This window comes from Lysinibacillus sp. Y5S-8, assembly GCF_036894365.1.
GTDB lineage: Bacteria > Bacillota > Bacilli > Bacillales_A > Planococcaceae > Lysinibacillus > Lysinibacillus fusiformis_D.
This window is the reverse complement of record NZ_CP145889.1, coordinates 4,445,361-4,502,594: the sequence shown is the minus strand read 5'-3', so window position 1 is coordinate 4,502,594 and position 57,234 is coordinate 4,445,361. Positions and strand designations below refer to the sequence as shown.

The following is a 57,234-nucleotide window of genomic DNA, read 5'->3' as shown; positions in this document are numbered from 1 at the left end:
ATATCGCCTACTATTCCTCAGAGGCATCGGCTTATAGCCAAGTACCTGGTGATTTCATATTGCTAGAAGAGCAGGGTCAGACCTTCTTAGAGGAGTTAGAGAAAAATAACATTACGTATGATAAAGTAGATTATCGTTTACAAGGAGTAACAGCCTCTGTAGGTCAATTAATGTCTAAAATGCAGCAGGACAATCCTTTATATGATATGGAAGGAACAATCTATACTATCCCGCTTTCTGATTATCAGCAAAGCGTTCCTGAAGCCTCGCTATCAGGCAACGATGTTATCTTAACCAACTATGGCGGTTATATGGCTGAAATGTTTCCATTAGAAAAAGATCGTGATGTAGTGGTATCTGCAGGAGAGCTTGAAGAAACTTTCCATGTAGTAGATGTTCATGATAAAAGTGTTATAAGTGGTATTGTCACGGCTGGAGGTGGCGGACCTATCTTTGTTGTGACAGATGACATGTTTACAAGTTTAACTACGCAAGCAGCGTTTTATCCTTGGCATCAACAAACAACCATTACAATAACAGCAAAAGAAGAATTAGAAACAGCAGAGAAATTATATATTCAAACAAATGCAGGAGTTATTACGGCTGTAGAAGGTGATGGTAAGACACAGCAATATACACAATCTTCCTTTGAAGAAAAACGTAAAGATAATATTGAAACATTAGGTCTTACGATTTTTACAACAGCATTTTTAGGATTAGCATTTCTAATGACAACTGGTAGTATTCTATACTTTAAACAAATGTCTGAGGCAGAGGAAGAAAGAAGTTCCTATACAATACTCAGAAAAATTGGTTTTGCCGAGAAAGACATCATGAAAGGCATTTATATGAAACAGGCCTTTAATTTTGGTGTCCCATTAGTTATTGGATTATTGCATAGCTACTTTGCTGTTAAGTCAGGATGGTTCTTATTTGGTACAGAGTTAACGGCTCCCTTGTGGATTGCGATGTGCTGTTACGTAGCGTTATATACGATCTTTGGCATACTTTCGGTTGGCTATTATAAAAAAGTTGTTCGTGAATCGTTGTAACAATTAAATATGAAGAAACTCAAAAACAGTGTAATGATTAATCCTTACACTGTTTTTTTATATAAACATATTGAAATTGTGAAAACTATTGACTTTCATATATCAGAATAATAAAGTTTAACATGTTAGTAATTTAGTGTATGAAAGTAGAGTGTAACAATGAATGCAGTAATTGCGGCGGTAGCCGTTATGTTGATATTAAGCTTGCTTCGCATCAATGTCGTTCTTTCCTTAGTACTAGGAGCTTTTGTAGGTGGTCTTACAAGTGGAATGGGCATTGAGGCAACAGTACAATCATTTACAGAAGGGTTAGGCGCAGGGGCCACTATTGCATTGAGTTATGGTCTCCTTGGTGGCTTTGCTATTGCTATTGCCAAAACTGGAATACCAGAATTGATGATTGCAGGGATGTTAAAAATTTTAAATGGCGAAAGTAATAGAAAAGGCTTAGTGAAGGTTTTAATTTTTTTCCTTATTTTCGTGATGTCTATTTTATCTCAAAATGTTATTCCTATTCATATTGCCTTCATTCCATTATTGATTCCTCCCATTTTAAAAATATTAAATATGTTGGAGGTTGATCGACGTATCATTGCGGTCCTAATTGCAGTAGGCTTAATCGGTACTTATAGTTTTGTGCCAGCTGGTTTCGGAGCCATTTTTCAAGATATCGTTGCTACACAAGTGTCAGAGGCTGGAATGGCTGTATCTTCACGTGATGTACCGGCAGCAATGGCGATTCCGGTGCTAGGAATGCTGATTGGGCTGCTTATCGCCTTTGTTGTATACCGCAAGCCAAGACAGTATAAGCACAATGAAGTAGAGACGGAATCTTTAAAAGTGAACGTCAGTAAGTTTGTGATGTTTTCTACAGCTCTTGCATTAGTCGCATCACTTTGTGCTCAAGTATTAACAGATTCAATGATTGTCGGTTCGTTTACAGGGATTATGTTGATGTATTTTACAGGTGCGCTGAAATGGAAAGAGGCAGATGACATTCTCTCTGAAGGGATGAAGATGATGGCCTTTATTGGCTTTGTCATGATTGCGGCCAATGGCTTCGCAGCCGTTATTAATGCTACTGGAGATGTGGATAGCTTAATTACAAGCTCAATTGCTGTGCTGAAAGGTAATAGAAGTCTCGCTGTCTTTATCATGCTAGTCATTGGATTAGTTGTGACGATGGGTATTGGTTCATCTTTTGCTACAGTACCTATTATTGCTACGTTATTTGTTCCTCTTGCACAAGGGTTGGGATTGAGTCCTTTAGCGATTCTTTGTTTAATTGGTACAGCGGGTGCTTTAGGTGATGCAGGCTCTCCAGCTTCAGATTCTACGTTGGGACCAACAGCGGGCTTAAATGTAGATGGACAACATCATCATATTTGGGATACTTGTGTACCGACATTTGTTTTTATTAATATCCCTTTGATCCTGTTTGGTTGGATGGCATGTGTATTCTTTCTATAAAATAAGAAGTAGTTTCTTATCTATGGAAACTACTTTCTTAAAGAATTGTTTGAAAAGTACGGAAATGTTGATATGACAACCTTAACTATTGCAATATGTAATAAAATTTTATATACTAATAAACGGCTTAATAAAGCGAAGAAGTAGTAGTACTAAGAATATCTACAACATTTAAAAGAATTTAGCGAAAAGACTTGCTTATTCTTTTTTTATTGTATATAATGTTGAATGTTGGTCTTTGACTGCGATGAAGCGAGAGGTTGCCGACACACCCGGCCGCTTTGCCATGGCGGTGTGTGGGAAAATTTTCGTGGAGAATGTCTAGAAAATAGGCGAGAAGGAGGGAAAATAATGGCAAAACAAAAGATTCGTATTCGTTTAAAAGCGTATGATCACCGTATTTTAGATCAGTCTGCTGAGAAAATTGTGGAAACTGCAAAACGTTCAGGTGCAAGTGTATCAGGTCCGATTCCACTTCCAACTGAGAAGTCTGTGTACACAATTCTTCGTGCGGTTCACAAGTACAAAGATTCTCGTGAACAATTCGAGATGCGTACGCATAAACGTCTGATCGATATCGTTAACCCAACACCACAAACTGTTGATGCGTTAATGAAACTTGATTTACCATCTGGCGTTGATATCGAAATCAAACTTTAATGGTAAAAATAATATAACTTTTCAAAACTTACAGGAGGTGTGACAAATGGCTAAAGGAATCTTAGGTAGAAAAATTGGTATGACACAAGTTTTCGCTGAAAACGGCGATTTAATCCCGGTAACAGTTATCGAAGCTGCGCCAAACGTAGTTCTTCAAAAGAAAACTGTTGAAACAGACGGCTACGAAGCAATTCAAGTTGGTTTCGAAGACAAGCGCGTTAAGCTTTCTAACAAACCTGAACAAGGTCACGTAGCAAAAGCGAACACTGCTCCTAAGCGCTTCATTCGTGAATTCCGCAACGTGAACGTTGGAGAATACGAAGTTGGTCAAGAAGTCAAAGTAGAAATTTTCGCAGAAGGCGATGTAATTGATGTAACAGGTGTTACTAAAGGTAAAGGTTTCCAAGGTGTTATTAAACGCCACGGACAATCTCGTGGTCCTATGGCCCACGGTTCTCGTTACCACCGTCGTCCTGGTTCAATGGGTCCAGTTGCTCCGAACCGCGTATTTAAACAAAAGAAATTACCTGGTCAAATGGGTGGCAATGTAGTTACAATCCAAAACTTAGAAATCGTGAAAGTTGATGCTGATCGTAACTTACTACTTGTTAAAGGTAATGTTCCTGGTTCTAAAAAAGCTCTAGTTACAGTAAAAACTGCAATTAAAGCTAAGTAATCACTTCAAGAAAGGAGGAAACAGGAATGACAAAAGTATCTGTACTTAGTCAAACAGGTGCTTCAGTTGGTGAAATCGAATTAAACGATGCGATCTTCGGAATCGAGCCAAATGAAGCAGTATTATTCGACGCAGTAGTAGCTCAACGTGCTTCTCTTCGTCAAGGTAATCACAAGGTTAAAAACCGTTCTGAAGTTGCTGGTGGTGGTCGTAAACCATGGCGTCAAAAAGGAACTGGTCGTGCTCGTCAAGGTTCTATCCGTTCTCCACAATGGCGCGGCGGTGGTATCGTATTCGGTCCTACTCCACGTAGCTATTCTTATAAATTACCTAAAAAAGTTCGCCGCTTAGCTCTTAAATCTGCTTTATCAGCTAAAGTAGTAGAACAAAACTTCTTAGTTCTTGATGCTCTAACTCTAGCAGCACCAAAAACAAAAGAATTCACAAAAATTCTTAAAGATCTTTCTTTAGAGAAAAAATCTTTATTCGTAACTGCTGACCTAGATGAAAACGTAGCATTATCTGCTCGTAACATCCCAGGTGTAACAGTTTTAACTGCAAATGGAATCAACGTTCTTGATCTATTAGGTCACGACAAAGTTGTATTCACTAAATCTGCAGTAGAAAAAGTTGAGGAGGTGCTTGGATAATGGAAGCACGTGATATTTTAAAACGTCCGGTCATTACTGAGCGTTCTTCAGAACTTATGGCAGAGAAAAAGTATACTTTCGAAGTAGACACTCGCGCTAACAAAACTCAAGTAAAAGACGCTGTAGAAGAAATCTTTGGCGTAAAAGTTGAGAAAGTAAACGTTCTTAACTACAAAGGTAAATTCAAGCGTGTTGGCCGTTACGGTGGTTACACTAACAAACGTCGTAAAGCGATTGTTAAATTAACTGCTGATAGCAAAGAAATTGAATTATTCGAAGTGTAATCCTTAATGGATTTATGATTTGAACACTCAAGAAGGAGGGAAAACACAATGGCGATTAAAAAGTATAAACCTACCTCTAATGGTCGTCGTAACATGACGTCATTAGACTTTGCGGAAATTACAACTAACAAGCCTGAGAAATCATTGCTTGAACCAACTAAACGCAAAGCTGGTCGTAACAACCAAGGTAAAATCACTGTTCGTCATCATGGTGGTGGTCATAAGAAGCAATACCGTGTTATCGATTTCAAACGTGTTAAAGATGGCATTCCGGCAAAAGTTGCTACTATTGAATATGATCCAAACCGTTCTGCGAATATCGCATTAATCAACTACGCTGATGGAGCAAAAGCTTACATCTTAGCACCAAAAGGTCTAGAGGTTGGTCAAACAATCGTTTCTGGTCCAGATGCTGATATTAAAGTAGGTAATGCATTACCATTAGCAAACATTCCAATGGGTACTACAATCCATAACATCGAGTTAAAACCTGGTAAAGGTGGACAATTAGTACGTTCTGCTGGTACTTCTGCTCAAGTACTTGGTCGTGAAGATAAGTACGTAATCGTTCGTCTTCAATCTGGTGAAGTACGTTTAGTGTTAGCTACTTGCCGCGCTACAATCGGTCAAGTTGGTAACGAACAACACGAACTTGTACACATCGGTAAAGCAGGTCGTAGCCGTTGGTTAGGTAAACGCCCAGAAGTTCGTGGTTCTGTAATGAACCCTAACGATCACCCACACGGTGGTGGTGAAGGACGTTCTCCAATCGGACGTAAATCACCAATGACTCCTTGGGGTAAACCAGCACTTGGTTACAAAACTCGTAAGAAGAAAAACAAATCGGATAAATTTATCATCCGTAGTCGTAAAAAATAAAGTGGTTAAACTACGGTTCTATGTGAGAGCCGTGGTGGAATCACGGAGGGAGGTTCCTACATGGGTCGCAGCTTGAAAAAAGGACCTTTTGTTGATGACCACTTAATGAAAAAAGTGGAAGTACAAGAGGCTTCTGAGAAAAAACAAGTTATCAAAACTTGGTCACGCCGTTCTACAATCTTCCCGAACTTCATCGGTTTAACGATTGCTGTATATGATGGACGTAAACATGTTCCTGTATACGTAACAGAAGATATGGTAGGCCATAAACTTGGTGAGTTCGCACCGACACGTACTTACAAAGGTCACGGTGCAGACGACAAGAAAACAAGACGCTAATTTTGAGAGGAGGTAAATCCTAATGACACAAGCTAAAGCTATCGCTCGCACAGTACGTATTGCTCCTCGTAAAGTACGTCTAGTTGTAGACTTAATCCGAGGTAAGCAAGTTGGTGAAGCAGTTGCAATTTTACGTCATACTCCAAAAGCGGCGTCTCCAGTCGTTGAGAAAGTATTAAAATCTGCAGTTGCTAATGCTGAGCACAACTACGATCTTGACATCAACTCTTTAGTAGTTTCTGAAGTGTTCGTTGATGAAGGTCCAACTTTAAAACGTTTCCGTCCACGTGCGCAAGGACGTGCAAGCGCAATTAACAAACGCACAAGCCACATCACTCTAGTGGTATCTGAGAAGAAGGAGGGTTAATCCGTGGGTCAAAAAGTACATCCAATAGGACTGCGCGTTGGTATTATTCGTGACTGGGAGTCAAAATGGTACGCTGAAAAAGACTATGCAACTCTACTTCACGAAGACATCAAAGTGCGTAAATATATTGAAACGGCTCTTAAAGACGCTTCTGTTTCTAAAGTAGAAATCGAACGTGCTGCAAACCGTGTAAACATTACAATTCACACTGCGAAACCAGGTATGGTAATCGGTAAAGGTGGTACTGAAGTTGAAAACCTTCGTAAATACCTTAGCGAGTTAACTGGTAAACGCGTACACATCAACATCATTGAAATTAAACGTGCAGATCTTGACGCTCGTCTAGTAGCTGAAAACATCGCTCGTCAATTAGAAAACCGTGTATCATTCCGTCGTGCGCAAAAGCAAGCGATCCAACGCACAATCCGTGCTGGTGCAAAAGGAATTAAAACACAAGTATCTGGTCGTTTAGGTGGCGCTGATATCGCGCGTGCTGAACACTATAGTGAAGGAACTGTTCCACTTCATACTCTACGTGCTGACATTGACTATGCACACGCAGAAGCTGACACTACTTACGGTAAATTAGGCGTTAAAGTATGGATCTACCGTGGTGAAGTTCTTCCTACGAAGAAATCTGTGGAAGGAGGCAAATAATATGTTATTGCCTAAACGCGTAAAATACCGTCGTGAACACCGCGGCAACATGCGTGGCGAAGCGAAAGGCGGCAAAGAAGTATCATTCGGCGAGTGGGGCTTACAAGCTCAAACTGCTAGCTGGATTACTAACCGTCAAATCGAATCTGCACGTATCGCGATGACTCGTTACATGAAACGTGGCGGTAAAGTTTGGATTAAAATCTTCCCACACAAACCTTACACTAAAAAACCTCTAGAAGTCCGCATGGGTTCTGGTAAAGGTTCTCCTGAAGGTTGGGTAGCAGTAGTAAAACCAGGAAAAATTATGTTCGAAATTGCTGGTGTATCTGAAGAGATTGCACGTGAAGCACTTCGTTTAGCATCACATAAGCTTCCTGTTAAATGTAAGATCGTAAAACGTCAAGAAACTGGTGGTGAATCTAATGAAAGCTAATGAAATCCGTGACCTTGCCACTTCTGAAATTGAATTAAAAGTGAAATCACTGAAAGAAGAGCTTTTCAACCTTCGCTTCCAATTGGCGACTGGTCAATTAGAAAACACAGCTCGTATTCGTGAAGTGCGTAAAGCAATCGCGCGTATGAAAACTGTTATTCGTGAAAGAGAAATCAGTGCAAATAACTGATAAAGGAGGTTTTCAAGTATGACTGAGCGTAATCAACGCAAAGTTTACACGGGCCGCGTTGTTTCAGATAAAATGGACAAAACTGTTACTGTTTTAGTTGAAACTCACAAAAAGCACAAGCTTTACGGTAAACGTGTAAAATACTCTAAAAAGTTTAAAGCTCATGATGAGCAAAACCAAGCGAAAATCGGTGATATCGTACGTATCATGGAGACTCGCCCGCTATCAGCTACTAAACGTTTCCGTCTAGTTGAAGTTGTAGAAAAAGCGGTTATTATTTAATAACTATTTCGGAACAACCATTTCCGAAGGGAGGTAACCTAAGTGATCCAACAAGAAAGTCGTATGAAAGTTGCTGACAACTCAGGTGCACGTGAAGTTCTTACAATTAAAGTGCTTGGTGGCTCTGGCCGTAAAACTGCTAACATCGGTGATATCGTTGTTTGTACAGTTAAGAAAGCAACACCAGGTGGCGTTGTCAAGAAGGGTGACGTTGTTAAAGCTGTTATCGTTCGTACTAAATCAGGCGTACGTCGTAAAGACGGTACGTACATCAAATTTGATGAAAATGCTTGTGTAATTATTCGTGATGATAAATCACCACGCGGAACTCGTATTTTCGGACCTGTTGCACGTGAATTACGTGACAGCAACTTCATGAAAATCGTTTCTCTAGCTCCAGAAGTTCTTTAATTTCATGATAGTGCCAATCAAGGAGGTGCGACAGCATGCATGTAAAAAAAGGTGACAAGGTTAAGGTTATCACTGGTAAGGACAAAGGCAAAGAAGGAGTAATCCTAGCTGCTTTCCCTAAACAAGACCGCGTTCTTGTTGAAGGCGTTAATATCGTGAAAAAGCACGTTAAACCTAACCAATTGAATCCACAAGGTGGGATTGTAAGCCAAGAGGCTGCAATTCACGTTTCGAACGTAATGCTAATCGATCCTAAATCTGGCGAGCCGACTCGTGTAGGTTATAAAATCGAAAACGGTAAAAAAGTTCGTGTTGCAAAAAAATCAGGTGCAGTAATCGACTAACTAGTAAATAAAAGAAGGGAGGTACACACATGAGCCGCCTAAAAGAAAAATATTTAAATGAAGTTTCTCCTGCTCTTATGAGCAAGTTTGGATATAAATCAGTTATGCAGTTGCCGAAAGTTGACAAAATCGTTATCAACATGGGTGTTGGTGATGCTGTTCAAAACTCTAAAGCATTAGATGCAGCTGTAGAAGAATTAACAATTATCACTGGTCAAAAACCAGTTGTAACTAAAGCGAAAAAATCGATCGCAGGTTTCCGTTTACGTGAAGGTATGCCAATCGGTGCTAAAGTTACATTACGCGGTGAGCGTATGTATGAATTCTTGGACAAATTAATCTCAATCTCACTTCCTCGTGTACGTGACTTCCGTGGTGTTTCTAAAAAAGCATTCGATGGTCGCGGTAACTACACTCTAGGTGTTAAAGAGCAACTAATTTTCCCAGAAATCGATTACGATAAAGTTTCAAAAGTACGCGGTATGGACATCGTGATCGTAACGACAGCGAACTCTGACGAAGAAGCTCGCGAGTTATTGACACAATTCGGTATGCCGTTCCAAAAGTAATTTAAACAAGGAGGGCGAAAACGTGGCTAAAAAATCTATGATCGTTAAACAACAACGTAAGCAAAAGTTTAAAGTGCAAGAATATACACGTTGTGAACGCTGTGGCCGTCCACACTCTGTATATCGCAAATTCAAACTTTGCCGTATTTGTTTCCGAGAACTTGCATATAAGGGACAAATTCCTGGCGTGAAAAAAGCCAGCTGGTAATCCCCTAATTTGGGAAGGAGGTAAATGTAATGACAATGACTGATCCGATTGCAGATATGCTTACTCGCATTCGTAATGCGAACATGGTTCGTCACGAGAAGTTAGAAGTACCAGCTTCCAACGTGAAAAAAGAAATCGCTGAAATTTTAAAGCGTGAAGGTTTCGTACGTGACGTAGAATACGTGGAAGACAACAAGCAAGGTATTATCCGTATCTTCTTAAAATACGGTAAAGATAACGAGCGTGTTATCACTGGCTTAAAACGTATTTCTAAACCTGGTCTACGTGTATATGCTAAAACAAATGAAGTGCCTAAAGTACTGAACGGTCTTGGTATCGCTTTAGTGTCAACTTCACAAGGTTTATTAACAGATAAAGAAGCTCGCGCTAAACAAGTTGGCGGCGAAGTTCTAGCATACGTTTGGTAATTAGCAATAAATGAATGGAGGTGCAACTAAATGTCTCGTGTAGGTAAAAAAATTATCGAGGTACCAGCTAACGTAACTGTTACTGTTGCAGCTGACAACACTGTTACTGTTAAAGGTCCTAAAGGCGAACTTGTTCGTTCTTTCCACCAAGATATGAAAATTGAGCAAGAGGGTAACGTAATCTCTGTATCACGTCCTTCTGAATCAAAAGAACACCGCACAAACCACGGTACTACTCGTGCGCTTCTAGCGAACATGGTTACTGGTGTTTCTGCAGGTTTCGAAAAAGCTTTAGAACTTATCGGTGTTGGTTACCGTGCGCAATTACAAGGCAAAAAACTTGTACTTAACGTAGGTTACTCTCATCCAGTAGAGTTCACACCTGAAGATGGTCTTGAAATTGAAGTTCCTTCTAACACTAAAATCATCATTAAAGGTATTAGCAAAGAGCGCGTTGGTGCTCTTGCATCTAACATCCGTGACGTTCGTCCACCAGAGCCATATAAAGGTAAAGGTATCCGTTACGAAGGCGAATACGTTCGTCGTAAAGAAGGTAAAACAGGTAAATAATGCTGCCTAAGCATTAGAAAGGAGTGACCCTTGTGATTACGAAACAGGATAAAAATCAAGTTCGTAAAAAACGTCATGCGCGAGTTCGTTCTAAAATTTCGGGTACTGCTGAGCGTCCACGCTTAAATGTATTCCGTTCTAACAAGAACATCTACGCTCAACTTATCGATGACGTAGCAGGCGTAACAATTGTTAGCGCATCTTCTCAAGAAAAAGATTTTGAAGGCACTGGTAGCAATGTTGCAACTGCATCAAAAATCGGTGAAACAATCGCGAAACGCGCTGCGGAAAAAAATATTACTGCTGTAGTTTTTGACCGTGGTGGTTACTTATATCATGGACGCGTGAAAGCTTTAGCTGAAGCTGCACGTGAGAATGGTTTAGAATTTTAATAAGAAGGAGGGACACATTTCATGAGTCGAATTGACGCAAACAAACTTGGAGAACTTGAAGAACGCGTAGTTACTATTAACCGTGTTGCTAAAGTTGTTAAAGGTGGACGTCGCTTCCGCTTCACAGCACTAGTTGTTGTTGGCGATAGAAACGGTCATGTAGGTTTCGGTACTGGTAAAGCTCAAGAGGTTCCAGATGCTATCCGTAAAGCTGTTGAAGATGCGAAGAAAAACTTAGTAGAAGTGCCACGTGTTGGTGGAACAACTCCACACTTAGTGCTTGGTCGCTTCGGTGCAGGAGAAATCTTAATTAAACCTGCTGCTCCTGGTACAGGGGTTATCGCTGGTGGTCCAGTACGTGCTGTACTAGAACTTGCTGGTATTACTGATATTCTTTCAAAATCTCTTGGATCTAACACACCAATCAACATGGTACGTGCAACTGTTCAAGGTTTAACTGAATTAAAACGCGTAGAGGACGTAGCTAAATTACGTGGTAAATCAGTGGAAGAAATATTAGGATAAGGGGGGAAAGATAATGGCTAACAAATTAGAAATCACCCTTACTAAATCTGTGATTGGTACTAAACCTGCACAACGCAAAACTGTTGAAGCTTTAGGTTTACGTAAATTACACCAAACTGTAGAGAAAGCTGATAATGCAGCTACTCGCGGTATGCTTGATAAAGTAGCACACTTAGTTACTGTAAAAGAAATTTAATTTTCAATAATTGAACAAGGAGGTGCCACCCACTATGAAACTGCATGAGTTAAAACCAGCAGAAGGTTCTCGTAAGCAACGCAATCGCGTTGGTCGTGGTATCGGTTCTGGTAACGGTAAAACAGCAGGTAAAGGTCATAAAGGTCAAAACGCTCGTTCTGGTGGCGGTGTACGCCCAGGATTTGAGGGCGGTCAAAACCCATTATTCCGTCGTTTACCAAAACGTGGATTTACGAACATTAATCGTAAAGAATACGCGATTGTTAACCTTGATGCTTTAAACCGTTTCGAAGACGGTGCAGAAGTTACTGCTGCATTATTACTTGAAACTGGTATAGTGAGCAACGAGAAAGCTGGAATTAAAGTTCTTGGCAATGGAGCTCTTAATAAAAAGCTTACTGTTAAAGCTCATAAATTCTCAGCTTCAGCGAAAGAAGCAATCGAGAATGCCGGCGGAACTACTGAGGTGATTTAATGTTTCAGACAATCTCTAACTTTATGCGTGTTCGAGATATAAGAAATAAAATCATTTTCACACTTTTAATGTTAATCGTTTTTCGTATTGGAACTTTCATTCCAGTACCAAACGTTGACGCTGATGTATTAAAGGCAACTGATGAGTTTAACCTCGTTGGTTTCCTGAATACTTTTGGCGGTGGTGCTTTAAAGAACTTCTCCATCTTCGCGATGGGAATTATGCCTTACATCACAGCCTCAATCATTGTTCAGTTATTGCAAATGGACGTAGTACCGAAATTTGCTGAGTGGGCAAAGCAAGGTGAAGTCGGAAGACGTAAACTTGCACAATTTACTCGCTACTTTACTATTATTCTTGCTTTTATCCAATCATTCGCAATGTCATTCGGTTTTAATAGAATGTATGGTGGATCTTTGATTAAAGAAGAGGGCGTTCTAACTTATGTTACAATTGCTATAGTATTGACAGCGGGAACAGCATTCCTAGTATGGCTTGCTGAGCAAATTACTGCTCACGGTGTTGGTAATGGTATTTCTGTTGTCATTTTCGCAGGTATCGTAGCAGCATTGCCTACAGGGATCAACCAAATTTTTGCACAGCAAATTGAGGGTGCTGGAGATAAATTATTTATCAACATCATTGTCCTTGCATTGCTTGTATTAATTTTATTAGCAGTTGTAGTTGGGGTTATATACGTGCAACAAGCACTTCGTAAAATTCCAATTCAATATGCGAAACGAGTTACTGGACGTAGTCAGCAAACTGGTGGTCAACAAACGCATCTACCGTTAAAAGTAAATGCTGCAGGGGTTATTCCGGTAATCTTTTCAGTAGCGTTTCTTGTAACACCTCAAACGCTTGCTGTGTTCTTTGGTGAAAATAGTGTTACAAATTGGATTACGAAAAATCTGCAGTATACGCAGCCTATTGGTATGACAATTTATATTATTTTGATCGTCGCGTTCACATATTTCTATGCATTCGTTCAAGTGAATCCAGAAAATGTGGCAGACAACTTGAAAAAACAAGGTGCTTACATTCCAGGTATTCGTCCTGGTGAAAACACTCAAACGTATTTAACAAGCGTGTTATATCGTCTAACTTTTGTTGGTGCGATATTCTTAACTGTTATTGCTGTAATGCCGATTTTATTCATTAATTTTATGAATTTACCTGCCTCAGTGCAGATCGGTGGTACTAGTATTATTATCGTAGTCGGTGTAGCGCTGGAAACGATGAAGCAGCTAGAATCTCAACTTGTTAAACGTCACTACAAAGGCTTTATGAAATAATGTTGGTTTTTAGGGAACGTTCCATCGTTTCCTTAAATCAGCAAACCTTTTGTGGGAGGAATATTTCCTAATGAATATCGTTTTAATGGGTCTGCCAGGTGCTGGTAAAGGTACTCAGGCAGATAAAATTGTTGAGAAGTACGCGATTCCTCATATTTCTACAGGCGATATGTTCCGTGCTGCAATTAAAGAAGGTACTGAACTAGGCTTACAAGCGAAATCGTTTATGGATCAAGGTGCACTAGTACCTGATGAAGTAACGATTGGTATTGTTCGTGAGCGACTGGCTAAACCTGATTGTGAAAAGGGCTTCTTATTAGATGGATTCCCACGTACTGTTCCTCAAGCTGAAGCATTGGATAGCATTCTTGCTGATCTAGGTAAAGCGATTGAGCATACATTAAACATTCAAGTTGAAAAGGATGAGTTAATTGCTCGTCTTTCAGGTCGACGTATTTGTAAAACTTGTGGTACATCATATCATTTAATTTTCAATCCTCCTACGGTGGAAGGAAAATGTGATAAAGATGGCGGCGAGCTTTATACACGTGCAGATGATAATCCTGAAACGGTTGCGAACCGTCTGGAAGTAAATATGAATCAAGCACAACCTCTACTTGATTTCTATCAAGCTAAAGGTGTGTTAACTAACATTGATGGACAGCAAGATATTAACAAAGTGTTTGCTGATCTTGATGCTCTATTACAGGGCAGCCGCAGCTGATACCCGGCTCCGGGCGCAGAGTACTGCTTCCGCGGGAGGCATGCGGGAGCAACAACGAAACATAATTTTTTTGAGAGTTGCAAAAGCATATTGTGCCCGGTATATATTTCTTCTAAAGAGTGCAACATACCTTTTGGAGGAGTATAATGGGTTTCGTGGAAGCATCTGTGTAACGGGTATGAATATCTCATCAAAGACATTCCGGTATTCGTGTAAACATGGGAGGTTCAGTGCCCTTATTGGTTCTGTAAATTCCGTGGATTGTGTGAAGCGAAACCAGACGAGCGTCTTTCAAACATCTCTCATACAATCCAAACATATGTTGAAACGAGGTTGCTTCTAAAGTTGCAGCAGATATCCGTTTGATGTAACGATGAGAACTTTAATTTGCATATAGAGAGGAGACAGAGTAGATGGCGAAAGATGATGTAATTGAAGTCGAAGGGACAGTTGTTGAGACTTTGCCAAACGCGATGTTTAAGGTAGAATTAGAAAATGGACATGTGATTCTAGCACACGTATCTGGTAAGATTCGTATGCACTTTATCCGTATTCTACCTGGAGATAAGGTTACTATCGAGTTATCTCCTTATGATTTAACTCGCGGTCGTATCACATACCGTTTTAAATAATCTTTTGCGCTCCGGACTACTAAGGAGGTTAGGTTAGATGAAAGTGAGACCATCTGTGAAACCGATCTGCGAAAAATGTAAAGTAATTCGCCGACGCGGTAAAGTAATGGTAATCTGTGAAAATCCTAAACATAAACAAAAACAAGGTTAATTCTAAAGGAGGTGCACAACGTACATGGCACGTATTGCTGGTGTTGATATTCCTCGCGACAAACGCGTGGTAATTTCATTAACGTACATTTTCGGTATTGGTAAAACTACAGCTCAGAAAGTACTAGCTGATGCAGGTATTTCAGAAGATACACGCGTACGCGACTTAACTGAAGATGAGTTAAACAAAATCCGTGAACAATTAGATTCATACAAACTTGAAGGTGACTTACGTCGCGAAACTTCATTAAATATTAAACGTCTGATGGAAATCGGTTCATTCCGTGGTATCCGTCACCGTCGTGGCTTACCTGTTCGTGGTCAAAATACGAAGAACAATGCGCGTACGCGTAAAGGTCCTCGTAAAACTGTTGCGAACAAGAAAAAATAATTGGTAAAGGAGGTTCCTTCTTAACATGGCTCGTAAACAACAAACTCGTAAACGTCGTGTGAAAAAGAATATCGAATCTGGTATTGCACACATTCGTTCTACATTTAACAATACAATTGTAACGATTACAGATATGCAAGGTAACGCTGTATCTTGGTCAAGTGCTGGTGCTCTTGGTTTCCGTGGTTCACGTAAATCTACACCATTCGCTGCTCAAATGGCTGCAGAAACTGCTGCTAAAACATCCCTTGAACATGGTCTGAAAACGTTGGAAGTAACTGTTAAAGGTCCTGGTGCTGGTCGTGAAGCTGCTATTCGTGCACTTCAAGCTGCTGGTTTAGAAGTAACTGCTATTAAAGACGTTACTCCAGTTCCTCATAATGGTTGCCGTCCGCCAAAACGTCGTCGCGTGTAATGGGTGCGTCTCATATTGTATGAGAACATCATTTTTTGTACAGACTGTCTTGTGCAGATAATAAACGATACGTCATTGACGATCGAATCTATGATGGAAAGAACCTATACATTCGATGTTTTGAAGGAGGGTAAATAAAATGATCGAAATTGAAAAACCAAAGATTGAAACGGTGGAGATCAGCGAAGATTCCAAATATGGAAAGTTTGTTGTAGAACCGCTTGAACGCGGATATGGAAACACTTTGGGTAATTCTTTACGTCGTATCCTTCTGTCTTCATTACCAGGAGCTGCTGTCACTTCAATTCAAATTGATGGTGTTCTTCACGAATTCTCGACTGTAGAAGGCGTAGTAGAAGATGTAGCTTCAATCATTTTGAACGTGAAAAAACTAGCTCTTAAAATCTACTCTGACGAAGAAAAAGTTATTGAGATTGATGTAAAAGGCGATGGTACAGTTACGGCTGCTGACATTACGCATGACAGTGACGTAGAAATTTTAAACCCAGATCTATATATTGCAACAATCGCTAAAAACGGTCATTTACGTATGCGTATGTATGCACAACGCGGCCGTGGTTACACTCCTGCTGATCAAAACAAACGTGAGGATCTTCCTATCGGCGTGATCCCGATCGACTCTATTTACACTCCAGTATCACGCGTCAATTTCCAAGTGGAAAATACTCGTGTAGGTCAGTCTTCTGACTACGACAAACTTTCTCTTGATGTGTGGACAGATGGTAGCATCGGTCCGAAAGAGGCGATTTCGCTCGGAGCAAAAATTTTAACCGAGCATCTTAACATCTTCGTTGGCATGACGGATGAGGCACAGACTGCTGAAATCATGGTCGAAAAAGAAGAAGATCAAAAAGAAAAAGTTTTAGAGATGACTATCGAAGAACTTGATCTTTCTGTTCGTTCTTATAACTGTTTAAAACGCGCTGGTATTAATACAGTACTAGAACTTGCGAATAAATCAGAAGACGATATGATGAAAGTTCGTAACCTTGGACGTAAGTCACTAGAAGAAGTAAAAGCGAAGTTAGAAGAGCTTGGTTTAGGATTACGCAAAGAAGACTAAGCGATTTAAACAACACTAATAAGATCAGATTTTTTCTATAAAGGAGGGAAACATCCATGGGTTACAGAAAACTTGGTCGTACAAGTTCTCAACGTAAAGCGATGTTACGTGACTTAGCTACTGATTTAATCATCAACGAGCGTATCGAAACTACTGAGGCTCGCGCTAAAGAAGTACGTAAAGCTGTTGAAAAAATGATTACTTTAGGTAAACGCGGAGATTTACACGCACGCCGTCAAGCTGCTGCATTCATCCGTCGCGAACTAGTAACAACGACTGATGCTGAAGGTAACGAAACAACATCATTTGCACTTCAAAAGTTATTTGATGATGTTGCACCACGTTATGCAGAGCGTCAAGGTGGTTACACTCGTATTCTTAAAGTAGGTCCTCGTCGTGGTGACGGTGCACCTGTTGTTGTGATTGAACTAGTTTAATCATAAGAGAAGACTTGTGGTGAAGAGGGTGGGAATCACCACCCTCTTTCTTTATAAATGATTTATACGACAAATAATTAAGCTGAGCGTTATGATGAGCGGGCACTTTAGGGTGTGGCGTCTCGTTTAGCTCTCCGCACCTCATTCAGGAGAAATAAGGGCTTGAGCACCCGTATTTCTTGTAAATGTAACGACAAGCGCATTTCTATCGAATGAGGTGCGCGCTTTTTTATTATGTGGGATAGCGCCAATTTGTGGTGCTTTTTTTAATATATGGGTTTTCTTTAGACGCTCAAAAGTGCACCATCACATTAAGTTGTTATAGTAGTATTTTTCTTTTATCGACATACGGATTGTAGTAGAATTCATACATAAAAAAGTGTAAGTTAGTTAGTAGAGCTGAGCATGTAGAGAGGAGTTCTAGAAATGCCTGAAATTTTATCTTTAAATAATGTGACTTTTTCATATACACCAGAAATTCAAGACAGTCGCAATGCTGTTGAACATGTTAGTTTCGCTGTTGAAGAAGGCGAATGGATTGCCATAGTTGGACATAATGGTTCAGGTAAATCCACTATTGCCAAGCTGATGAACGGCTTGTTATTCCCTCAGCAGGGGGATGTGCGAATATTACGAGAACCCTTAAGTGAAGAAAACCTTTGGGCATCTCGCTCCTTAATGGGTATGGTTTTTCAAAATCCTGATAATCAGTTTGTAGGTGCCACTGTACAGGATGATGTTGCATTTGCCTTAGAAAACAATGGTGTGCCTTTTGAAGAAATGGTGAAACGTGTACACGCGGCACTAGAGCAAGTAAAAATGGACACGTTTTTAGATCATGAGCCACATCACTTATCTGGAGGACAGAAACAACGCGTTGCCATTGCTGGTGCACTTGCACTAAAGCCAAAGCTTCTCATTTTAGATGAGGCTACATCGATGTTAGATCCTCAGGGCCGTGCAGAGGTGTTACAGACTGTCCAAACATTACGTGCAGAAACGGGATTAACAGTTATATCCATAACACATGATTTAGAAGAAGCCATGTTAGCAGATCGAGTTCTTTTTATGAATGATGGTAAGAAGTTTGCAGAAGGTACACCTGCTGAAATCTTTGCACTTGGGGACAAGCTAGTTGAGTTTGGACTAGATTTACCATTTGCCTTGAAGTTATCAAAGCTATTGCAAAAGGAAGGTGTTCCATTAATGGGACAACATATGACAGAAGAAGAGTTGGTGAATGATTTATGGACATCAAACTTCAACAAATAAGCTATGCCTATGCACAGGGGACTCCTTTTGAAAAACGGGCATTATTCGATGTAGACTTTGACATTCCATCCCATACTTATCAGGCAATTATAGGTCATACGGGTTCTGGGAAATCAACCATTCTTCAGCATTTTAATGCACTTCTAAGACCTACTTCAGGAGAAGTACATATAGGGGATCGCCTGATTGTAGCTGGGAAAAAAGCAAAGGATTTAAAAGCTGTAAGACAAAAGGTCGGTATTGTCTTTCAATTCCCTGAGCATCAACTATTTGAAGAAACAGTGTTAAAGGATATTATGTTTGGGCCAATGAACTTTGGTGTATCAGAGAAAGAGGCTGAAGCGCGTGCAAGAGAACTTGTCAGCTTAGTTGGATTACCGAACAACGTGCTTGAGAAGTCTCCGTTTGATTTATCGGGTGGTCAAATGCGCCGAGTGGCAATTGCGGGTGTTTTGGCGATGGATCCAGAGGTAATTGTGTTGGATGAACCAACAGCTGGACTTGATCCACGAGGTCAAAAAGAGATCATGGATATGTTTTATCAACTCCATCAAGATCGTCGTCTTACAACGATTCTTGTCACACATAGTATGGAGGATGCGGCTCGATATGCAGATAATATTGTAATCATGCATGAAGGAAAAAATGTCTTAAGTGGACCACCACAAACTATTTTTAAAGATGGTGAAACATTAAAGAGTTTCCGCTTAGAGCCACCACGTATTGTCCGCTTCCAGCAGAAAATTGAGCACATGATGGGTCGGTCCTTGTCAAAGGTTTGCTTGACGGAAGAGGAACTCGCCGCTGAAATTGCTCAAATGCTTAGAGAGGAGCGTGCAGAGCCATGATGGAAAAAATGATCTTTGGACGCTTCCTACCAGGTGACTCACCTGTGCATAAACTAGATCCACGATCAAAACTAATCTTTGTGTTTGCTTTTATTATTATTGTGTTTTTGGCCAACAATACAGTGACATATGCTATGCTGCTAGCATTTACGCTCTTGATTGTATTAGTATCACGTATTCGTCTGTATTTTTTAATTAATGGTCTCAAACCTGTTCTCTTTTTAATGGCTTTCACATTTCTTCTTCATATATTTATGACGAAGGAAGGCGTCCCTGTTTTCGAGTCAAAGTTTATCACAATATACGATGAAGGAATTAGACGAGGAATATTTATTTCGGTACGTTTTCTAGTATTAGTATTTATGACATCTATCTTAACGTTAACAACATCACCGATCTCCATTACAGATGGTATTGAGGTTCTTTTAAACCCATTAAAAGCAATAAAAGTACCAGTCCATGAATTGGCTTTGATGATGTCCATTTCCTTGCGTTTCATTCCAACCTTAATGGATGAGACAGATAAGATTATGAAGGCACAAATGGCCCGAGGCTCAGATTTATCCTCTGGCCCAATAAAAGATCGTATAAAGGCAGTAGTGCCATTGCTAGTACCACTTTTTGTCAGTGCATTTAAAAGAGCTGAGGATCTAGCAACTGCGATGGAAGTAAGAGGCTATCGTGGTGGTGAAGGTCGTACAAGGTACCGTAGGCTAAAATGGGATATGGGTGACACATTTGCACTTGTGTTACTAGTAGCAATAGGCGTATTGCTATTCTTTTATAGAAGTTAAAAGGAGTAGGCTTGATGCGACGATTAAAAGTAATTATAAGCTATGATGGAACGCTTTTTTCTGGCTATCAAGTACAGCCTGGAGAACGCACAGTACAGGCTGAGCTTGAGCGTGTGCTGTCCATTATGCATAAAGGAGAAAAGATTAAGGTAACTGCAAGTGGACGTACAGATGCAAGAGTTCATGCTACAGGACAAACATTGCATTTCGATACACCTCTTGCCATTCCAGTTGACAAGTATAGCAAGGCTTTGAATGTGCAACTACCAAGAGATATTCGCGTATTATCGGTAGAGGAAGTGGCACATGACTTTCATGCACGCTATAGTGTGACGGGGAAGCGCTATCGCTATATTTGGTCTTGTGAGCCTATCCAAAGCCCATTTCGCAGATATTACACAGTCGAGACAAGTGGCGTCAAACCTAATGTAGAGGCGATGCAAGAGGCAGCTAAGGCTATCGTTGGTACACATGACTTTTCATGCTTTTGTGCAGCGAATACAAGTGTGAAGGATAAAGTACGTACTGTCACGACACTGCAATTTGAATGGCATGGAGAAGAACTTCATATGGTGATTGAAGGCAATGGTTTCTTATATAATATGGTGCGTATTATTGCAGGTACACTTTGGGAGGTTGGCGTAGGTCGCCGCACGATTGATAATGTGGCACTTGTAGTCGCCTCTGAAGATCGCGATAAAGCGGGAAAAACCGCGCTACCACAAGGGTTATACTTAGAAAAAGTGTTCTATTAGTGACGTTTTAGAATTCTGAACAACTTTACCAGGCGTTTAATGAAATTGCTTGACTTTAAAAGTCATTCATTATATGATAACAGATGGTATTTTCATTACCACCACAAATAAGCCCCGAAACTTATAGTGTAGTCTAATGAAAAATAACGGTAATCGAATCGATTAGGAGGATATATACATGCGTACAACATTCATGGCTAAAGGTCACGAAGTAGACCGTAAATGGTTAGTAGTTGATGCAGAAGGCCAAACTCTTGGACGTTTAGCTTCTGAAGTAGCTGCAATCTTACGTGGTAAACATAAACCAACATTCACACCAAACGTTGACACAGGTGATCACGTAATCATCATCAACGCTGACAAAATCCATTTAACTGGTAACAAATTAGAGGGTAAACTTTACCGTCACCATACTCAATTTGCAGGTGGTTTAAAAACGCGTACTGCTGGTGAAATGCTAGATAAGTACCCAACAAGAATGATCGAATTAGCAGTTAAAGGAATGCTTCCTAAAAACTCTTTAGGTCGCAAAATGTTCACTAAACTTAACGTTTATACTGGAACAGAGCATCCACATGCTGCACAAAAACCAGAAGCATACGAGCTTCGCGGATAATATAAATTAAGAGGAGGATATTACTTTGGCACAAGTTCAATACATCGGCACTGGTCGCCGTAAAAGCTCTGTAGCTCGCGTACGTTTAGTACCAGGTACAGGTAAAATTGTTATCAATAAACGTGAAATCGAAGAATACGTACCATTCGCTGCATTACGCGAAGTAATTAAACAACCATTAGTAGCTACTGAAACTACAGGAAGCTATGATATCCACGTAAACGTTAACGGTGGTGGATACACTGGTCAAGCTGGTGCTGTTCGTCACGGTATCGCTCGTGCTCTACTTCAAGTAGACCCAGATTTCCGTGCTGCATTAAAATCAGCTGGATTACTTACTCGTGATTCACGCATGAAAGAACGTAAAAAACCAGGTCTACGCGGCGCTCGTCGTGCACCTCAGTTCTCAAAACGTTAATATCAGCATTCTATACAAAGACTCTTTCTACTTTTGTGGAAAGAGTCTTTTTGTTATTTAGTTATTAGACTAAAGGCTGCTTACTCTTATTTCTTATAAAGCGGATGATTGCAAATTCTTGATGCGATGTAACATTGCCAATAACTAGCGTGAACCAGTATGTAGCTGTCCCTTTTACATAATCATTACTATTTCTGCACAGATTTAAGATATATTAAAAATATTTTCGCATAAGTTTATGTTTTTTTAAGAAATTATTTAGAGGGAGTTTAATATTCCACTTTAATATAGTTCTTGAAGGTACTACAAACCATGCATTTTCTTGAAATTTGTCATTAGGGGTTTGGCGTAACTCAAAAATAGAATGTAACAATGGAGGTAAGAGGTATGAAAAAATTATTGATAGTATCAATTGCGGCAATGGCACTACTTGCAGCATGTCAAGATAAGGAGCCTGAGAAAGGCAACAATACGAACAGTGAGGAAATAAAAACAGAAAGTGCTGCTACAACGAAGGGCCAAACAAAGGAGCAATTAACGAAGGGTGAAGAAATGGCCAATATATTAAGTAGTACGAATTGGCAAGGCACAAAAGTATATGATAAAGACAACAATGATTTAACCGCGGAGAATTCTAACTTTATTGGCTTAGCAAAATATGATGCTGAGGCAGGTCATTATGAATTCTTTGACGTTGCTACTGGTGAAAGCCGTGATGATAAAGGGACGTTCTTTATCACAAATGATGGGACACAAAGAATTTTAATTTCTGAATCCAAGGATTATCAAGCTATTGTAGAAATTACAGAGCTAAACGATAGTATCTTTACTTATAAAAGAATGGGCAAAGATGCTGCTGGCAATGAGGTAGAAGTGTTCGTTGAGCATATTCCATATAAAGAAAATGAACTGGCATTTACCGATTCAAATAAAACGCTGAATGTTTCAACAGGTAATATTGTTACAGACGTTGACGGAGATAAGATTTTAGCTGATACATTATGGCACGGAACTGTTGTATTAGATGAAGCAGGTAATGATTTAACAGAGTTTAATTCAAATTTTATCAGCATTGCAAAATATGACGCAAATACAAATAAATATGAGTTCTTCAACCCTGAAACAGGTGAGAGTCGTGGCGACTATGGTTATTTTAATGTCATTCATGGCAATAAAATAAGAGCTCATGTTTCAATCGGTGATAATAAGTATGGCGTTGCCCTTGAAATTACTGAAATCAATGAGAAGAAATTTACGTATAAACGTACAGGTAAAGACAAAGACGGTAATGATATAACTGTATTTGTTGAGCATGAACCTTATGAAGGTGAATTAAATCCTGTATTTACAATGCAATAAAACGATACTTCCTCCTTTATTATAGAAGAAAATCAAAACTCTTAAGTTTATTACTTGGGAGTTTTTTTTACTTTCTGGCATAGTTCATCTACTAATTTCGTACACTAAATGTAAAAGGGTGGTGGATATGGGTGAAGCGCTGGCTTGCACTAGGAGTAATTATGCTTATGAGTATAGTGGTCGTGGCATATGAAACAAATGCTTCGGACCGTAACTTCTTCTTACCAGACCCACTTGGTGGCATCAAAATTGTCATTGATGCAGGGCATGGTGGTGAGGACGGAGGAGCTTCAAAGGGCGAAGTAATTGAAAAGGAAATTACACTTGCAATTGCTCAGCATGTGGAGAAGAAATTAAAGAAAAAAGGCGCAACAGTCGTAATGACGCGAACAAAAAATGGAGATGTGATTGATGAGCATGCGCCGTCGGAAAAATATGGAACTTTAAGAGAACGGAAAAAGCAGGATATTTTCTTAAGAAAGGATATCGTTGAAAAAGAAAAGCCTGATGTATTTATTACAATTCATGCAAATGCTATACCCGAAACAAAATGGCGTGGTGCACAGGTGTTTTATCATAAGGAAGGACATGCCGATGGCGAAATTCTTGCCAAGAGTATTCAACAATCCATTCGCACTAATCTAAAAAATACAGACCGAGAAGCTTTGTCTATTAAGCAAATTTATTTACTGAAGAAAGTAGAAGTCCCTGCAGCATTAGTAGAGACTGGTTTTATCAGTAATGATGAAGAACGAGCATTATTAATCGATAAGAACTACCAGGAAAAAATGGCAGATGCCATAGTTGAAGGTATAGAAGAGTATTTATTAGCTAAGATTGAGTAGAGCAACATCTACAACGTAAACCATATCAGTATGATATACTAACATTGAGACAATATAAGGGGAGTGTTCGTCGTGATTACTGAACAACAAGTACGAGAAATACTAGGACAACTACAAGATCCATTTTTACATAAATCGCTTGCAGAAACAGATGGTATTACAAACGTAGCAATAAAAGAAGAAAAAAATCATGTTAGTGTAAAAATTGCGATCGCTAAATTAAATACACCTGAACAGCTACAGCTACAAATGAAGGTTGTTGAGATATTGAAAGAAGCGGGTGCAAATACGGTTGGCATTCGTTTTGAAGAACTATCAACAGAAAAATTACAAAGCTTCCGTGGCACTGCAACAGAGTCAGAAGCACAAGATATTTTATCTCCACTAAGCACAGTACAAGTGATTTCAATTGCTTCTGGTAAAGGTGGAGTAGGTAAATCTACAGTATCAGTTAACTTAGCTGTTGCTTTAGCTCGTCTAGGAAAGAAGGTCGGATTAATCGACGCCGATATTTATGGCTTTAGTGTGCCCGATATGATGGGTGTGACGGATATGCCTAAAGTAGTTGACAATCGTATTTTCCCAGTAGATCGCTTGGGTGTAAAAATGATTTCAATGGGCTTCTTTGTGGAAAACAACGCACCGATTGTATGGCGTGGTCCAATGCTAGGTAAAGTATTAGATCAGTTTTTCCGTGATGTTGAATGGGGAGAGCTAGACTATCTACTATTAGATTTACCGCCAGGCACAGGTGACGTAGCATTAGATATCCATCAAATGCTACCATCATCAAAAGAAATTGTTGTCACAACACCGCACCCGACAGCAGCATTTGTTGCAGCTCGTGCAGGAGCAATGGCTCTTCAAACAGACCATGAAATTTTAGGTGTTATCGAAAATATGGCTTGGTTTGAATCTAAATCAGGTGATCGAGAATTTGTCTTTGGACAAGGAGGCGGACCTAAGCTAGCTGATGAATTACGTACAGAGCTGCTTGGACAGATCCCGCTTGGTCAACCAGATTGGACAGAAGAAGATTTTGCTCCGTCTGTTTATGCTGAGAAACATACAACAGGTCAAATTTATTTAGACATCGCGACGAAAATCATTGATAAATTAAGTAAATAAATAAAAAACGGATTTCCACCTTTTATGGGGAAATCCGTTTTTAAATTGCTATGGTTACTCAGTACTTTTTTGCTCCTTATCCGATCCGCCATCACTTTCACCACTAGCTTCTTTCTTATCGCCACTTCCTGATGAACCCGTTTCGCCACTCTTTTTAATAAGTTCCTGCCATTTAGATTGCATTAAAGGGCTTTCGATCGTTTCCTTTACCACTTGCTCCATTTGCTTGCGCATATTGGATGATTTTAGGATGGTCTCTAGCTGCTTTTGCATATCGGGTTGCCCAAAAAAGGCCTCCATATCCTTTTGGAAAGTCGGATCTTTTATTAAGTCCTTCATAATATCCTGTTGCTGTTTTTGCATGCTTTTTGCAACAGTTTCTTTAAATTTTGGATCTTCAAAGGTTTTCTTCCAAAAGTCTTCTGCTTCCTTGGAAAGTAATGTTTCCTCAGTAGCCTTTTTCACTTCATCATGCTCTAAAATCAAAAGCTCACGGAAACTTGGCTCCTCCAAAAGCTGTCGCAATGCCTTTTTACCATCCTCTGTTTGCAAAGAGTCAATCATGATTTTTTTTATTTCATCATAGGACATGGTAGAGGTTTTATCTTGTGAACAGGCAGAAAGAAAAAGCATTAGAATCAATAATAAGGTGAATTTTCGCATCGACAATCAGTCCTTTCTCTAGATAGACTCTTTCAATTATTGTTCACATTTCTCGGGACTTTATGTATTGGTTAGGATGAGAAATAGCTTTTTTAACAAGGCATTGATAAAATAAGGACAGATATATTGAGAAATTGGGGGACTTTTAGTTGTGACGATACGAAATTGGGCAAAGTTTTTCTTCTTTGCAATGCTCGTTGGTGGTGCAGTCAACGGAGTTTTTAGTTTATTTATTCGCTGGGAATTTTTCCAACCATACATAGCAAATGGTCAATGGGGCGAATTTTTCGCTGGACTTTTATGGATGGTTTTCTTAGGGTTTACCATGAGTGTTATAGCACAAGCTGGTTTTTTTGCTTATTTAACACTTCATCAAGTAGGTGTTAATATTTTTAGAACACTGACATTATGGAATTGGGTACAGCTATTATTAATTGCCATAACGATTTTCGATATTATATTCTTCCGCTTTATTCCTGGTGTGAAGGATGGGCAGAGCTGGTTGTTCTACGTTGGATTATTAATTGTTCTAATATTTGGTGCAATAGCAACGGCTGTTCAAAAAGTAAAATTAACGGGGAAAAAGCATGTAATGATTTCGGCTCTATTCTTTATGATTGTCATTACAACGCTGGAATGGACAATTGCATTGATGGGTCGCGATGAAAATATTAATGAATATGTTGCGCTTTTATTATTCCCATTATTGGCTGTTAATGCGTATCAATTACTAGTATTGCCTAAATATAATGCAAAATCCGATGAAGATCGTCAAAAATTAGAAGCACGCCGCAAAGCTCGTCGTGAACAGGCTAAAAATGCATAAGAAAAAATTGCCTCACTTTAGTGGAGGCAATTTTTTTATGGGGCTTTTTTAGTTTGAACTTTATAACCAAATATATTTTCTTCAATTGACATAAACTTATGTTGTTGTATTAGAGCGTTAAGCTCTTTAAAAGATATTTGATTATTTTGATGGAGTGGGAAAAATACAAAATCACCTTTTTGTAATTTAGGTGTTTTCTCACCCTGCCAAATAAGAGAAGGCGACAGTAAATTCATTTGTTGTTGGAATAAAGATTTCTGTAAATCCTGCGAATATTGATGATTTCGGGTAGCAAACCATAAAGGTTTTTCCTTTAAATACTTTTCATAGATATCAATATCTTTTTGAATGAGCGCAATGTCAACGGGTTCTTCTATTGAATCATCTGGACCAAGTAGTCCTGTAGGCAATTTTCGTTGTTGTATAATTTTTAAATGTTCGGGTGAACGTTTAATCCAGTCGGTATCTAAAAGTAGAAGAGGATAAGGCTCTTTCACCGTTTGAAGCCATTCTAATAGAGAGTCATCAGAGAAAGAAATCTCTACTATAAGAGATGTGCCATAATGTCCTTTTGTGACCACTACTGGTGCATTCGCAATATTAAATACAGAAATCATCGTTGAGTTTATAGGCTTTAGAAAAGCAAAAAGGATTACGATTAAAAGCAGTGAAATCAACGTTTTGCGGACCATAATAATAACCTCATTTCTAAGATTTTAAATAAAAAATGAATCTCTTTAAAAAAACTTATGATTTAGTGTTGACTTTCATGAATAATCGATGTTATTATTTATAAGTCGCCAAGAGGTGACAGCGAAATAAAAAACATGAACCTTGAAAACTGAACAAGCAAAACGTAATCAATAAAGTTTTCAGTAACTAACCTTGGTTAGTGAACGAAACAAAATTTTGGACATCAAAATTGATGCCAGCAAAACAATTTGAGCTATTCAAATTTCTTTTATGGAGAGTTTGATCCTGGCTCAGGACGAACGCTGGCGGCGTGCCTAATACATGCAAGTCGAGCGAACAGAGAAGGAGCTTGCTCCTTCGACGTTAGCGGCGGACGGGTGAGTAACACGTGGGCAACCTACCTTATAGTTTGGGATAACTCCGGGAAACCGGGGCTAATACCGAATAATCTGTTTCACCTCATGGTGAAACACTGAAAGACGGTTTCGGCTGTCGCTATAGGATGGGCCCGCGGCGCATTAGCTAGTTGGTGAGGTAACGGCTCACCAAGGCGACGATGCGTAGCCGACCTGAGAGGGTGATCGGCCACACTGGGACTGAGACACGGCCCAGACTCCTACGGGAGGCAGCAGTAGGGAATCTTCCACAATGGGCGAAAGCCTGATGGAGCAACGCCGCGTGAGTGAAGAAGGATTTCGGTTCGTAAAACTCTGTTGTAAGGGAAGAACAAGTACAGTAGTAACTGGCTGTACCTTGACGGTACCTTATTAGAAAGCCACGGCTAACTACGTGCCAGCAGCCGCGGTAATACGTAGGTGGCAAGCGTTGTCCGGAATTATTGGGCGTAAAGCGCGCGCAGGTGGTTTCTTAAGTCTGATGTGAAAGCCCACGGCTCAACCGTGGAGGGTCATTGGAAACTGGGAGACTTGAGTGCAGAAGAGGATAGTGGAATTCCAAGTGTAGCGGTGAAATGCGTAGAGATTTGGAGGAACACCAGTGGCGAAGGCGACTATCTGGTCTGTAACTGACACTGAGGCGCGAAAGCGTGGGGAGCAAACAGGATTAGATACCCTGGTAGTCCACGCCGTAAACGATGAGTGCTAAGTGTTAGGGGGTTTCCGCCCCTTAGTGCTGCAGCTAACGCATTAAGCACTCCGCCTGGGGAGTACGGTCGCAAGACTGAAACTCAAAGGAATTGACGGGGGCCCGCACAAGCGGTGGAGCATGTGGTTTAATTCGAAGCAACGCGAAGAACCTTACCAGGTCTTGACATCCCGTTGACCACTGTAGAGATATAGTTTCCCCTTCGGGGGCAACGGTGACAGGTGGTGCATGGTTGTCGTCAGCTCGTGTCGTGAGATGTTGGGTTAAGTCCCGCAACGAGCGCAACCCTTGATCTTAGTTGCCATCATTTAGTTGGGCACTCTAAGGTGACTGCCGGTGACAAACCGGAGGAAGGTGGGGATGACGTCAAATCATCATGCCCCTTATGACCTGGGCTACACACGTGCTACAATGGACGATACAAACGGTTGCCAACTCGCGAGAGGGAGCTAATCCGATAAAGTCGTTCTCAGTTCGGATTGTAGGCTGCAACTCGCCTACATGAAGCCGGAATCGCTAGTAATCGCGGATCAGCATGCCGCGGTGAATACGTTCCCGGGCCTTGTACACACCGCCCGTCACACCACGAGAGTTTGTAACACCCGAAGTCGGTGAGGTAACCTTTTGGAGCCAGCCGCCGAAGGTGGGATAGATGATTGGGGTGAAGTCGTAACAAGGTAGCCGTATCGGAAGGTGCGGCTGGATCACCTCCTTTCTAAGGATTATTTCGGAATACAAACCTAGGGTTTGTAAGATTACGTTTTGCGTTCAGTTTTGAAGGTTCATTCTTTCTTGAATGAAAATCTTCAAAACTTGTTCTTTGAAAACTGGATAAAACGACATTGAAATTGTAACAAACACATTTATTTTTTTAAGTTTTTTTATAGGCTTAATAACATTAAAAGGTTTCAAGACACGAGCAGTTCTAGGAAGCAATCGAGTGAATGAAGGAGCGTACTTGAGTACGTGACTGATTGAACGAGAGAAGCTGACAACGAAATGCGATGTGTATTGAAAGCTGATAGGTTAAGTTATTAAGGGCGCACGGCGAATGCCTTGGCACTAGGAGCCGAAGAAGGACGGCACTAACACCGATATGCTTCGGGGAGCTGTAAGTGAGCTTTGATCCGGAGATTTCCGAATGGGGGAACCCACTACGTTTAATCGCGTAGTATCTTGACGTGAATACATAGCGTCTTGAAGGCAGACCCAGGGAACTGAAACATCTAAGTACCTGGAGGAAGAGAAAGAAAAATCGATTCCCTGAGTAGCGGCGAGCGAAACGGGAAGAGCCCAAACCAAGAGGCTTGCCTCTTGGGGTTGTAGGACACTCAATACGGAGTTACAAAAGAGCGAGTTAGATGAAGCGACTTGGAAAGGTCCGCCAGAGCAGGTAAAAGCCCTGTAGTCGAAAGTTCGTTCTCTCCTGAGTGGATCCTGAGTACGGCGGAACACGTGAAATTCCGTCGGAATCTGGGAGGACCATCTCCCAAGGCTAAATACTACCTAGTGACCGATAGTGAACCAGTACCGTGAGGGAAAGGTGAAAAGCACCCCGGAAGGGGAGTGAAAGAGATCCTGAAACCGTGTGCCTACAAGTAGTTAGAGCCCGTTAATGGGTGATAGCGTGCCTTTTGTAGAATGAACCGGCGAGTTACGATTACGTGCGAGGTTAAGCTTTAGAAGGCGGAGCCGCAGCGAAAGCGAGTCTGAATAGGGCGAAATAGTACGTGGTCGTAGACCCGAAACCAGGTGATCTACCCATGTCCAGGGTGAAGGTAAGGTAACACTTACTGGAGGCCCGAACCCACGCACGTTGAAAAGTGCGGGGATGAGGTGTGGGTAGCGGAGAAATTCCAATCGAACTTGGAGATAGCTGGTTCTCTCCGAAATAGCTTTAGGGCTAGCCTCGTGATGAGAATACTGGAGGTAGAGCACTGTTTGGACTAGGGGGCCATCCCGGTTTACCGAATTCAGACAAACTCCGAATGCCAGATATTTATACACGGGAGTCAGACTGCGAGTGATAAGATCCGTAGTCAAAAGGGAAACAGCCCAGACCACCAGCTAAGGTCCCAAAGTAATCGTTAAGTGGAAAAGGATGTGGCGTTGCACAGACAACCAGGATGTTGGCTTAGAAGCAGCCATCATTTAAAGAGTGCGTAATAGCTCACTGGTCGAGTGACGCTGCGCCGAAAATGTATCGGGGCTAAACGATTCACCGAAGCTGTGGATTGACATCTACGATGTCAGTGGTAGGAGAGCGTTCTAAGTGCGTTGAAGTCAGACCGGAAGGACTGGTGGAGCGCTTAGAAGTGAGAATGCCGGTATGAGTAGCGAAAGACGGGTGAGAATCCCGTCCACCGTATGACTAAGGTTTCCTGAGGAAGGCTCGTCCGCTCAGGGTTAGTCGGGACCTAAGCCGAGGCCGATAGGCGTAGGCGATGGACAACAGGTTGATATTCCTGTACCACCTCCTCACCGTTTGAGAAATGGGGGGACGCAGTAGGATAGGGTAAGCGCGCTGTTGGTTATGCGCGTCCAAGCAGTAAGGCGTGTGTGTAGGCAAATCCGCACACTGTAACGTTGAGCTGTGATGGCGAGTCCGTATGGACGAAGTTCCTGATTTCACACTGCCAAGAAAAGCCTCTATCGAGGTGAGAGGTGCCCGTACCGCAAACCGACACAGGTAGTCGAGGAGAGAATCCTAAGGTGTGCGAGAGAACTCTCGTTAAGGAACTCGGCAAAATGACCCCGTAACTTCGGGAGAAGGGGTGCTCTTGAGCGTGCAAGCGCATGAGAGCCGCAGTGAATAGGCCCAGGCGACTGTTTAGCAAAAACACAGGTCTCTGCAAAACCGTAAGGTGACGTATAGGGGCTGACGCCTGCCCGGTGCTGGAAGGTTAAGAGGAGTGGTTAGCGCAAGCGAAGCTGCGAATTGAAGCCCCAGTAAACGGCGGCCGTAACTATAACGGTCCTAAGGTAGCGAAATTCCTTGTCGGGTAAGTTCCGACCCGCACGAAAGGCGTAACGATCTGGGCACTGTCTCAACGAGAGACTCGGTGAAATTATAGTACCTGTGAAGATGCAGGTTACCCGCGACAGGACGGAAAGACCCCGTGGAGCTTTACTGTAGCCTGATATTGAATTTTGGTACAACTTGTACAGGATAGGTAGGAGCCAGAGATCTCGGAGCGCCAGCTTCGAAGGAGGCGTCGGTGGGATACTACCCTGGTTGTATTGAAATTCTAACCCATGCCCCTTAGCGGGGCAGGAGACAGTGTCAGGCGGACAGTTTGACTGGGGCGGTCGCCTCCTAAAAGGTAACGGAGGCGCCCAAAGGTTCCCTCAGAATGGTTGGAAATCATTCGTAGAGTGTAAAGGCACAAGGGAGCTTGACTGCGAGACCTACAAGTCGAGCAGGGTCGAAAGACGGGCTTAGTGATCCGGTGGTTCCGCATGGAAGGGCCATCGCTCAACGGATAAAAGCTACCCCGGGGATAACAGGCTTATCTCCCCCAAGAGTCCACATCGACGGGGAGGTTTGGCACCTCGATGTCGGCTCATCGCATCCTGGGGCTGTAGTCGGTCCCAAGGGTTGGGCTGTTCGCCCATTAAAGCGGTACGCGAGCTGGGTTCAGAACGTCGTGAGACAGTTCGGTCCCTATCCGTCGTGGGCGTAGGAAATTTGAGAGGAGCTGTCCTTAGTACGAGAGGACCGGGATGGACACACCGCTGGTGTACCAGTTGTCTTGCCAAAGGCATCGCTGGGTAGCTATGTGTGGACGGGATAAGTGCTGAAAGCATCTAAGCATGAAGCCCCCCTCAAGATGAGATTTCCCATTACGCAAGTAAGTAAGATCCCTCAAAGACGATGAGGTAGATAGGTTCGAGGTGGAAGTGTGGTGACACATGGAGCTGACGAATACTAATCGATCGAGGACTTAACCAAAAATGTTTGAACCATTCAATGAACCGTTTATCCAGTTTTGAAAGAATAATTTCTTTTATGAAGGGTTTCAAGATACGAGTAGTTCGAGGAAGCAATGGAGAGAGGGAAGGAGCGTACTCAAGTACGTGACTGACTGAACGACAGAAGCTGACGAAGAAATGCGATGTATATTGAAAGCCGACCATAGTCTAGTGATGATGGCAAAGAGGTCACACCCGTTCCCATACCGAACACGGAAGTTAAGCTCTTTAGCGCCGATGGTAGTTGGGGGCTTCCCCCTGTGAGAGTAGGACGTCGCTAGGCGCAAAAAGTCGCTGCTGATACACTCAGTAGTGGCTTTTTTTACTTAAGCTAACTAATAAATTGAGATGATTTATAAAATATAAAAAAGAAGGCATGCCTTAAATGGAATGCCTTCTTTTTTGATATTTAATGAGTTTGAACAGTGGTAGCTCGTAGTTCAATGCGGCGAATTTTTCCGGATGTTGTTTTTGGTAACTCATCAATAAAAACAATACTACGAGGGTATTTATACGGTGCTGTTAACGCCTTTACATGCTCTTGTAACTCCTTTGTTAACTCGGCTTCATCTCGCTCTTTGAAGCTCTCTCGTAGGATAACAAAGGCCTTCACAATATGGCCTCTAATTTCATCAGGTGCAGCAACAACTGCACATTCTTGTACAGCTTCATGTTTGTTTAATGCATCTTCAACTTCGAATGGACCAATCGTATAACCAGAAGATATAATAATGTCATCTCCACGACCTTCAAACCAGAAATACCCATCTTCATCACATTTAGCTTGATCGCCAGTAATATACCAATCACCGCGAAATGCAGCTTGCGTTCGTTCTGGCTCTTTGTAATACTCCTTAAATAGAGCTGGTGAGGATTTGTGGATGGCAATATCGCCAACCTCTCCTACAGGTGCTTCATTTCCTTCATTGTCGATAATACGTACAATATTACCTGGAGTTGGAACACCCATGGATCCAGGGCGTAATTCAGTGTTTTCGAGTGTACCAATTAATAATGTATTCTCTGTCTGTCCATAGCCATCACGTACTTTTAGCCCGAAACGATTCATAAATGTTTCAATGACTGGACGATTTAACGGTTCACCAGCAGAGACTGCACTACGGAGGGATGAAAGATTATAGTCTTGCAAATTATCAATTTTCGCCATAATACGATATTCAGTCGGTGTGCAACAAAGGACATTTATTTTTTCATCTTGCATGAGCTGAAGGTACGTTTTTGCATCGAATCCACCATGATAAACAAATGCAGTAGCACCAAGCATGATTGTAGATAAGAATGGGCTCCAAATCCATTTTTGCCAACCAGGAGCTGCTGTAGCCCATACTAAGTCGCCTTCACGTACACAGAGCCATTTTGAAGCAGCTGTTCGAATATGCGCATATCCCCAGCCATGTGAATGTACTACACCTTTAGGTTTCCCAGTTGTCCCAGATGTATAGGAAAGGAACGCCATGTCATCACGTTTAGTAGCTACTGCTGTAAATGTAGTTGACTGTGTGCTTGCCAGTACATCTAAAGAAGCCCAATCGCCTTTTGCAGTACCAATAACTAATTTGTTCTTTAATGTGTCTACAGTAGAAGAAATTTGGTCAACCTCACCTGTAAATGCTTCATAGGCAATAACTGCACTAGCAGAAGAGTGCTCCATTCGATATTCTAAGTCACTTGCACGTAGCATTTCTGAACATGAAATAGGCACGATACCAGCCTTTAAACAGCCAAGAAAAACAAAATAGGCTTCTGGTAGGCGAGGAATAATAACTAGAACGCGATCTCCCTTTCGAAGTCCTGTCTCTGTAAAAGCATTTGCGTATTGATTCATTTTTTGGACAAGCTCTACATAGGAAACTGTTCGTCTCTCTTGTTGCGTATTTAACCAGCGTATTGCTTGGCGATCACTATCTTGTGAAAACTTTTCTAATTCCTCTGTGATATTATAAAATTCAGGTGCAATTAAATCATTTATTACCATCCGAATATTCCTCCCCCAGGAAATTTGATAGAAAATTCTTAAAACTATTTTTATTTTAACAATTGCAATAATATACAGCAAGAATATTTAGCACGCAAAATAGAAATATTAGATTTAATAGAGCACTATTATGCTTTTGGATTAATTTTTAAACCTACTTCGACAAAAAATATAAAAATTTTTATAAAATATGTTGCATAATTTATAATGCTTGCTATAATAATAAATGTACTTAAGAGGTTGTCTAAAACCGAATTGAATAGTATCGTTCCGAAGTAGCTCAGTTGGTAGTAGCACCTGACTGTTAATCAGGTTGTCGCAGGTTCGAGTCCTGCCTTCGGAGCCATTTTTTTGCCCATTTTTAAGAAGCTGTTATACATAAAAAAATATAAAAAAGTATTGCAACTATTAAGAAATGATGTTATTATAAATCTTGTCTTGTTTGAGACGTGATACTGGCCCCTTGGTCAAGTGGTTAAGACACCGCCCTTTCACGGCGGTAACACGGGTTCGAATCCCGTAGGGGTCACCATTTAAAACATAGGCTTTCTAAAGAAAAATAAACTGTGACATAACACCTGTTTCTATGGAGGATTAGCTCAGCTGGGAGAGCATCTGCCTTACAAGCAGAGGGTCGGCGGTTCGAGCCCGTCATCCTCCACCATTATTGTGTTATTTCGGAGGGGTAGCGAAGTGGCTAAACGCGGCGGACTGTAAATCCGCTCCTTAGGGTTCGGCGGTTCGAATCCGTCCCCCTCCACCAGTTTTATATATGATTGGGGTATAGCCAAGCGGTAAGGCAACGGATTTTGATTCCGTCATGCCTAGGTTCGAATCCTAGTACCCCAGCCATTTTTCTTTGATGAGCCATTAGCTCAGTTGGTAGAGCATCTGACTTTTAATCAGAGGGTCGAAGGTTCGAGTCCTTCATGGCTCACTTTTTTAGAATAAAGTATATTCAAAAGTGTTATAATAACTACAGATAACTAATCTCTTACTGAAAACAGTAGGAGATTTTTTTATGTTATCAAAAATTGAATAAATATGCATTTTTTTGTCTAGTTGAGCCAAGTGGTATCTAGGCTTTACAATAATATTATAACTTTTAGGGGGTATAAAAACATGAATAAACTTAATATTTCTATTATTGGAGTACCAACAGACTATGGACAAACACGTCGTGGTGTAGATATGGGGCCAAGCGCGATTCGCTATGCAGGCGTTGTGGAACGTTTGGAGGCTATTGGACATGAAGTACAAGACCAAGGGGATATTCGTGTCAGTCAAAAACTTGCAGACGCACCTGTCGATGAGAAGTTACTGAATTTAGAGGAAGTTGTAGATGTTAGCACGGCTTTAGCTAATAGCGTGCATGAAGTAGTAGAACAAAATAAGTTCCCACTTGTATTTGGCGGTGACCATAGTATTGCTATTGGTACACTAGCTGGATTAGGTGAGCATTATAAAAATCTTGGCGTTATTTGGTATGATGCTCATGCAGATTTAAATACACCTGAAACAACACCATCTGGCAACATCCATGGGATGCCATTAGCAGTTAGTATTGGACTAGGTCATGAGCGCTTAGTGCAAATTCGTAATTACGCACCGAAAATTAAACCAGAGAACGTTATTATTATCGGAGCTCGTTCAGTAGATCCTGGTGAGCGTGAGTTAATTCGTCAACAAGGGATTAAAGTATATACAATGCACGAGATTGATCGACTTGGTATGACGCGTGTCATGGAAGATGCACTTGCTTACTTGAAAGAACGTAATGTTGATGGCTTACACCTATCACTTGATTTAGATGGCTTAGATCCGCTTTACACGCCAGGAGTTGGTACACCCGTTCCTGGAGGAATTACGTATCGAGAAAGTCATTTAGCAATGGAAATGTTACAAGAATCAGGGATGCTAACATCAGCAGAGTTTGTAGAAGTAAACCCAATTTTAGATGAAAAGAATACAACAGCAAATGTGGCTGTTGCATTAATGGGATCTTTATTCGGAGAGACACTAGTTTAAAGAAAATTTGACAAAAAATTGCCTGTTGCCACATTGCATAAAAATCTTTTGTTATAATTGAATTAAAACGAAACTTTTCTTATCGATAGGTCGTATAGTATAAGACAGTTGTAAAGGTGGAGAAGTCAACACAATGGATGCGTTAGTAAACAAGAGAATAAAACAAGTGCTTAAAGGCGATCAAAACGCATTTGCCGATATTGTGAGTCTCTATCAGCACAAACTGTACCAAGTATGCTATCGAATGTTAGGCAACAAACAAGAGTCTGAAGACATTGCTCAAGAAGCTTTTGTGCGTGCTTATATGAATTTGCATACTTTTGATCAGAAAAGAAAGTTTTCGACGTGGCTTTATCGCATAGCGACAAACCTCTGCATTGACCGTATTCGCAAAAAGAAACCGGATTATTATTTAGATGCAGAAGTAGCTGGTACAGAAGGGCTTGATATGTATTCGCAAATCGCAGCAGACGACCAGCTACCAGAGGAGCAGTTAGAGCAAATGGAGCTGCAAGATCGCATTCAATATGAAATTGGACGTTTGCCGGATAAATACCGTTCGGTTATAGTATTGAAATATATAGAAGAGTTATCGTTACAAGAGATTAGCGAGATTTTAGATATGCCGCTTGGAACGGTGAAAACGAGGATTCACCGCGGACGTGAGGCATTACGTAAGCAATTAAACAATCTGTAGGAGGGGGAGCGTCATGAATACTTGTCCAGAGCATATTATAGACTATATGCATGATTATTTAGACGGTGACATTAGTCGTGAGCATGAGCAAGAGTTGAAACAACACTTGCATACATGTAATGATTGTAAACAGTTGATGCAAGAATTGAGTGAAACAATCGCCTTTGTGAAGAGTGCTTCCCATATTACAGCGCCTCCGGATTTTGAAGCAGCAGTGATGGCTCGTTTACCAAAACCAAAAAGTCGAGTAGGTATACAAAAATGGATACGCCGGCATCCGTTCTTTGTGGCAGCAGCGGTATTTTGCTTATTCATGAGTGCTACATTGATGGGTAGCTTTATGGATGACCAGCATTTTTCAGTGACTAAACAACCAAACTTAGTTGTTGATGGTCAAACGGTGATTGTACCTGAAGGAGAAGTAGTGAAGGGCGATATTGTTGTTAAAAATGGTGATTTGGTTGTTGAAGGTGAAGTTGATGGCAATGTCACAGTAATTAACGGGCAATATATGGCATCTTCAGCGGTAGTTTCAGGCAAAATTGAGGAAATTGACGAAGTATTTGAATGGTTATGGTATACGATTAAAAATTCTGTAAAAACGGCCATGACATTTGAGGAAAAAGATGAAACTAAATAACACTCTATACGTCCTAAAAAATAGTGCACGTGAGAGGCTGAAAGGTCTACTCTTATGAGTAGACTTTTTATTTGAAAAAAGTTACATTTGTTAAGAATGTGATATACTTGAATGTGTATGGATTCGCAATGAAAAGTGGGGGATGCCACGTGCAAATTATCGAACATTTCACGGATTTAACACCTGTGAATATTGTTATTAACTTCATTGATGTACTGCTCGTGTGGTACGTTGTTTATAAAGTCTTAACCCTCATTAAAGGTACGAAGGCTGTCCAATTACTGAAGGGAATATTTGTCATTATTATTGCCCGACTTGCAACAGACCTTTTAGGGTTACAAACTCTAGGCTGGATGTTACAACAGGTCATTGAGTTTGGTTTCTTAGCGATTATTATCATATTCCAACCAGAAATCAGACGTGGTTTAGAACAAATTGGGCGAGGAAAGTTATTCCAGCGTTCATCAAGTCAAGAAGAAGAAGAACAAACAAGGCTCATTGAGGCGATGAAGAAGTCTGTTAGTTACATGGCTAAACGTCGAATCGGTGCGTTAATTTCTATTGAAAAAGAAACAGGTCTTAATGAATATATTGAAACGGGTATAGGACTAAATGCTGAAATCTCATCAGAACTGCTGATTAATATCTTTATACCGAATACACCACTTCATGATGGAGCGGTTATTATGCAAAAAGATAAAGTTACAGCAGCAGCTTGTTATTTACCCCTATCTGAAAGTCCATTTATTTCAAAGGAGTTAGGGACACGTCACCGTGCTGCACTTGGCTTAAGTGAAGTTACGGATGCTATTACAATTGTTGTCTCAGAAGAAACAGGTGCAATTAGTATTACGTTAAATGGTAATCTCCACCGTAATCTTTCTCTAGAGGAGTTTGAAACACTATTACGAAAAATGTGGTTCGGTTCAGCACAAGAGTCAAATGCTGCCTCTAAGTTGACTTGGAGGGGGAAAAAGAATGGATAAAATGATGGATAGCCCTTGGGTATTAAGAATCATCGCGCTATTTTTGGCATTTTTGCTTTTTTTCTCAGTTCGTACCGAGTTATCTCCAATCAATACAACAACAACGACCGAACAGACGGATATTATTCGAGATGTACCAGTAGATGTTTACTATGATAATGAAAATCTGATTGTAACAGGCTTACCTGAAACAGTAGATGTGAAGATAAAAGGGCCAATGCCTGTTGTTATAAAAACAAGAGCTACAAAAGATTTCTCTGTATTTGTCGATTTAAGTAATCTATTGATTGGGGAGCATGATGTAAAGCTACAATACGAAAATATTTCTGATAAGTTAAAGGTTACATTAGACCCTGCAACTATTCATGTGAATATTGAGGAAAAGGTCACGAAAGAGTTCCGAGTGGACCCTGAAATGAATAATAGACTAATCGAAGAAGGCTATATTTTAAAAGATATGACTGCTGATCCACCAACCGTTTACGTAACAGGTGCAAAAAGTGCTATTGAAAGCATTAGCTATGTAAAAGCTACTGTTGCAGGTGAGCAAGGCTTGAAGCAATCATTCTCGCAGGATGCGGCAGTAAAAGTATTAGATCGAGATCTAAACAAGTTAGATGTGACGATAGAGCCTGAAACTGTGAAGGTTCAAGTTGATATAGCAGAATATAGTCGAGAGATTCCAGTGGTCCTGAAAGAAGCAGGGCAAGCAGCACAAGACATTACGATCAATTCGTTAACATTTGCGCCAAGGATGATAAAAGTGTATGGTAGAAAATCAATTATTGACGGTTTGACAGAAATTCCAGTTATAGTTGACCTGTCAAAAATTACTGAGTCTCAAACATATGAATTTGATGTAAAATTACCAGATGGTGTGACAAAAATATCTGACAAGAAAATAAAAGTGAAGGCAGATATTACAAAAGTAGAGCAAGAAGAACAACAGAAAACGCCAGCTTCTACAGAGGAAACGCCACCTCCAACTGAAGAACCAGATGTGACGGATGATAGTACTACTACTGATAAAAATACATCATCTGAGGAAACGGAAGATATTGATTCTTAAACAATATCTGACTATAATTTTATTTTGATTCTAAATCAAAATCCAATCGTGGTTTGTGCTGGTGAGTAGTTAGGACAGGAGTCACCAACAAATCGATTGAGGAGATATTAATAATTACCGAATGAATGAATAAAAACAGACTTTTCCAAAAGTAAGCGGACAAGTGTCTTTTGGGCGATAGTGACTCATGAGACACGGTCTTGCATTGAAGGAGAGAATAAGTAGAATGGGTAAATATTTTGGAACAGATGGCGTCCGTGGAGTCGCGAATAGTGAATTAACACCAGAGTTTGCATTTAAACTAGGTCGTATCGGTGGCTATGTTTTAACAAAAGATGCAACTGATCGTCCAAAGGTTTTAATTGGTCGTGACACACGTATTTCAGGTGAGATGCTTGAAGGTGCACTTGTTGCTGGTCTTTTATCGATTGGGGTAGAAGTAATGCGTCTTGGTATTATTTCAACACCAGGTGTGGCATACCTTACTCGAATTATGAGCGCAGATGCAGGCGTTATGATTTCAGCTTCACATAACCCAGTTGCTGATAATGGCATTAAATTTTTTGGTCCCGATGGTTTTAAGTTAACGGATGCTCAAGAAGCGGAAATTGAAGTGTTGCTTGATGCACAAGAGGATACACTACCACGCCCAATTGGAGCCGATTTAGGATCTGTAAGTGACTATTTCGAAGGTGGTCAAAAATATATTCAATACTTAAAGCAAACCGTGGATGAGGAATTTGATGGTATCCTGGTAGCACTAGACTGTGCTCATGGAGCTACATCAGCATTGGCTACACATTTATTTGCGGACCTAGAAGCTGACATTTCTACAATGGGAGCTTCTCCAACAGGCTTAAATATTAATGATGGTGTAGGTTCTACACATCCAGAGGGACTAGCTAAATTTGTTATTGAAAAGGGTGCAGATGTTGGTTTAGCATTTGATGGAGATGGTGACCGATTAATTGCTGTAGATGAGAATGGTAAGATTGTTGATGGCGATCAAATTATGTTTATCATTGGTAAGTATTTAAAAGCGGTAGGCCGCTTGAAAAAGCAAACGATTGTTTCAACAGTTATGAGCAATATGGGCTTCTACAAGGCTGTAGCTGACAACGGTATGCAAAGTGTACAAACTGCTGTTGGTGATCGTTATGTTGTAGAAGAAATGCGTGCCAAAGAATACAATTTAGGTGGCGAACAATCAGGGCATATTGTTTTTCTAGACTTTAATACAACAGGTGATGGATTACTTACAGGCATCCAGCTTGTCAACATTATGAAAGCGACTGGTAAAAAGCTTTCAGAGCTTGCTGCTGAAATGAAAATCTTCCCTCAGCGTCTTGTCAATGTACGTGTAACAGATAAGCATGCTGTGACTGACAATGCGAAGGTGGCTGCTGTCATTGCAGAGGTAGAAGCTGAAATGGCCGGCAATGGTCGTGTTCTAGTGCGCCCTTCAGGGACTGAACCACTTGTACGTGTAATGGTGGAAGCAGCAACAGAAACAGATTGTGAGCGTTTTGTTGAGCGTATTGCGGAAGTAGTACGTGCGGAAATGGGCTTAGCAGAATAAATATAGAAACTCGATTTCCATAACAGGAAATCGAGTTTTTCTTGTTTAAAAAGAATGTTTGAAATGAATGAGATGGGGAACAGTAGTAAGGAGTCACAATAACAAGGAGTGTTTAATTGATATGGCTAAAATTGCTACAGTGATAACAGATATGTTTGAGGACATTGAGTTTACAAGCCCCAAAGAAGCTCTAGAAGCAGCTGGGCATCAGCTCGTAACAATTGATACCGAAGCAGGTAAGGAAGTTAAGGGGAAACATGGAGAGCCAGTGAAAATAGATAAAGGAATTGAGGAAGTAAACGCCTCAGAATTTGATGCGTTATTTATTCCTGGTGGTTTTTCACCTGATATATTACGAGCAGATGATCGTGTAGTGGCATTTGTAAAATCCTTTATGGATGACATGAAGCCGACCTTTGCTATTTGTCATGGACCACAGCTGCTAATTACAGCTAAGACACTGAATGGTCGTGATGCCACAGGCTATAAATCCATTCAAGTGGATTTAGAAAATGCAGGGGCAATATTCCATGATGAAGAAGTATTCGTCTGTCAAAAGCAGCTCGTAACAAGTAGAACGCCAGACGATCTTCCAGCCTTTAATAGAGAAATAGTTAAATTATTAGACAATAAATAAAAGATAGGCACAAGCAGTCAATTGCTTGTGCCTTTTTGTAGAATTTACTCCGCTTTATTTAGCATAGCAACTAATTATTTGTCTACATATTTGTCACGAAAAAGCATGGGGATTAGGTGTTTTTTATAACGAAAATTTGACGGATAGCATATGATTGAGTATGATGGAGAAGTTGAAGATGACGAGGTCCGACCTTATCCTTTAACGAGCGCTAAGGAGGAAAGAAAGCGCAAAATCGGAAAACAATTATAGCGCCTGAGCTGAAGAAATCGGACGACAAGATCTTCAGCAGACGAGGTGGAGGTTTATCGAAAATTCGGCGGATGCCTCCCAATCGACATACCCGATTGTCATTTTTCATTTTGAAAGCATTTAAGTGATTGAATGTACAGAAAATGGAGAAGGTATAGTAAAAGCAATAGATAAATCAAAGAAGCTTCACCTATCGAAAAAAACTCTAATCAGTTGGCTGAATGAGTGGGTGGCTTGCATGTAAGGGAGTGCTTATTTTAAATATAAAATAAAGCATCGCTCGTACATTCAAAAAACTTCGATAGGATGAGGTCTATTTTGTCATTGCATGAAATTGACAATATCGGAGGACGAGAATTTATGTGTGGAATTGTAGGATATATTGGTGAATCAGATGCAAAGGAAATTTTATTAAAGGGTTTAGAGAAGCTTGAATACCGCGGCTATGACTCAGCTGGTATTGCAGTACGTAATGAAGAAGGTGTAACAGTTTTTAAAGAAAAAGGACGTATTGCAGACTTACGTGAAGCGGTGGACGAGGAAGTTGCAGCAAAAATTGGAATTGGTCATACACGTTGGGCAACACACGGTGTACCCAATCGTTTAAATGCTCACCCACATCAAAGTGCATCAGGACGCTTTACACTTGTGCATAATGGGGTTATTGAAAACTATCATTTATTACAAAAAACATATTTAAAAGGCATTCCGATGAAATCTGATACAGATACAGAGGTTATTGTGCAATTAGTAGAGTTATTTGTGAAAGACGGTCTTAGCACAGCAGAAGCTTTCCGTAAAACTTTATCTCTATTACATGGCTCATATGCCCTTGCATTATTAGATGCTGAAGCGACAGATACTATTTTTGTTGCAAAAAATAAATCACCACTTTTAGTAGGTATTGGTGAAGGCTTCAATGTTGTTGCTTCGGACGCAATGGCTATGCTACAAGTAACGGATCAATACGTGGAGCTTCATGATAAAGAGGTTGTAATTGTACACAAAGCAAGTGTAGAAATTACAAAATTAGATGGTTCTGTAGTAGAGCGTGCACCATATACAGCGGAGCTTGATATGAGCGATATTGAAAAAGGAACTTATCCTCACTATATGTTAAAAGAAATGGATGAGCAGCCAACTGTAATTCGTAAAATTATTCAAGCGTATGAAGGCGACAATGGCGATTTAACAATTGACGCAGAGATTTTAGAGGCATTGAGAGCAGCGGATCGCTTATATATTATTGCGGCAGGCACGAGCTACCATGCAGGTCTCATCGGTAAACAATATTTCGAAAAAATGGCGGGTATCCCAGTAGAGGTTCATATTTCTAGTGAATTCGGCTACAACATGCCATTACTATCAGAAAAGCCTTTATTTATCTTTATTACACAATCAGGTGAAACAGCTGACAGCCGTCAAGTACTTGTAAAAATTAAAGAGCTTGGCTATCCAACATTAACGATTACAAACGTACCTGGCTCAACGCTATCACGTGAAGCAGATCATACATTGTTATTACATGCAGGCCCGGAAATTGCAGTGGCTTCTACAAAAGCTTATGTTGCACAAGTAGCAGTACTTGCGTTAGCAGCGTATGTAACGGCAAAGGCAAATGGTAAAGGCTTAGAATTTGATTTAAAACAAGAGCTTGCGATTGCCGCTAATGGAATCCAAACAATTATCGATTCTAAAGATGTGTTAGAAGATATTGCAGAAGACTACTTAAAAATCGCGCGTAACGCATTCTTCATTGGCCGTAATATGGACTTCTATGTCAGCCTAGAAGGGGCCTTAAAACTAAAAGAAATCTCGTACATTCAAGCAGAAGGCTTTGCTGGTGGCGAACTGAAGCACGGAACAATTGCCTTAATCGAAGAAGGTACACCAGTGTTTGCACTTGTCACTCAAGCATCAGTAGGACTAAATATTCGTGGTAATGTCAAAGAAGTAGCAGCTCGTGGCGCATATCCTTGTATCATTGCAATGGCAGGCATTGATGAAGATGGTGACCGTCTAGTCATTCCGCATGTTCACGAATTACTAACACCACTTGTATCTGTAGTGCCATTACAATTAATTAGCTACTATGCAGCACTTCACCGTCGTTGTGATGTGGATAAACCACGTAACTTGGCTAAATCGGTGACTGTTGAATAAGATGAGGTTTAAGTATTTATGCTAGTGTTGATTTGAAATAGAGTCATACCGTTTATAAAAAAGATGTACCGTTTAAAATAAAGTTATACCGTTTTACCCCTTTGGATAATATTAATCTAAAGGGGTGTTTTTGTGTCAAAACGAACTAGAACAACTAAAGTCGAAAAGTGGATTAAAGAAGGTCAAGGCTCTGGAATTGGAGAGGGTTATAAACCTCAGCAAGCTGATAAACTGAAATCCCTTTTTCTTTCACTCTTGTCATTTTGATACCGTTTGGATAGCATGTTTAAAGCTTCTAATACATCTTTTTCAAAAATACTATTCTTATCAGTGTTGGAATGGAGATTTTGATTGAAGTAAGAAGAGAACATAAATGTAACAAACACTTAATTTACTTTTAATTGTAAAAGAAGTAATATTAAGGCTATAACTATTAAATTCGATTTTAGTTAAGGTTTAAAAAATCTATAAGGTGGAGGGTTCAAAATGTTTCATAATTCGAAGAGGTATTGGAATATTTTTTGTTGTACTATTATTTTCAATGTTAACAGTATCTACTGCAAATGCTGAAGAAAATAAGGATACCAATGTTGAAGAACAAAATCAGTCAGTAGTTTCGTCTGAATCGATTATTGTATTGAATGATTATATGAAAATTGGATATTTTTTAGAGGCTTCAGACTTTAATATTACGTCGGAAAGAGAAGTTTTTGATATTAATGGAAGAAACATTGCGAAATATTATGTTGTAGAAAGTTTAAGTGGTCAAGAATGTTTCGCTATTATTTCCAATACACAAGAAAATTCAGCAGTTCTTTTAGGTGGAGAAGGTAATGGAGATGTATTTGAATTAGGGGATGAAAATTACTACTATTTTGGTGGTTATAGTATAGTTAGTGCTGATGATACAAATCAAATTATAGAGTATATTAAATCAGAAGATGAAGACCTCTCGACAAATGAAATTATACAAGATTTAGACATTCAATTGATGAATCCTAAAGCTTCTACGGGTGATGGATACGGTTCGAAATTATTGTCATCTCCTATATTTTCTCAAAAAGATCCAGATGTTAAATCAGGTTACCAAAGTTCTGCATGTGGTCCAACTACTATGGCAGTAATTTTACAGTACTGGCATGATTCAAAAGGTAAATCAAAATTACAAGTTTGGAAAAGTGGTTATGCAACTAAAGGGGCATTTATTAATAGCATGTATGCTAATCGTGGTGGCACTTTCTATGGTATGAGTGTAAATGGTGTGCGTTCAGGTCTAGAAAATGAAGCGATTGCAAGAGGATATTCAGCATCATCAAGTAGTTTTAATAATTTTTACTCATATAAGACTCAAATAGATGATAATAGACCGGTTGCAGTAAAGTTTGATAAATGGTTTTCTAAATGGGAACCTAATGCAAAATATGATTATGATTATCACTGGACACCTGGACTTGGATATATCTATTCTGCATCCTCAGGTGCACTGTTAAGAGTTCAAACATTAGGTTCTAATAGTTATGTACGTGATATAAACTATGACGCTCACTCTGGAATTATAACAATGGTAAGTTTTTCAATTAATAATTAATAATTATTAATTGTATGATTGTAAAATTTCTTTATTGTTAAATTGGTAGGTAAAGACACTAAAATCGAATTTTTATAGTTTTACAAATTGTAATTATTAATAAATATAATCTTGATACTTAATATGGCGGAAGGAGAGGAAAATGAAAAAAAAAATAATTATCTTTAATCTATTATTTTGTATAGTAGTTATTTTTGTTAATTACAATTATTTTAATTCTAAATCTCGAAACGCTATCGTATACAACTATGTGGAAAACTATATTGAAACTAACTATGGCATTGCTAGAGAAAATTTAAAATCTGAAGAAATCGATTACATGAGAGGAATGGGTTTGTTTGAAATAGAAGTTAAAGATATAGAAACTAAAAATTATTACTTTTTTGAAGTGGATATTAACGATGACTATTCATTATATTATATAAAAGATCTTACTGAGCTTCATCGTAAAAATCATCCTAAAAATCAAGCTGATTAAAGAAAGTTTATTTCAACAGGTGTCAGCAATATTTTGAGATAGATATAAAGTTTAACATACCACAATATATCCCGACTTATAAAGCATTCTTGAGAGAGTGCTTTTTTATTATGTTTAAAATTAACTGAATCAATTTCATAAATCATCATTTTCAAAATTTCAAAAGGCTACTAAACCGATAACTGCATTTTAAGAGAGGAAAAGGGATAGGTATTTGTTGAAGATTAGATCACAGAAAATGATCAAACTTTTTTATGAAAATTAAACAATACTTCACAGAGGAAGAATCCATTTTGATCAATCTTTTTTCAAAACGAGTTCTATTAATTTAACGTAAGATGTGGGTTTAAGAGGTGTTTTTGATCAAACTTTATTTTAAACCTACAGCTAGTGTAGTTGTTGAGTTGCAATAAAGATGTATACTAGACAAAAAAGTCGTATACTTTTCAATAAAGTCTTATACTGGACAAAAAAGTTGTATACTGATTACTTAAACTGAATACATGAGTGATTATAACTATGAAATAAAAACCTTGGTACAGTGTGTTGCTGTACCAGGGTTTTTGTTTACATTTTTTTATTATGGGACACAAAATATATATAATTGAATAGCCTTTATTACATTGATTGATTTACAATTCAAATTAAAAAAGAACTAATTATTATGAAGAGATTGATCATTTAAAACAAAATTCAAAGCAGGATTTATCTTATTCAACAAACGGGCCAGATTGTTGAATAACAGTCTTTTAAGAAATGTTACCTAACGACGCTTGTGCAAAAATAATATTGTTGTTTAATTTACAATAAAGTCATTTAAAAAATAATATAGTTGTTTAAAAATCCCTATTCCACGAACGGAGCAGATTAGTGGTAGCAATAGTAATTAGGTTTGACTGGGAAAATTGTCGATGATATTAAAAAAGACACCGAAGTGTCTTATGTTATTTAAATTAAGCATACCGATAAATTTAAATTTAATTACTTAACATTATGTTTATCTTGGGAGCGAGGTATTTTATCGGTGAGTGTATACAAACCATGTAATGCTAGCTGTTAATAATGTTGACGAAATCAAAGCTGTAAGAAGACTATATGTTTGCCAAATAAGTATCGTTGACCAATCGAGGGCAAAAAACATTATACACTGGGCAATCGTAGCGATTAGGAAAATAATTGTTACGATTGTTCTCTTTTTTGTCATTGGCTGCTGCTCATTCGTTTTCCTTTTTCTTAATCCTAAGAGAAATAACAGAACGGCCAATAGGCAAAGAATAATTGTGGTAGACGACAAAATGATGTCCAAAAGCTGTGTGCCGCTTATCTCATATGACTGAGTTAGATTGCCGTTTAATATATTTTTAACTTTTAGTACCAGGTTTATATTGGTATTTGCCCCGTTGCTCAGTAAGCAGATGGCTGTTCGTTCATTTGGCAGTATGGCTACTTCGGTTCTAAAATTCGGATTACCCCCAGTGTGTTCTATAAACGTTTGTTCGGCGTTTACCGACCAACCTGCCGCATAATACATATCGTTGACAGCCGAAACAGACATATCACCCCTATGTGATTTTTCGATAACCCTGTGAAATATTTCGGGTATGTCCTGCACGATACCCATCTGTATGCCCATCCAACGCGCCATATCTTTTGTATTAGAAATGATATAGCCGGCAGGTTTATTCCCAGCATAATCCGGAGCGTTAAATGGAGTTGTTATGAAAAAGGAAGAACGGTAGCCCTGTGCTAACTGTCCAGTGGCTTGAGCATCTTCTTTATAAACATACGTCTGGTAAAGACCTAAGGGTAGAAATACCTGTTCCCTCATAAAGTCTTCATAGCTTTGTCGTGATACAATCTCAATAACCAAACCCAATATGTCATAATTAACGGTTCCATAGTTATATTGTTCACCGGGAGAGAACGCCAATTCAGCATCTACCAGCATTTCCACAGTCTTTTGCAACATATCAGGCGTATTGCCTTTTGGAATATTTTGAGTATGTCTAATATTTGTTAAGCCGCTGGTATGGTGAAGGAAGTTATTTAGTGTAAGGCTTTGCATATCAACAGGTTTACCTTGATACTTTAACGTAAACCAAGGTAAATATTTTTGGATAGGGTCAGTCATTGATAGCAGCCCTTGCTCTTCCAATAGCAGAATCCCCATACCAGTAAAAGCTTTACTCACCGAGGCCAACTCATAGAGTGTATTTTCACTTGCAGACAACCCCTTTTCACGGTCTGCATACCCTGAAGAAAAGTAGAACACTTCATCATCAGCAAGTATTGAGATTGACATTCCCGGCACACCTGATATACGAGAGGCATCATCTAGCAACGCTTGTATTGCCGCAGATTTTGAATCTGACAACGCATAACTTTGTGTTGCGAATCCTGAGAATAATATAAATATCGTTAATACAAAAACAATAATCTTTTTCATAAACTCTCCTTTTTGAAAAATTATAAAAGAATAATATAAATAACCTACTTTTACAACTACTAAACTAAATTTTAATTTATCTTTCTATTCTATATAATATTAAGTAATTGTGAAGAGTTACACTTAAACGAACAGATGCGTTAGTTCAATAAGAAGTAAACAACTTTATTATTCATTTTTTAGTATTACATAAACAGATGGATGTAATTTGAAACAACTTTAAAGAGCCTTGCTGCGTAGAATGTAGTAAGGCTCTTAGCTTTTATTAATCAAAATTCAATAACTTTATTATCATTATACAATTCACGGGTAAAAATATAGTATGTTACTAAATTTTATTCATGATAGTTTGCGTCGGTTAGGTTTTTCCATTCCGGGAGATTTGAGGATTATGGGTTTTGATAATACGGAAGTCGCTCACTAGCTTGATTTGACAACGATTGACTATCCTGTTGTTCAGCAAGCTGAGAATGCATTTTCCATTTTGCAAAATAGGAGGAATAACACGAACAATGGACTAAATACTTTATCATACAAGTTAGTTGAGCAAAAATCGACTTAACGCAATATCTTTACTGGCTGCTTTGTTACTGGTGCTGTCTTACGTAGTGTTCTGTAATCTAAATAAAAAAAGAACACCTCATCCAAATCTATGGAGGTAGTGACCCCTTAAAGTTAGAGTTTTTATTATGCAGCTAATTGGCTGGCTAGAGTTCGGTATTTTACTGGACTCATGCCAGCCAATTTTTGTTTAATACGTTCATTGTTATAGTAGTCGATATATCGTTCGATTTTTTCCTTCAATTCTTCAAACGGGATTAATACTTTACCGTAATATGAGTATGCCAAAGAAGTTTTCCATCGCCGCGTTGTCTGCACATGTCGCTTTGCGAGACATGCTTTGGAAAACCTTGTTTTGCCGTAATGTTTTCACCCATGAATTATGTTGATAATGCCAGCCTTGATCCGAATGAATTGTTGCACGATATGTAGCTTGGTTCTGAATAATTGGCAGAATTTGATGTAGCGATTCTAATACGAAATCCAATGTTGGGCGTTTAGACATACTGAAACCAATAATTTCGCCATTATAGAGATCCATAATTGGACTTAAATAAAGTTTTTCATCTTCTGTACACTTGAATTCTGTTACGTCTGTCACCAGTTTTTGTAAAGTGTTTGGTGTATTGAAACGGCGGTTTAATCGATTATTTGCGACTTTGCCCACCTTGCTCTTGTACGATTTATAACGAGATTTACGAACGAATTTTACACACTTTAAGTCCAATTCCTTCATGATTCGCTGTACTTTTTTGTGATTGATGACGTATCCTTGCGCTTTTAATTCTGCATGGATTCGGCGATAACCATATCTACCTTCATGCTTCTCAAATAGCGCTAAAATCAACGTTTTCCATTCTTGATTGGGATCTTCATTTTTTAACTGTTGAATATGGTAATGATACGTTGCTTCTGGGATCTCAATGATTTTCAATACATCTTTCAATCGGAACCCTTCTTCTTTGAGTTCGAATGCCAACGCTGCTTGTGCTTTTCGAGGAAGGCATCCGGATTCGCCTCGAACGCGTCTAACTTTTTTAAGTACGCAATCTCTAATCGGAGAAGCTCATTTTCACGTTCTAGCTGTTCTTCACGAGACAATGTGTTTGGTTGTTTGACAGGTTTATTTTTAGGATTATTAGACATAGGTGGCCGTCCCTTCGCTTTTTCTTGCAGGCCTTCTATACCTTCCTTCAAAAATTTACTGTTCCAGTTCGCTATTAACCCTGGATTATTCATGTTAAATTCAATCGCTGTATCTTGATAAGAAGCACCTGTTTGTTTCATAAAGTGTAATACATCGAGCTTGAATTGAACAGAGTAAGCCTGTTTTGTTACTTTTCTACGTAATCCAACTTCTCCAAATTCTTTGAAGGCACGTACCCACCGCTTTATTTGCGAATGATTTGGTATGTCATGTTTTTTCGCTAATAATTTATAACCTAAAGGGCCTTTCATGTATTCATTAACCACATGTATTTTGAATTCTTCGCTGTATTTCGCCATATAAAAACACCCCTAAAGTTTAGATTTTTGACTCTAACTTTAGGGGTGCAGGACCGGATTTGGTATCCAGAAGAGGTCATTTTTGATTCTTTGGAAAAAGGTAATTTTATAGGAATGAATTTAATTGGTTAGAACATTAATATGGAAAAGATTCCTGGTGTGGTTTTATAAAAAAGATTAATCATTTATAATAAAGTTCGCTTATTTAAAATAAAGATTGATTAAAGATCCTGTGTTGATACGTAGGATCTTTTCTTATTCCACAATCGGGCCAATATTGTTGCAGATATAAAAAGAGGCTGATATTACATCAACCTCTTTTTAATGATTTTTAGGATGCAGCGATTACTTCGCAAGATATATCAAAAAACGAATGAAGAACCTTGATATCCTATATTTAAAGGAGGTGCCTTCGTTGTATAACCATGAAATTATAATTAAGAAAATCATTTTGTATGTGGAAGAAAACCTACATGAACCACTTACTTTGGAAAATATAGCAGCACAATCAAATTTTTCAAAGTATCACTTTCATCGAATATTCCAATCCACGATTGGCATGACAGTAACTGAATATATTCGGTTAAGAAGATTGGCTAATGCTTCTTCCGCCTTACTTTATACAAGTGAACGCATTCTTGATATCGCTTTATATTATCAGTTTGAATCACAAGAATCATTTACAAGAGCATTTAAAGAGATTTATAAGCTACCACCTGGCAAATATCGCAGAATGATGTCAGACGTGCTTAAAATTAAGGAGGAAACAAATATGGATACAAAGGTGAAAGGTTGGTTTTTAAGTGGATCAAATCCATTTAATTACGAAATGGGAATTGACCATGAAGTTGTTCATCAGGGGAAAGCATCAGGTTATTTAAAATCCAAAACAGTGTTAGATTCAACTGAATTCGCTACCATGATGCAAACATTTAAGGCAAATCAGTTTGTTGGAAAGCGCATTAGACTCTCTTGTTTCATCCGTACGGAAGAGGTAGATACGTACGCTGGGATGTGGATGCGAGTAGACGACACAATGGAAGATGTTCTTCAATTTGATAATATGAGTAATCGCCCCATTAAAGGAACAACAAACTGGAACCATTATTCTATTATTTTAGATGTTCCAACCCAAAGTGCTGTTATTTCGTTTGGTATCATTCTGTCTGGACAAGGAAGTGTATGGGCAGATCAATTTACTTTTGAAGAAGTGAATGAAAGTATTCCAACAACTAATTTAGAGGTGCATGGTGAACTGCTGGACGAGCCAATAAATTTATCGTTTGACGAAGAAATATGATTTAAGGAAGGGTGATAACATGGCTAATTCCGGTAAAAAAGCTACTGGGGTAGTATTAAGTATTATAGTTATAATTGCAATTATGGCTGTAAAGTTTGTAGGAATTAACACGCTTGTTCATTACTTAAAGTTTTGGTGAAAATATTACTTAACTATACCGCAAAACGGGATCCTTGTCCCAACCAGCTCGAAACATGTTTATACAAGTAGGGGGTGAACAGTTTTGCGGACGGGATCTAGTCCCACGGGCCAGACGTTCTACCCCGACTACCGTTATAATAAGACTAAAAGAAAAAGGTCAACCAGAAAAAACTGGCTAACCTCATATTACAATCGGGCCATTTAATGGAGGAAGAATCACAAGTAATATTGAATATTCATGGTATCATTTATTGAAAAAAAATTAAGGAAAGGTGATGTATGTAATGAGTACATCTGAAATATTTATGAAAAGCACCATACCAATATTCCGTATTTTTAATGAGGAGAAAGCGAAAGAATTTTATTTAACATTTTTGGGGTTTGCATTGGATTGGGAACATCGATTTGAGGATGATCTACCTTTATACATGCAAATTTCTTATGGAAATTGTATTATTCATCTTTCAGAACATCATGGAGATTGCTGTCCAGGAGGTGCTATAAGAATTGAAGTAGAAAACCTAGAGTTACTCCATTCAAACCTTATATCAAAGAAATACAAATATACGCGTCCTGGCATCGAAACAACCCCTTGGAATTCTCAGGAAGTTTGCATTGGAGACCCATTTGGAAATAGAATTGTTTTTTTTGAGAACCTTCAAAAATAACATTGGGTAACTTATTTTGATGAGACAAGTAGAAAAGTATTCAAAAATACATTAAATATGGATGAAGGCACTTGGAATCGAGCAAGAGGTTGGGCTCTGGAAGGATTTAATTACTTACAATTCTAATAGAAATCAACCTACAAAATAAAAGCATCGAATCATTTGATTCGATGCTTTGGTATTATAAACTATTATATGTTTCATCAAGAGTTCCAAACGCTCTGGAATACCTTCTCTTGTAAAGTATTGAAAACAGTTATCTTTTGTAGTCATTTTAAACCATATTCATAACATCGCTACCTTTTTATAAAGTATATCGCTCCATTAAAGAATTTAATTCACGATTTAATTCCGTTAGTTTTTCAGCAGCATTAGCAACATCAGCAATTGCTTTAATGTGCTCATCTATGGAAGCAGCAATTTCCTGTACTGAAGCGGCCGTCTGTTCTGATACGCTGGACGCACTTTCGATTCCTTCACTCATCAACTTATTATAGGAGGTCATAACGTCCATTTCTTTATTAACTGCTAATATCGATTCCACAATTTGTTTAACAGAATCAGACATTTGATTGAATTTACTTTGTGTTAGTACTACATCATCATTTAACTTTTTAGCAGTCTCCATTGTTCCTTCTACAGTTTCAACTGTTTTAGTTGTTTCTGAAACAATGGATGAAACCACTCCTTGAACTTGATGAGTAGCATTTTTCGATTGTTCTGCTAGTTTCCTTATTTCATCGGCAACAACTGAAAAACCTCTACCATACTCACCAGCTCTTGCTGCTTCAATGCTTGCGTTTAAAGCGAGTAAATTCGTCTGTTCTGCGATTGTTTCAATTGTTTCCATTACCTGTGTGATTTGATTGATTTTACTATTTAAATTTTTAATCTCATAACTGACTTCTTCTGATGCTGCCAATGAATCAGTATTGGATTGCTGTAATTGATGAACTATTGCAATCCCCTCGGCTGATATTTTTTCAGCATGTTTTGTAATGTCGTACATCGCTTTACTTTGTTTTTCCGTAGTTTCTATAGAACTTGATAATAGCTCTACTGTTCGGTTTATCTTGTCCAAATCATGGGCTTGTTCTTGTGTACCAGTAGCAATTTCGTTAACCGCTCTACCAACTTCATCACTACTAGCAGATGTTTCTTCTGAAATTGCTGATAAGTTGGTCGCTGAATCCAATAAATGTTCACTAGTATTTTTAGTCTTTTCGACGAGTGTACGTAATTGCTGTGACATTTTATTAAAAGCAATCGCAAGTTGCCCAATTTCATCACTTGATTCAGGTAGATTGGTAACAATTATATGACCATCAGCAATTTTTGTTGATGCTTCAGCTACTTCTTTTAGTGTATTTAATTTCCTCCGAATACTTAAATAAAACACAATTGAACTTAAAATAATGAGTACAATTGTTGCACCAAAGATAATATATTGTAAGATGTTTAATCCCTCATAAAATTCATCTTGAAAAACAGCAATTCCAAGAGTCCAACCCCAAGGCTCAAAATATTCTGTATAGGCTGTTTTATCTTTAAAAGAACCATCTGGCTGTTTATCAGAATAAACGACATAGCGATCTGATTCATTTTGGGACTTGCCGCCTGCAACTATCTTTTCTCGATTACTTCTGTTGAGGTCATCGACAGGAGCTCCACCTATTTTAGAAGGATGGAGTTGTAACACTAAATCCTCGTCAAAAGCTAATATATAACCATTTTCTTTGTAAGTAAAATGGGACTTTTGATAATCATACTCTCCATTTTCATTTACTGGCCCATTTAGAATAATTCTCGCTTGTTCTTTACCTTCCTCTAGTGTTATTTTGCCAATTTCCACTTCTTCATTAATCAGTTCTAATGAAGTATAAGCCCCCTTGACAATGCTTTGTAGTTCTCTTTGACCCGATTCTAAGAGCTGATTTTTGGCAACAACATAACTTGTTGAGCCGATAATCACAACTGTTACAAGTATAATAATTGTGATTAGTAGCATTAACTTTCTTGAAATGCTTCGTAACTGTAAAAATCTCTTCATCATTTGCTTCCTCCCACAACTATATATAGGTATATTTCGACAGTAATCTACATAATTCAATGGTATCGGAATTATTTTTTATATTACGCTGTATAGGAAAAGCTAGAAGCAAATTCTTCTTAATTATTAGGGTAAGTATTATTCAACATTAACCAGTAGGATTAAAAACTGGATAAGGAGTGTTAAGAAAGGAAATCTATATATAGCATGTTTTGATTTAATCTCTTTCTTGTTTATCAAGTCTAATAGGTAAGTATTATCTTTATTTTAAGACTATATCTATTGAAAATGATTATCATTTTCAATATAATGATAATCAACTAGTATTTAAAGGAGAAGGATAATGAATAAGTACATAAAAAAATCCGTATTGGTAATGTTGTTAATGAGTCTGCTGCTAATAATGGCAGCTTGTGGTAGTAAAAATGAGGATACATCTCAAGAACAAGAAGGTACAAATGATGGCAAGGAGTCCACAACAACTGAAACAACACGTATTGTAACAGATTCGGTAGGGCGTGAAGTAGAAGTTCCAATAGACCCGCAACGTGTAATTGTAGATTGGGATTTAGGTCACGTATTAGCTGTAGGTGTTGTACCAGTTGCTTCAACAACAAAGGTCATTGATTATGGTGAATTTTTAAAGGATTACTATCAAGGGCAGGACATTGTAGATCTTGGGAATGAAGATGCTGTATCGTTAGAAACAGCTACTAGTTTAAAACCAGATTTAATTATTACGTATGCAGAAGAAAATATAAAACAATATGAAAAAATTGCACCGACTATTGTGTTCAGTACGGCTAGCTACGACAGTGTAGAAGCAGAAATTTTAGCAATTGGCGAAATGTTAAATCACCAAGAAGATGCGAAGAAGTTTATGGCAGATTACACGGCACGTGCAAAGGTAGCTGAAGAAAAAATCAAAGCCGTAATCCCAGAAAGCATAACATTCTCACTCTTTACGTTAACAGACAAAGACATTGTTGTGATTCCAAGTGGTAATTCAGGCGGTGAAGCGATGTATGATTTATTAAAATTGACAGCACCAACATCTATTCAAAAGCTAATTGAAGATAGTAAGGGAGATTGGCAGAAGCAACGTATTTCATGGGAAACTGTAGGTGACTATGTAGGTGATTATGTAGGTGTTTTAGATTATGGTCAAAAATACGAAACGACTTCTACATGGGATAATTTAGAGGTTGTGAAAAATAACAAAGTGATTACATTCGATGGGAAGTACTTCTTCTCAGCAGATCCAATTTCTGTTATCCATCAAGCAGAGCACATGGCAGAACAAATTATTGAATTAGTACAAAAACAATAAAGTAAAACTTCAAGCGGTTGCGTTTTTCTTAAGCTCCACGAAGCCCTTTCTTGCTTTTAAGGTCAGTTGATTTCCTACCTAACCCTAACTAACGTTTTCTCAACTTTTATGGTGGGCATCTTATACTTATTTCTTCGATGATACAGATAAGTTACTTACATTAAAAATGTTATAAAAAGACAACGATCAAGGAGAAGATGAACCTTGGTCGTTTTTGATGTGTAGTAAGGAGAAAACGGTTAAATAGCCTGAAAAATCAAGACGGTTTGTATTTGTAAGTTGGATAACCGCATCACTTTCGAGGGCAATCAAATGCCCAAAAACAATATGCTCTTTGTGCCCATTAATGGACAGGGTGGTTTGGCCATCCGTAATCAATAAGAGAGCCGCACTTTCAAGATGTATCGTAGATTTTTGAAATAAGGATTTGGCTAAATCTTTTATTTCTGTGCAATGTGCCAGCCAATTAGGATTAGAATCAAGCATTTATGTACTCCTTTAGTTTGTTGTGATAAAAGTATACTACGGAATATCACAGCAAAAGGCATAAAAGCCACAAGTGCAAACAGAAGGAAATAAAAAATCTTTACAGAACATCAAAATGTATGGCCTCCCTTTAATAAGGGAGGTATTTTTAA

General features: G+C 39.1%; 62 protein-coding genes, 6 tRNA genes, 3 rRNA genes and 3 pseudogenes (1 of these 74 cut by a window edge). 65 read left to right on the top strand and 9 right to left on the bottom strand.

What is annotated here, in order from left to right; genetic code table 11:
- The 41 genes and pseudogenes from V6670_RS22145 to V6670_RS21945 form a co-directional block, all read left to right on the top strand.
- Positions 1-1,052 carry the 3' portion of an ABC transporter permease gene (locus V6670_RS22145; protein ID WP_338652144.1) on the top strand. 928 nt of this gene lie to the left of the window's left edge, so 1,052 of the gene's 1,980 nt are visible here — the last part of the coding sequence; the start codon falls outside the window, past its left edge; the stop codon is at positions 1,050-1,052.
- A gap of 159 nt (positions 1,053-1,211) precedes the next feature.
- Positions 1,212-2,522, top strand: coding sequence for a Na+/H+ antiporter NhaC family protein (locus V6670_RS22140; protein WP_338652143.1), 1,311 nt, complete (start codon positions 1,212-1,214; stop codon positions 2,520-2,522).
- A gap of 351 nt (positions 2,523-2,873) precedes the next feature.
- Positions 2,874-3,182, top strand: coding sequence for a 30S ribosomal protein S10 (gene rpsJ / locus V6670_RS22135; protein WP_004233624.1), 309 nt, complete (start codon positions 2,874-2,876; stop codon positions 3,180-3,182).
- A 46-nt stretch (positions 3,183-3,228) separates the two neighbouring features.
- Positions 3,229-3,858 (top strand): 50S ribosomal protein L3, encoded by a 630-nt coding sequence (gene rplC / locus V6670_RS22130; protein WP_036124665.1) that lies wholly within the window; start codon positions 3,229-3,231, stop codon positions 3,856-3,858.
- 26 nt (positions 3,859-3,884) lie between these two features.
- Positions 3,885-4,508: a 50S ribosomal protein L4 gene (gene rplD / locus V6670_RS22125; protein ID WP_004233626.1), complete on the top strand. Its 624-nt coding sequence runs from the start codon at positions 3,885-3,887 to the stop codon at positions 4,506-4,508.
- A complete protein-coding gene (gene rplW, locus V6670_RS22120) occupies positions 4,508-4,792 on the top strand; it encodes a 50S ribosomal protein L23 (RefSeq protein WP_036124663.1) in 285 nt (94 codons plus the stop codon). The genes rplD and rplW overlap by 1 nt, the downstream gene beginning before the upstream one ends.
- A gap of 48 nt (positions 4,793-4,840) precedes the next feature.
- On the top strand, positions 4,841-5,671 hold the full coding sequence (rplB, locus tag V6670_RS22115) for a 50S ribosomal protein L2 (RefSeq protein ID WP_036124661.1): 831 nt from the start codon (positions 4,841-4,843) through the stop codon (positions 5,669-5,671).
- 60 nt (positions 5,672-5,731) lie between these two features.
- Complete coding sequence (gene rpsS / locus V6670_RS22110; protein WP_008181911.1) at positions 5,732-6,010, top strand: 30S ribosomal protein S19; 279 nt, start codon at positions 5,732-5,734, stop codon at positions 6,008-6,010.
- Positions 6,011-6,032: 22 nt separating this feature from the next.
- On the top strand, positions 6,033-6,377 hold the full coding sequence (gene rplV / locus V6670_RS22105; RefSeq protein ID WP_004233639.1) for a 50S ribosomal protein L22: 345 nt from the start codon (positions 6,033-6,035) through the stop codon (positions 6,375-6,377).
- 3 nt (positions 6,378-6,380) lie between these two features.
- Complete coding sequence (rpsC, locus tag V6670_RS22100; protein WP_025116438.1) at positions 6,381-7,034, top strand: 30S ribosomal protein S3; 654 nt, start codon at positions 6,381-6,383, stop codon at positions 7,032-7,034.
- Position 7,035: 1 nt separating this feature from the next.
- Positions 7,036-7,470: a 50S ribosomal protein L16 gene (gene rplP / locus V6670_RS22095; protein WP_025116437.1), complete on the top strand. Its 435-nt coding sequence runs from the start codon at positions 7,036-7,038 to the stop codon at positions 7,468-7,470.
- A complete protein-coding gene (gene rpmC / locus V6670_RS22090) occupies positions 7,460-7,660 on the top strand; it encodes a 50S ribosomal protein L29 (RefSeq protein ID WP_004233646.1) in 201 nt (66 codons plus the stop codon). Before rplP ends, rpmC begins: the two co-directional genes overlap by 11 nt.
- A gap of 18 nt (positions 7,661-7,678) precedes the next feature.
- Positions 7,679-7,942, top strand: a complete 264-nt coding sequence (gene rpsQ, locus V6670_RS22085; protein WP_008181723.1) for a 30S ribosomal protein S17 — start codon at positions 7,679-7,681, stop codon at positions 7,940-7,942.
- A 42-nt stretch (positions 7,943-7,984) separates the two neighbouring features.
- Entirely contained in the window at positions 7,985-8,353 is a 369-nt protein-coding gene (rplN, locus tag V6670_RS22080) for a 50S ribosomal protein L14 (RefSeq protein WP_004233650.1), read from the top strand.
- Positions 8,354-8,388: 35 nt separating this feature from the next.
- Positions 8,389-8,697, top strand: coding sequence for a 50S ribosomal protein L24 (rplX, locus tag V6670_RS22075; RefSeq protein ID WP_004233652.1), 309 nt, complete (start codon positions 8,389-8,391; stop codon positions 8,695-8,697).
- A 29-nt stretch (positions 8,698-8,726) separates the two neighbouring features.
- Positions 8,727-9,266 carry a 50S ribosomal protein L5 gene (gene rplE, locus V6670_RS22070; protein WP_008181719.1) on the top strand — a complete coding sequence of 180 codons (540 nt, stop codon included), beginning with the start codon at positions 8,727-8,729 and terminating at the stop codon, positions 9,264-9,266.
- A gap of 22 nt (positions 9,267-9,288) precedes the next feature.
- Positions 9,289-9,474 (top strand): type Z 30S ribosomal protein S14, encoded by a 186-nt coding sequence (locus V6670_RS22065; RefSeq protein WP_004233656.1) that lies wholly within the window; start codon positions 9,289-9,291, stop codon positions 9,472-9,474.
- A 29-nt stretch (positions 9,475-9,503) separates the two neighbouring features.
- Positions 9,504-9,902, top strand: coding sequence for a 30S ribosomal protein S8 (gene rpsH / locus V6670_RS22060; protein WP_008181717.1), 399 nt, complete (start codon positions 9,504-9,506; stop codon positions 9,900-9,902).
- A gap of 30 nt (positions 9,903-9,932) precedes the next feature.
- The gene (gene rplF, locus V6670_RS22055) at positions 9,933-10,472 is read left to right on the top strand and encodes a 50S ribosomal protein L6 (RefSeq protein ID WP_008181715.1); all 540 of its coding nucleotides are present in this window, start codon (positions 9,933-9,935) and stop codon (positions 10,470-10,472) included.
- A 32-nt stretch (positions 10,473-10,504) separates the two neighbouring features.
- Positions 10,505-10,864 (top strand): 50S ribosomal protein L18, encoded by a 360-nt coding sequence (gene rplR, locus V6670_RS22050; RefSeq protein ID WP_036124657.1) that lies wholly within the window; start codon positions 10,505-10,507, stop codon positions 10,862-10,864.
- 21 nt (positions 10,865-10,885) lie between these two features.
- Positions 10,886-11,389 carry a 30S ribosomal protein S5 gene (rpsE, locus tag V6670_RS22045; RefSeq protein ID WP_008181711.1) on the top strand — a complete coding sequence of 168 codons (504 nt, stop codon included), beginning with the start codon at positions 10,886-10,888 and terminating at the stop codon, positions 11,387-11,389.
- A 13-nt stretch (positions 11,390-11,402) separates the two neighbouring features.
- Entirely contained in the window at positions 11,403-11,585 is a 183-nt protein-coding gene (gene rpmD / locus V6670_RS22040) for a 50S ribosomal protein L30 (protein WP_004233668.1), read from the top strand.
- 34 nt (positions 11,586-11,619) lie between these two features.
- Positions 11,620-12,060, top strand: coding sequence for a 50S ribosomal protein L15 (gene rplO, locus V6670_RS22035; RefSeq protein WP_036129082.1), 441 nt, complete (start codon positions 11,620-11,622; stop codon positions 12,058-12,060).
- Positions 12,060-13,355: a preprotein translocase subunit SecY gene (gene secY, locus V6670_RS22030; protein WP_036129079.1), complete on the top strand. Its 1,296-nt coding sequence runs from the start codon at positions 12,060-12,062 to the stop codon at positions 13,353-13,355. The genes rplO and secY overlap by 1 nt, the downstream gene beginning before the upstream one ends.
- 70 nt (positions 13,356-13,425) lie before the next feature.
- Positions 13,426-14,079: an adenylate kinase gene (locus V6670_RS22025; RefSeq protein ID WP_036129077.1), complete on the top strand. Its 654-nt coding sequence runs from the start codon at positions 13,426-13,428 to the stop codon at positions 14,077-14,079.
- 252 nt (positions 14,080-14,331) lie between these two features.
- Positions 14,332-14,406, top strand: a pseudogene (locus V6670_RS22020) (type I methionyl aminopeptidase); the annotation flags it as partial.
- A gap of 86 nt (positions 14,407-14,492) precedes the next feature.
- Positions 14,493-14,711 carry a translation initiation factor IF-1 gene (gene infA / locus V6670_RS22015; RefSeq protein ID WP_004233690.1) on the top strand — a complete coding sequence of 73 codons (219 nt, stop codon included), beginning with the start codon at positions 14,493-14,495 and terminating at the stop codon, positions 14,709-14,711.
- Positions 14,712-14,748: 37 nt separating this feature from the next.
- Positions 14,749-14,862, top strand: coding sequence for a 50S ribosomal protein L36 (rpmJ, locus tag V6670_RS22010; RefSeq protein ID WP_000868344.1), 114 nt, complete (start codon positions 14,749-14,751; stop codon positions 14,860-14,862).
- 24 nt (positions 14,863-14,886) lie between these two features.
- Complete coding sequence (gene rpsM / locus V6670_RS22005) at positions 14,887-15,252, top strand: 30S ribosomal protein S13 (protein WP_004233729.1); 366 nt, start codon at positions 14,887-14,889, stop codon at positions 15,250-15,252.
- 25 nt (positions 15,253-15,277) lie between these two features.
- Complete coding sequence (gene rpsK, locus V6670_RS22000) at positions 15,278-15,667, top strand: 30S ribosomal protein S11 (protein WP_004233731.1); 390 nt, start codon at positions 15,278-15,280, stop codon at positions 15,665-15,667.
- 139 nt (positions 15,668-15,806) lie between these two features.
- A complete protein-coding gene (locus V6670_RS21995; protein WP_004233733.1) occupies positions 15,807-16,751 on the top strand; it encodes a DNA-directed RNA polymerase subunit alpha in 945 nt (314 codons plus the stop codon).
- A 56-nt stretch (positions 16,752-16,807) separates the two neighbouring features.
- The gene (gene rplQ / locus V6670_RS21990) at positions 16,808-17,188 is read left to right on the top strand and encodes a 50S ribosomal protein L17 (RefSeq protein WP_012296051.1); all 381 of its coding nucleotides are present in this window, start codon (positions 16,808-16,810) and stop codon (positions 17,186-17,188) included.
- Between the two features lie 426 nt (positions 17,189-17,614).
- Positions 17,615-18,460, top strand: a complete 846-nt coding sequence (locus V6670_RS21985) for an energy-coupling factor ABC transporter ATP-binding protein (protein WP_141904508.1) — start codon at positions 17,615-17,617, stop codon at positions 18,458-18,460.
- Entirely contained in the window at positions 18,436-19,308 is an 873-nt protein-coding gene (locus V6670_RS21980) for an energy-coupling factor ABC transporter ATP-binding protein (protein ID WP_036129071.1), read from the top strand. The genes V6670_RS21985 and V6670_RS21980 overlap by 25 nt, the downstream gene beginning before the upstream one ends.
- Positions 19,305-20,102 carry an energy-coupling factor transporter transmembrane protein EcfT gene (locus V6670_RS21975; RefSeq protein WP_036129069.1) on the top strand — a complete coding sequence of 266 codons (798 nt, stop codon included), beginning with the start codon at positions 19,305-19,307 and terminating at the stop codon, positions 20,100-20,102. Before V6670_RS21980 ends, V6670_RS21975 begins: the two co-directional genes overlap by 4 nt.
- 14 nt (positions 20,103-20,116) lie before the next feature.
- Positions 20,117-20,857, top strand: a complete 741-nt coding sequence (gene truA / locus V6670_RS21970; protein ID WP_338652141.1) for a tRNA pseudouridine(38-40) synthase TruA — start codon at positions 20,117-20,119, stop codon at positions 20,855-20,857.
- 178 nt (positions 20,858-21,035) lie between these two features.
- On the top strand, positions 21,036-21,473 hold the full coding sequence (gene rplM / locus V6670_RS21965; RefSeq protein WP_004233742.1) for a 50S ribosomal protein L13: 438 nt from the start codon (positions 21,036-21,038) through the stop codon (positions 21,471-21,473).
- A gap of 25 nt (positions 21,474-21,498) precedes the next feature.
- Positions 21,499-21,891 (top strand): 30S ribosomal protein S9, encoded by a 393-nt coding sequence (rpsI, locus tag V6670_RS21960; protein WP_004233744.1) that lies wholly within the window; start codon positions 21,499-21,501, stop codon positions 21,889-21,891.
- A gap of 474 nt (positions 21,892-22,365) precedes the next feature.
- Positions 22,366-23,250: pseudogene (locus V6670_RS21955) on the top strand (DUF4822 domain-containing protein); the annotation flags it as partial.
- A 131-nt stretch (positions 23,251-23,381) separates the two neighbouring features.
- Positions 23,382-24,095 carry an N-acetylmuramoyl-L-alanine amidase gene (locus tag V6670_RS21950; RefSeq protein ID WP_036129063.1) on the top strand — a complete coding sequence of 238 codons (714 nt, stop codon included), beginning with the start codon at positions 23,382-23,384 and terminating at the stop codon, positions 24,093-24,095.
- Positions 24,096-24,167: 72 nt separating this feature from the next.
- The gene (locus tag V6670_RS21945) at positions 24,168-25,223 is read left to right on the top strand and encodes a P-loop NTPase (protein WP_338652140.1); all 1,056 of its coding nucleotides are present in this window, start codon (positions 24,168-24,170) and stop codon (positions 25,221-25,223) included.
- A 54-nt stretch (positions 25,224-25,277) separates the two neighbouring features.
- Here the strand turns inward: V6670_RS21945 and gerD are convergent, their stop codons facing one another.
- On the bottom strand, positions 25,278-25,886 hold the full coding sequence (gene gerD / locus V6670_RS21940; RefSeq protein ID WP_036129059.1) for a spore germination lipoprotein GerD: 609 nt from the start codon (positions 25,884-25,886) through the stop codon (positions 25,278-25,280).
- A gap of 151 nt (positions 25,887-26,037) precedes the next feature.
- On the opposite strand from gerD, the gene V6670_RS21935 reads away from it, so the two are divergent.
- Positions 26,038-26,712 (top strand): KinB-signaling pathway activation protein, encoded by a 675-nt coding sequence (locus V6670_RS21935; RefSeq protein WP_009374014.1) that lies wholly within the window; start codon positions 26,038-26,040, stop codon positions 26,710-26,712.
- 35 nt (positions 26,713-26,747) lie between these two features.
- Here the strand turns inward: V6670_RS21935 and V6670_RS21930 are convergent, their stop codons facing one another.
- Complete coding sequence (locus V6670_RS21930) at positions 26,748-27,404, bottom strand: hypothetical protein (protein ID WP_058845115.1); 657 nt, start codon at positions 27,402-27,404, stop codon at positions 26,748-26,750.
- A gap of 268 nt (positions 27,405-27,672) precedes the next feature.
- On the opposite strand from V6670_RS21930, the gene V6670_RS21925 reads away from it, so the two are divergent.
- The 3 genes from V6670_RS21925 (at position 27,673) to rrf (ending at position 32,764) form a co-directional block, all read left to right on the top strand.
- A 16S ribosomal RNA gene (locus V6670_RS21925) occupies positions 27,673-29,224 on the top strand.
- Between the two features lie 309 nt (positions 29,225-29,533).
- A 23S ribosomal RNA gene (locus tag V6670_RS21920) occupies positions 29,534-32,461 on the top strand.
- Between the two features lie 187 nt (positions 32,462-32,648).
- Positions 32,649-32,764 (top strand): 5S ribosomal RNA (gene rrf, locus V6670_RS21915).
- The 16S, 23S and 5S rRNA genes sit together here, the layout of an rRNA operon.
- A gap of 126 nt (positions 32,765-32,890) precedes the next feature.
- Here the strand turns inward: rrf and V6670_RS21910 are convergent.
- Positions 32,891-34,477 (bottom strand): acyl--CoA ligase, encoded by a 1,587-nt coding sequence (locus V6670_RS21910; RefSeq protein ID WP_141905922.1) that lies wholly within the window; start codon positions 34,475-34,477, stop codon positions 32,891-32,893.
- 269 nt (positions 34,478-34,746) lie between these two features.
- Here V6670_RS21910 and V6670_RS21905 point away from each other — a divergent pair.
- From V6670_RS21905 to V6670_RS21830, 16 genes are all read left to right on the top strand, one after another.
- A tRNA-Asn gene (locus V6670_RS21905) sits at positions 34,747-34,823 on the top strand.
- A 111-nt stretch (positions 34,824-34,934) separates the two neighbouring features.
- Positions 34,935-35,009, top strand: a tRNA-Glu gene (locus tag V6670_RS21900).
- A 56-nt stretch (positions 35,010-35,065) separates the two neighbouring features.
- Positions 35,066-35,141 (top strand) — tRNA-Val (locus V6670_RS21895).
- Between the two features lie 15 nt (positions 35,142-35,156).
- Positions 35,157-35,240, top strand: a tRNA-Tyr gene (locus V6670_RS21890).
- A 14-nt stretch (positions 35,241-35,254) separates the two neighbouring features.
- Positions 35,255-35,329: transfer RNA gene (locus V6670_RS21885), tRNA-Gln, on the top strand.
- 12 nt (positions 35,330-35,341) lie between these two features.
- A tRNA-Lys gene (locus V6670_RS21880) sits at positions 35,342-35,414 on the top strand.
- Positions 35,415-35,599: 185 nt separating this feature from the next.
- Complete coding sequence (gene rocF, locus V6670_RS21875; protein ID WP_058845283.1) at positions 35,600-36,505, top strand: arginase; 906 nt, start codon at positions 35,600-35,602, stop codon at positions 36,503-36,505.
- A gap of 133 nt (positions 36,506-36,638) precedes the next feature.
- Positions 36,639-37,202 (top strand): RNA polymerase sigma factor SigW, encoded by a 564-nt coding sequence (gene sigW / locus V6670_RS21870; protein ID WP_004225410.1) that lies wholly within the window; start codon positions 36,639-36,641, stop codon positions 37,200-37,202.
- 13 nt (positions 37,203-37,215) lie between these two features.
- Positions 37,216-37,842 carry an anti-sigma factor gene (locus tag V6670_RS21865; RefSeq protein ID WP_058845282.1) on the top strand — a complete coding sequence of 209 codons (627 nt, stop codon included), beginning with the start codon at positions 37,216-37,218 and terminating at the stop codon, positions 37,840-37,842.
- 149 nt (positions 37,843-37,991) lie between these two features.
- On the top strand, positions 37,992-38,828 hold the full coding sequence (cdaA, locus tag V6670_RS21860) for a diadenylate cyclase CdaA (RefSeq protein ID WP_089935020.1): 837 nt from the start codon (positions 37,992-37,994) through the stop codon (positions 38,826-38,828).
- Complete coding sequence (locus V6670_RS21855) at positions 38,821-39,897, top strand: CdaR family protein (RefSeq protein WP_141905921.1); 1,077 nt, start codon at positions 38,821-38,823, stop codon at positions 39,895-39,897. The genes cdaA and V6670_RS21855 overlap by 8 nt, the downstream gene beginning before the upstream one ends.
- A 226-nt stretch (positions 39,898-40,123) precedes the next feature.
- Positions 40,124-41,476, top strand: coding sequence for a phosphoglucosamine mutase (gene glmM / locus V6670_RS21850; protein ID WP_338652139.1), 1,353 nt, complete (start codon positions 40,124-40,126; stop codon positions 41,474-41,476).
- 121 nt (positions 41,477-41,597) lie between these two features.
- Positions 41,598-42,113, top strand: coding sequence for a type 1 glutamine amidotransferase domain-containing protein (locus tag V6670_RS21845; RefSeq protein ID WP_141905919.1), 516 nt, complete (start codon positions 41,598-41,600; stop codon positions 42,111-42,113).
- A gap of 612 nt (positions 42,114-42,725) precedes the next feature.
- Complete coding sequence (glmS, locus tag V6670_RS21840; RefSeq protein WP_141905923.1) at positions 42,726-44,528, top strand: glutamine--fructose-6-phosphate transaminase (isomerizing); 1,803 nt, start codon at positions 42,726-42,728, stop codon at positions 44,526-44,528.
- Positions 44,529-45,069: 541 nt separating this feature from the next.
- Positions 45,070-46,116 (top strand): C39 family peptidase, encoded by a 1,047-nt coding sequence (locus tag V6670_RS21835; RefSeq protein WP_338652138.1) that lies wholly within the window; start codon positions 45,070-45,072, stop codon positions 46,114-46,116.
- A 142-nt stretch (positions 46,117-46,258) separates the two neighbouring features.
- A complete protein-coding gene (locus V6670_RS21830; RefSeq protein ID WP_318286004.1) occupies positions 46,259-46,594 on the top strand; it encodes a histidine kinase in 336 nt (111 codons plus the stop codon).
- A gap of 1,018 nt (positions 46,595-47,612) precedes the next feature.
- Here the strand turns inward: V6670_RS21830 and V6670_RS21825 are convergent.
- The 4 genes from V6670_RS21825 to V6670_RS21810 form a co-directional block, all read right to left on the bottom strand.
- On the bottom strand, positions 47,613-49,040 hold the full coding sequence (locus V6670_RS21825) for a serine hydrolase domain-containing protein (RefSeq protein WP_141905916.1): 1,428 nt from the start codon (positions 49,038-49,040) through the stop codon (positions 47,613-47,615).
- Positions 49,041-49,727: 687 nt separating this feature from the next.
- Positions 49,728-49,889, bottom strand: coding sequence for an IS3 family transposase (locus V6670_RS21820; protein ID WP_186436257.1), 162 nt, complete (start codon positions 49,887-49,889; stop codon positions 49,728-49,730).
- Entirely contained in the window at positions 49,867-50,658 is a 792-nt protein-coding gene (locus V6670_RS21815; RefSeq protein WP_141905914.1) for an IS3 family transposase, read from the bottom strand. The genes V6670_RS21820 and V6670_RS21815 overlap by 23 nt, the downstream gene beginning before the upstream one ends.
- Entirely contained in the window at positions 50,544-51,107 is a 564-nt protein-coding gene (locus tag V6670_RS21810; RefSeq protein ID WP_141905913.1) for a helix-turn-helix domain-containing protein, read from the bottom strand. The genes V6670_RS21815 and V6670_RS21810 overlap by 115 nt, the downstream gene beginning before the upstream one ends.
- Before the next feature lie 415 nt (positions 51,108-51,522).
- Between V6670_RS21810 and V6670_RS21805 the strand changes: the two genes are divergently transcribed.
- The 3 genes and pseudogenes from V6670_RS21805 to V6670_RS21795 all read left to right on the top strand — a co-directional run.
- The gene (locus tag V6670_RS21805) at positions 51,523-52,407 is read left to right on the top strand and encodes a helix-turn-helix domain-containing protein (protein ID WP_338652137.1); all 885 of its coding nucleotides are present in this window, start codon (positions 51,523-51,525) and stop codon (positions 52,405-52,407) included.
- Positions 52,408-52,823: 416 nt separating this feature from the next.
- Positions 52,824-53,216, top strand: a complete 393-nt coding sequence (locus V6670_RS21800) for a VOC family protein (RefSeq protein WP_330493673.1) — start codon at positions 52,824-52,826, stop codon at positions 53,214-53,216.
- 3 nt (positions 53,217-53,219) lie between these two features.
- A pseudogene (locus V6670_RS21795) lies at positions 53,220-53,364 on the top strand (acetyltransferase); the annotation flags it as partial.
- A 156-nt stretch (positions 53,365-53,520) separates the two neighbouring features.
- On the opposite strand, the gene V6670_RS21790 reads toward V6670_RS21795, so the two are convergent.
- On the bottom strand, positions 53,521-55,269 hold the full coding sequence (locus V6670_RS21790; RefSeq protein WP_338652136.1) for a methyl-accepting chemotaxis protein: 1,749 nt from the start codon (positions 55,267-55,269) through the stop codon (positions 53,521-53,523).
- Between the two features lie 340 nt (positions 55,270-55,609).
- Between V6670_RS21790 and V6670_RS21785 the strand changes: the two genes are divergently transcribed.
- Positions 55,610-56,596, top strand: coding sequence for an ABC transporter substrate-binding protein (locus V6670_RS21785; RefSeq protein ID WP_338652135.1), 987 nt, complete (start codon positions 55,610-55,612; stop codon positions 56,594-56,596).
- A gap of 186 nt (positions 56,597-56,782) precedes the next feature.
- Here V6670_RS21785 and V6670_RS21780 read toward each other — a convergent pair whose 3' ends face one another.
- Positions 56,783-57,082, bottom strand: coding sequence for a hypothetical protein (locus tag V6670_RS21780; protein WP_338652134.1), 300 nt, complete (start codon positions 57,080-57,082; stop codon positions 56,783-56,785).
- Positions 57,083-57,234 lie beyond the last annotated feature (152 nt).

Excerpts from the sequence above, each read along its gene's own strand:
- V6670_RS21855 (WP_141905921.1), top strand. The coding sequence starts at position 38,821 with ATGGATAAAATGATGGATAGCCCTTGGGTATTAAGAATCATCGCGCTA.
- V6670_RS21800 (WP_330493673.1), top strand. The coding sequence starts at position 52,824 with ATGTATGTAATGAGTACATCTGAAATATTTATGAAAAGCACCATACCA.
- rplW (WP_036124663.1), top strand. The coding sequence starts at position 4,508 with ATGGAAGCACGTGATATTTTAAAACGTCCGGTCATTACTGAGCGTTCT.
- glmS (WP_141905923.1), top strand. The coding sequence starts at position 42,726 with ATGTGTGGAATTGTAGGATATATTGGTGAATCAGATGCAAAGGAAATT.
- V6670_RS21930 (WP_058845115.1), bottom strand. The coding sequence starts at position 27,404 with ATGGTCCGCAAAACGTTGATTTCACTGCTTTTAATCGTAATCCTTTTT.
- rplC (WP_036124665.1), top strand. The coding sequence starts at position 3,229 with ATGGCTAAAGGAATCTTAGGTAGAAAAATTGGTATGACACAAGTTTTC.
- rplM (WP_004233742.1), top strand. The coding sequence starts at position 21,036 with ATGCGTACAACATTCATGGCTAAAGGTCACGAAGTAGACCGTAAATGG.
- V6670_RS21825 (WP_141905916.1), bottom strand. The coding sequence starts at position 49,040 with ATGAAAAAGATTATTGTTTTTGTATTAACGATATTTATATTATTCTCA.
- rpmD (WP_004233668.1), top strand. The coding sequence starts at position 11,403 with ATGGCTAACAAATTAGAAATCACCCTTACTAAATCTGTGATTGGTACT.
- glmM (WP_338652139.1), top strand. The coding sequence starts at position 40,124 with ATGGGTAAATATTTTGGAACAGATGGCGTCCGTGGAGTCGCGAATAGT.
- rpsK (WP_004233731.1), top strand. The coding sequence starts at position 15,278 with ATGGCTCGTAAACAACAAACTCGTAAACGTCGTGTGAAAAAGAATATC.
- rpmJ (WP_000868344.1), top strand. The coding sequence starts at position 14,749 with ATGAAAGTGAGACCATCTGTGAAACCGATCTGCGAAAAATGTAAAGTA.
- V6670_RS21995 (WP_004233733.1), top strand. The coding sequence starts at position 15,807 with ATGATCGAAATTGAAAAACCAAAGATTGAAACGGTGGAGATCAGCGAA.
- rplD (WP_004233626.1), top strand. The coding sequence starts at position 3,885 with ATGACAAAAGTATCTGTACTTAGTCAAACAGGTGCTTCAGTTGGTGAA.
- rplV (WP_004233639.1), top strand. The coding sequence starts at position 6,033 with ATGACACAAGCTAAAGCTATCGCTCGCACAGTACGTATTGCTCCTCGT.
- truA (WP_338652141.1), top strand. The coding sequence starts at position 20,117 with ATGCGACGATTAAAAGTAATTATAAGCTATGATGGAACGCTTTTTTCT.
- rplF (WP_008181715.1), top strand. The coding sequence starts at position 9,933 with ATGTCTCGTGTAGGTAAAAAAATTATCGAGGTACCAGCTAACGTAACT.
- secY (WP_036129079.1), top strand. The coding sequence starts at position 12,060 with ATGTTTCAGACAATCTCTAACTTTATGCGTGTTCGAGATATAAGAAAT.
- V6670_RS21845 (WP_141905919.1), top strand. The coding sequence starts at position 41,598 with ATGGCTAAAATTGCTACAGTGATAACAGATATGTTTGAGGACATTGAG.
- rplP (WP_025116437.1), top strand. The coding sequence starts at position 7,036 with ATGTTATTGCCTAAACGCGTAAAATACCGTCGTGAACACCGCGGCAAC.
- V6670_RS21785 (WP_338652135.1), top strand. The coding sequence starts at position 55,610 with ATGAATAAGTACATAAAAAAATCCGTATTGGTAATGTTGTTAATGAGT.
- rpsS (WP_008181911.1), top strand. The coding sequence starts at position 5,732 with ATGGGTCGCAGCTTGAAAAAAGGACCTTTTGTTGATGACCACTTAATG.
- rpsM (WP_004233729.1), top strand. The coding sequence starts at position 14,887 with ATGGCACGTATTGCTGGTGTTGATATTCCTCGCGACAAACGCGTGGTA.
- V6670_RS21985 (WP_141904508.1), top strand. The coding sequence starts at position 17,615 with ATGCCTGAAATTTTATCTTTAAATAATGTGACTTTTTCATATACACCA.
- V6670_RS21810 (WP_141905913.1), bottom strand. The coding sequence starts at position 51,107 with ATGGCGAAATACAGCGAAGAATTCAAAATACATGTGGTTAATGAATAC.
- V6670_RS21790 (WP_338652136.1), bottom strand. The coding sequence starts at position 55,269 with ATGATGAAGAGATTTTTACAGTTACGAAGCATTTCAAGAAAGTTAATG.
- rpmC (WP_004233646.1), top strand. The coding sequence starts at position 7,460 with ATGAAAGCTAATGAAATCCGTGACCTTGCCACTTCTGAAATTGAATTA.
- rplO (WP_036129082.1), top strand. The coding sequence starts at position 11,620 with ATGAAACTGCATGAGTTAAAACCAGCAGAAGGTTCTCGTAAGCAACGC.
- sigW (WP_004225410.1), top strand. The coding sequence starts at position 36,639 with ATGGATGCGTTAGTAAACAAGAGAATAAAACAAGTGCTTAAAGGCGAT.
- V6670_RS21980 (WP_036129071.1), top strand. The coding sequence starts at position 18,436 with ATGGACATCAAACTTCAACAAATAAGCTATGCCTATGCACAGGGGACT.
- V6670_RS21865 (WP_058845282.1), top strand. The coding sequence starts at position 37,216 with ATGAATACTTGTCCAGAGCATATTATAGACTATATGCATGATTATTTA.
- V6670_RS21830 (WP_318286004.1), top strand. The coding sequence starts at position 46,259 with ATGAAAAAAAAAATAATTATCTTTAATCTATTATTTTGTATAGTAGTT.
- V6670_RS21910 (WP_141905922.1), bottom strand. The coding sequence starts at position 34,477 with ATGGTAATAAATGATTTAATTGCACCTGAATTTTATAATATCACAGAG.
- rpsJ (WP_004233624.1), top strand. The coding sequence starts at position 2,874 with ATGGCAAAACAAAAGATTCGTATTCGTTTAAAAGCGTATGATCACCGT.
- V6670_RS21780 (WP_338652134.1), bottom strand. The coding sequence starts at position 57,082 with ATGCTTGATTCTAATCCTAATTGGCTGGCACATTGCACAGAAATAAAA.
- V6670_RS22025 (WP_036129077.1), top strand. The coding sequence starts at position 13,426 with ATGAATATCGTTTTAATGGGTCTGCCAGGTGCTGGTAAAGGTACTCAG.
- infA (WP_004233690.1), top strand. The coding sequence starts at position 14,493 with ATGGCGAAAGATGATGTAATTGAAGTCGAAGGGACAGTTGTTGAGACT.
- rpsE (WP_008181711.1), top strand. The coding sequence starts at position 10,886 with ATGAGTCGAATTGACGCAAACAAACTTGGAGAACTTGAAGAACGCGTA.
- rplB (WP_036124661.1), top strand. The coding sequence starts at position 4,841 with ATGGCGATTAAAAAGTATAAACCTACCTCTAATGGTCGTCGTAACATG.
- rpsH (WP_008181717.1), top strand. The coding sequence starts at position 9,504 with ATGACAATGACTGATCCGATTGCAGATATGCTTACTCGCATTCGTAAT.
- rplX (WP_004233652.1), top strand. The coding sequence starts at position 8,389 with ATGCATGTAAAAAAAGGTGACAAGGTTAAGGTTATCACTGGTAAGGAC.
- rplQ (WP_012296051.1), top strand. The coding sequence starts at position 16,808 with ATGGGTTACAGAAAACTTGGTCGTACAAGTTCTCAACGTAAAGCGATG.
- V6670_RS22140 (WP_338652143.1), top strand. The coding sequence starts at position 1,212 with ATGAATGCAGTAATTGCGGCGGTAGCCGTTATGTTGATATTAAGCTTG.
- rocF (WP_058845283.1), top strand. The coding sequence starts at position 35,600 with ATGAATAAACTTAATATTTCTATTATTGGAGTACCAACAGACTATGGA.
- gerD (WP_036129059.1), bottom strand. The coding sequence starts at position 25,886 with ATGCGAAAATTCACCTTATTATTGATTCTAATGCTTTTTCTTTCTGCC.
- V6670_RS21975 (WP_036129069.1), top strand. The coding sequence starts at position 19,305 with ATGATGGAAAAAATGATCTTTGGACGCTTCCTACCAGGTGACTCACCT.
- rplE (WP_008181719.1), top strand. The coding sequence starts at position 8,727 with ATGAGCCGCCTAAAAGAAAAATATTTAAATGAAGTTTCTCCTGCTCTT.
- rpsQ (WP_008181723.1), top strand. The coding sequence starts at position 7,679 with ATGACTGAGCGTAATCAACGCAAAGTTTACACGGGCCGCGTTGTTTCA.
- V6670_RS21835 (WP_338652138.1), top strand. The coding sequence starts at position 45,070 with ATGTTAACAGTATCTACTGCAAATGCTGAAGAAAATAAGGATACCAAT.